We start from the raw sequence: 55747 nt of genomic DNA on the forward strand, positions 1-55747 counted from the left end.
GGCGCAAGCGGCGGCTGGATCGCGCTGGCCGGCACCGCATCGAACAGCATCTTCGGCGCATTGCCCGCGAGCAGCGTGGGCAGCGCGACCGGGTACGGATACTGTTCCCAGATCAAATCCTGCGTCAGCGGGCCTGCGCGGAAGTAGCCGGTATGCGTGCGTTCGATCGCGCGCTGCAGGCGCGGCGCGGTCTGGATCATCCCCATGTTCGCCTGCACGAAGCGCAGCAGGTCGGCCGCCGTGGTCCGCACGCCGTACGCCGGCTGCCACAGCATGCCTTGCGTCATCCGGGTCGGCTTGCCGTCCTTCGTGTAGCCCTGCGCATAGTCGGCCATGCGCGCGTCGGGCACGTCGATGTAGGTATGCGTCATCCCGAGCGCGGGAAAGAGCCGCTGCTCCATCAGCGTCGCGAAATCCTGGTGCATCGCCTTTGCGGTGAGCCAGCCGAGCATGCCGATCGCGACGTTCGAATACTTGCGCTGCGTACCAGGCGCATAGTCGGGCCGCCACGCGTCGAGATAGCGGATCAGGCCCGCGTCGTCGCGAATGCTGTCCGGTACCTGCAGCGGCGTCCCGCCGGGCGTGTGCGTGCCGAGCTGGAGCAGCGTCACGACGCCGAACGGCTTGCCCTGCACCTCGGGCAGATATTTGGCCACGGGGTCCGCGAGCGACAATTCGCCGCCCTCCTGCGCGTCGGCGGCGAGCGTCGCGGTCAGCGTCTTGCTCACCGAACCGATTTCGAACAGCGTGTCGCCGGTCACCGGCTTGCCGGTTTGCTTCGACATCACGCCGTAGTCGAACACGTAGGGCTTGCCGCCGGCGACGATGCCGACCGCCATGCCGGGGATCGCATACTGCTTCATCAGCGGCGCGATATGGCGGGTGACGGTGTCGTGGAGGTCGTCCTGCGTGACGGCGGCCGCACGACCGGCCGCGGCGGTCGCGCATGCGGCGACGAACAGGGTCGCGGCGAAGCGTGTCGCATTGAATCGCATGAGTGCGGTTCCTTTCGATTCCAGATGGTTGCATGGACAACAGATCTGGCCGCGCCGCGCGGAGCGGACGGCGGCCGGCCTGTCGAAGCAGGACTATCCGCTACCGCCCGGCCGCCAACAATCGACGATATGTTGCGCGAGCCGAAAGAAAAACTTATGAGGTACGTGACATGCCGGACGGGGCCGCGACTCCGTCGGCGCCGCATGCCTGTTTTTTCAGGAAAACCGGCCGGTTTTGACGGCATCGAATCCGGCGGCGCATGGCGCCGCATCGACAATCGGCGAAAAGCTCGTCGGCGGCCCGTGCGTGCGTCACCCCGGCAGCCGGTCGAGAAACGCCAGCATCGCCGCGTTGAACCGCGCGGGCCGCTGCAGCGGCGCGAAATGGCTCACGCCGGGCAGGATCGTCAGCGTCGCGCCGGGGATCGTTCGTGCGAGGTACGCCGCATGCTCGGGCCGGATGAATTCGTCGTGCTCGCCCTGCACGATCGCAACCGGCACGGCGATCGCCGCGAGATCCTGCGCGCTGTAATTCGGTTGCGTGCGCATCATTTCGCTGACGGCGGCCACGAACGCGTCGAACTGGTCCGGTGTCGCGGACAGTTGCGCATAGTCCTTGCGATGTCGCGCGAAACAACGGTCGATCAGCGGGCTCGGCACCATGTCCTTCGTGCCGCCCGGATCCATGTTGCACGCGAAGAAGAACACGCCGGCCGCGCGTTCCGGTGCGCGGGCAGCCAGCACGAGCGCGATGCATGCGCCGTCGCTCCAGCCGACGAAGCGCGCACGGTCGACCTGCAGCGCGTCGAGCACGGCCAGCACGTCCGATGCCATGCGTTCGTACGAATAGGGTCGGTCGTCGCGCGTGCTGCGGCCGTGGCCGCGACTGTCGATCACGATCGCGCGATAGCCGGCCGCGAGCAGCGCCGGTACCTGGTTGCCCCAGTTGCCGCCATGGCCGAGGCCGCCGTGCAACAGCACGACCGCCGGCCCCTGGCCGAACGACGCATGCCGGATACGCGCGCCGTCGTGGTCGATCCATCCTTCGGCATCGGCCGCCGGCAGCGGCGTGCCGCCGTGCGCGTCGAAGCGACGGAGTTCGTCGTCGTCGAATTCCGCATTCATCGTTCAGTCGTCCTCGAGAAGGAGACGCGCTTGCGATTGTAATGCGTGCGGCCGACGCCGCCGTCGCCGTCGCCGTCGCCGCTCAGGCCTGCGTCGACACCAGCCCGCCCGACGGCGAGCCGCCGGATTTTTCGAGCGCCGCGGCAAGTTGCGAGATCGCCGTCGCCAGCGCGGCTGAAATCGCGCTGGCTTCCGCACTCAGCGACTGCTGTTCGATGGCCGCAGCCGGGTCGTCCTTTGCGCGCTGGGCCGCGGTGGCCATCTGCCGCTCCAATGTCGCGAGCTGCTTTTGCAGCCGCTCGATCAGCGCCTTCAACTGGGCGACTGCCGGGTCTTGCGACGATGCGCCCGCCGTGCCGGGCGCGGCGCCGGCGGCGCCCGTCGAATCCTTCGTGCCGGTGGTGCCGGTCGAACCCGTGGCACCGGTCGCCCCCGTCGCGCTCGCGGCATCCGTCGCGGCGGGCAGGTTCGCGGTCACACCGCTGTCCCCGAGCGGGGATCGCGGAGTCGTGGAGAAATCGATCTGCATCGTGTCGGTCCGTGTGTCGTGTCGGTAAACGAAATGACAGGGCGGAAATTGCCTTTCAATTGTTTACGGCATTCATCACACGAAACTTGAATATCGGGGCCGCGTGGATTGCTCGACGATGACCGCAATTGATCGCGAAAGGGCCAGATTGGCGGCACGATGGCGCTGGTAAAATCGGCGCTTCGTCGGCGCGGAGCGCGCATGTCGGATGTCTATTCCAGACCCGACCGCGTGATATCGCCGGCTTCGACTCCCGGCCGGCATGCAACATGTGCCGGCGCCGCCACCGCGGCTTCCCGGGTCGCCTTTTCCGTCGCCTGCGTGCACGCCTCGCTCACCGCTCAAGCGGCAAACGCCGCGCGGCACGCATTCACTTCATCACGCATTCGAGGAACAAACGATGGCCCGCATCGGCGCCTTCTGCATCACGACGTGGCTCGCCGCCGCGATTCTCTACTTCGGCCAGCACTCCGTCGCGATGATCGTGCTCAGCGGTGTCGTGGTATTCGGCGGGTTCGATCTGCTGCGTCCGTGACCGCGCGGCCGTGCTGCCCGGTGCGGCCGTATCGGGCGCTTCATTCCCCGGCATTCTCGTGCACGCGTCGCCGGCTTGCGCGATCGACAACGCTTCGTCGAGCCGCGCGACGATGTTTTCCGCCATCTCGTGGCCGATCGACAAGCCGTGAGTGAACAGCGCCTGCGATGGCCCGTCAGCGCGGCAGCGTCCTCAACGAAGACGGCCCGCCCGTCAGCGCGATCCGCTTGCCCGTATCGCGCAGCTTGCCGCCCTCGACTGCATACAGCGCAAGCTGCCGTTCGACGTTGAACTGCACGATCACGTGCCGACTGTCGGCGGTAAACACGATACCCTGCGCGGCTTCGCCGCCCGGCGCCTCGCTCACCTTCACGGCCTGCCCGTCGCGGATTTCGAACAGCAGTACCTTGCCGAGCTTGTGGCGGCCCGGGTTGTCGGCCGTCAGGTTCGAGCCGTCCATCGCCTGCACGGCGATCCACTTGCCGTTAGGCGAAATCGCGACGCCTTCCGGCAGCGACGGCACCGTCAAATACTGGACCGTGCGGAACGGCACGCGCGATACGTCGATCAACGCGACCGAATCGGCGTCGCCCGCGAGCGTGCCGGCGTAACCCGGCAGCCCGGCGAGCCCGACGTTGCTGACGACGGCCCAGCGGTTGTCGCTCGACACGTCGATCGTGTACGGCGCAACGCCCGTGCTCAAGCGCGTGCCGCTGTCGGTTACCTTGCCGTCGTCGACGTTCAGCACTGCGATGCCCTGCTCGTCACGCAGCGACACGAGCGCATGCTTGCCGTCGTGCGTGAAGCTGATCCCGGCCAGCCGCTTCTTGCCGATTTTCAGGGTGCCATCGAGCGTCACGTGCGTGCCGTCGATGCGCAGGATCGATACGCTGCCGTCGACGTTGGCGACGAGCGCGAGCCGGCCCGAGCGGTCGATCGCGATCCCTTGCGGATGCGTGCCGAGCTCGACGCGCGTAATCGCGGGCGGCACGGTGTCGAGACTCACGACCTGCAGGAACGTGTCGAGCACGAGCTGCTTCGCGGCCGTGTCATAGCGCGTCGGCGCACCGACGAGCGCGAGCTTCGCGTCGGGCGTGATCGCGACGGCCTGCGGCGGCCCCTGGATCCCGTTCTCGACGTCGACCTGCAGCGCGACCTTCGGCGGGAAGGTGCTCGCGTCGAGCAGCGTCAGCGTATCCGCGGGCGGAGACGGCAGATAGGTGTCGCGACCCTCGACGCGCTGGTACTTGCCGTCGTTGCCGGACACGATCCAGTCGGCGGCGTGTACGGCAACGGCCGTCGTGGCGAGGGCCAGCGCGGCGAGCAGGCGCGCGCTGCGCAGGCGGAAGGGATTCGAATGCATGGCGGTCGGTTCTCCGGATCGGTTGCGGACGCAATGGATTGCCCGACCCTGCTGCCCGACGGGCCGGCGCCATCGCATGATGCCCGAAAGCGCGCGCGCCCGGCGTCTTGCGCCCCTGGTTCCGTCAGCTCGTCGATCGTGCGATTGCCGACCAACATGAGCGACACGCGCGCACCACGACGACGGCTTTACCAATTGATTCGGCCTTCGAATCAATTTCCATGCACGTCGCGCTTCCCCATCGCACGACCGGCGACGCATCGCCGCGATCGTTCCCCACGGTAGACGCAATTATTTGATTGCTCTATACTCGCCTCAACTTCATCACAAAACGCATGATCTCGTGCGCAACGTGATGTCATTTCGCACTTCGGTGCGCATGCATCCGTTTCGCCACGTCAAAGGGGCCACCGGCCCCAGCGGTCGGCATCGAGCCGCCCGCATCCATGCCGCCTTCGCAAGGCGGCGCCCTGCTCGAACGCGCCTCGCCGTTACGGCGCCGCCGGGCTGAACCTGACAATCAGACGAACGCGTCGTCGCGTTCACCCGACCGCCAGCCGCATCTCGGTGCAGCCGGCAGCACTGTTTCCGTCAGTTCAATCGCGGCCATGCCGGGATCACGAACTTCCATCGCGACGCCATTCGGCGTCATCGCGGCGTGCGCGTGCGCGCGCCGCACCGGATTGAGGAGGCGTATCTTCATGACTCGACGCACTGTCCAACTGGTGGGCAGCCTGGTGGCAATCGTCGCAGCGGGATGGGCATTGGCGCGCGGCATCGGCGCCGAAACGTTCCATCAGCGCTCGGACGATCTCGCCTACTACGCGGGCCAGCACATGCTGCTGGTCGTCTATTCGATGACACTGGCCATCGCCGTCGGCGTGCCGGCCGGCGTGCTGCTGAGCCGGCCGCGATTCCGGCATCAGGCCGAACGCTTCATGCAGGTCTTCAACATCGGCAACACGATCCCGTCGCTCGCCGTGCTGGCCATCGCGCTCGGCATCTTCGGCATCGGCGACGTGCCCGCGATCGTCGCGCTGTTCCTCGCGTCGCTCCTGCCCGTCACGCGCAATGCGTACGAAGGCATGAAGAACGTGCCGGCCGCGCTGCGCGAAGCCGCCAAGGGCATCGGCATGACCGGCTGGCAGTCGCTGGTCCGCGTGGAACTGCCCCACGCGCTGCCGATCATCGTCGGCGGCGTGCGCACCGCGCTCGCGATCAATGTCGGGACGGCACCGCTCGCGTATCTGATCGGCGCGGACAGTCTCGGCTCGCTGATCTTCCCCGGCATCTACCTCGACAACCAGCCGCTGCTGCTGCTCGGCGCGTCGCTCACCGCGATCCTCGCACTGGTGCTGGACGGCGTCGTCGCAGCCGGCAGCCGTCACTGGCTCGCACGCCACGGAGGCGCCGCATGACGCTTCGACGCATCCTTCGATCGATCGCGCGGCTAGGCATCGCCGGCGCGCTGTGCGTCGCAGCCGGCACTCCGGCATTCGCCGCGAAGCTCGTGCTGGGCGCGAAGAACTTCACCGAGCAATACGTGCTGGCGGAACTCACGTCGCAATACCTGCGCTCGCGCGGCTATGACGTCGAAGTCCGCGCCGGCCTCGGCAGTACGCTCGCACGCAGCGCGCTGGAGAACGGCCAGTTCGACCTGATGTGGGATTACACGGGCACTGCGGCGCTCGTCTACAACAAGATCCAGGACAAGCTGTCGCCCGACGAAATGTACCGGCGCGTCAAGGCGCTCGACGTGCCGCGCGGGCTCGTGTGGCTCGATGCTTCGCCGCTCAACGACACCTACGCGATCGGCCTGCCGAGCCGGCTCGCGCAGGCTACCGGCATCCGGACGGTGTCGCAGCTCGCCGAGCACCTGAAGACCGATCCGGCCGCGAAGCATTACGTATTCGGCATGGACGCGGAATTCGCGAACCGTCCCGACGGCCTGAAGCCGCTGCTCGCCGCCTACGGCATGCAGTTCAGCCGCGCCCAACTGAAACAGATGGATCCGGGGCTCGTCTATACGGCCCTGCACAACGACCAGTTGCAGATCGGCCTCGTCTACACGACCGACGGACGCGTGAGGGGCTTCGGCATCGTGCCGCTCGAGGACGACAGGCACTTCTTCCCGCCGTACAACGCGACGCCCGTGGTCCGCAAGGCCACGCTGGAGCGCAATCCGAAGCTCGCGACGCAACTCAACGCACTGTCGGCCGTGCTCGACAACGACGCGATGCAGGCGATGGCCAAGGCGGTCGACCTCGACGGCCGATCGCCGCGCGACGTCGCCGATGCGTTCCTGCGCGCCCACCCGCTACCTTGAAGGAGGACCGATGAGCGTATTCGACTATCTCGCTTCGAGCTGGCCCGAGCTGCTGCAGCTCACGCTGCAGCACGTATGGCTCGTCGCGATCGCCGTGGGTTGCGCGATCGTCGCCGGCGTACCGCTCGGTATCCTGATCAATCGTCACGACTGGCTGGCCGGGCCGCTGCTCGGCCTCGCCACGCTCGTGCTCACGCTGCCGTCCATCGCGCTGTTCGGCCTGATGATCCCGTTCTTCTCGCGCTTCGGCCAGGGCATCGGCGCCGCGCCCGCGATCACCGCCGTGTTCCTCTACTCGCTGCTGCCGATCATGCGCAACACCTACCTCGCATTGCACAACGTGGATGCGGGAATCAAGGAAGCCGGCACCGGCATCGGCATGACGTCGTGGCAACGCCTGCGTCTCGTCGACTTGCCGCTGGCGGTGCCCGTGATTCTCGCGGGCGTGCGCACCGCCGTCGTGATGAACATCGGCGTGATGACGATCGCCGCCGTGATCGGCGCGGGCGGCCTCGGCACGCTGATCCTGCGTGCGATCGGGCAGAGCAGCATGATGAAACTACTGGTGGGCGCGGTGCTCGTGAGCCTGCTCGCGATCGTCGCCGACCGGCTGCTGCAGATGCTGCAACGTGCATTGACACCGAAGGGAGTGCAGAAGACATGATCGAACTCGACGAACTGACCAAGACCTTCACACGCAAGGACGGCCAGGCCGTGCGCGCGGTCGACTCCGTGAGCCTGTCGGTGCCCGAAGGGGAAATCTGCGTGTTCCTCGGCCCGTCGGGCTGCGGCAAGACCACCACGCTCAAGATGATCAACCGGTTGATCCCCGCGACGTCGGGCCGCGTGCTCATCAACGGCGAGGATACGGCGCAACTGGACGAAGTCGACCTGCGGCGCCACATCGGCTACGTGATCCAGCAGATCGGGCTGTTCCCGAACATGACGATCGAGGAGAACATCACCGTCGTGCCGCGCCTGCTCGGCTGGGACAAGAAGCGCTGCGCCGAACGCGCGCGCGACCTGATGTCGATGGTCGCGCTCGATCCGAAGCTGTACCTGAAACGCTATCCGCGCGAGTTGTCGGGCGGGCAGCAGCAGCGCATCGGCGTGATTCGCGCGCTGGCCGCCGATCCGCCCGTGCTGCTGATGGACGAGCCGTTCGGCGCGGTCGATCCGATCAATCGCGAATCGATCCAGAACGAGTTCTTCCAGATGCAGCGGCAACTGAACAAGACCGTGATCATGGTGAGCCACGACATCGACGAAGCGATCAAGCTGGGCGATCGCATCGCCGTGTTCCGGCGCGGCCAGCTCGTTCAGTACGATCACCCCGACACGCTGCTCGCCCGCCCGCGCGACGAGTTCGTCGCGCAGTTCGTCGGTCAGGACAGCACGCTCAAACGCCTGCTGCTCGTGAAGGCTGGCGACGCCGCGACGCAGCCCGAAACGGCGCGCGTCGATACGCCGCTCGCGCACGCGCTGGCGGTGATGGACGAAACCGACTGCCGCTACCTGACCGTGCTCGACGATGCGGGCCGGGCGCTCGGCTACGTGACGCGCCGCGCGGCACGCACCGACGGCGGCGTGTGCGGCGAACGCGTGACGCCGTTCCCGGCCGGCGTCGCAGCGGACGACAACCTGCGCATCGTGCTGTCGAAGATGTACCAGTACAGTGTGTCGTGGATGCCGGTGCTCGACGCCGACGGGGCATGGCTCGGCGAGATCACGCAGGATTCGATCGCCGCATACCTGAGCTCTGGCCGGTCGCGCCGGCAAACCGACCAGCCGCCGGGCAGTCCGGCCGATGCGGCGGCCGCGGTCGCCACGCCCTGAGTCGCGCCCGGGCCGGCGCTTCGTCGCACCGGCCTCGGGAAACGAACCGAATCGATGCCGCCCGTTGCAGAAAACGACGATCGTTTTCGTTTGGACCGCATCTAAAAATCGGTAGCCCGAAACGAATCACGAATTGAATTGAATCGACACGAGCGATCGGCTGTCGTACGGCCCGACGCCGCGCGAACTGCGCGAACTGCTCAAGCCGTGCTGCCGTGCGTCGACGCGGCGTGGGTCGAGCGCAAAGTGCGGCTCAGCGACGGCCGGCTGACGCGGATCGAACAGGCGCACATTAGCAAGTTGAAGGCGCCGGCACGCCGATCGGGAAACCCCATGCCGGCGTGCCGAACCGGCAAACGTCAGCGCAGCGGCGCACGGATCTTTCCGTCGACCTTCAACGTGCGCCGCTCGCGCGCGGCCTCGTATTCGACCGTCTGCCCCGGCGCGAGCGCGCCGTAGGACCGGCCGTTCACGTAGACGACGCCGTCGCGCAACTCGATCCTGTCGCCGTCGACGGTCGCAGTGGCTCGGTCGCCCTGCAACACTGCGCCCGAACAGCCGGCGGTCGAGAAGCTGCGAACCGACGCGCCCGGCATCGCGGTGCTCCCGTCACCCCGAGCCGCCGAATGCGCGGCGCTGCACGGCGGCGCGTCCATGGTGTCGGCCGCGTGGAGCGGCGCCGGCCCGATACCGCCCCCGGCAAGCAACGCGATCGTCATCGGTAACAGCTTGTTCATGGTGATCTCCGTGGTCCGCGGTCGTCGATCGACGATCGGTCGACGCCCTGCTTGCGGGTGGCCCGCTCCGCCCAGTATGCGGCCGCTTCTCCACGCCCGGCCATCCGCTTGGATACCAGTCGCCCTCGTCCCGGTTCGTCGCCCGCACCTCGCCCGCGCGACCGTCGACCGCACGGAAGCCCCACCCCGAAAAAACGGCGCCCTCTCAAAATCCGCCTTGCCAAGGTTGCGGCCCGCAACTATTATTGATTGCGATGCGCAACTTTCAGGGGCCGTTCATGGACCTCATCGACGCGCCGGCCAAGCCGCGCGACGCGACCATCCTCGAGCTGCGCGACTTCTCGCGCAAACTGGTGCGCGAGCTCGGCTTCATGCGGGCGACGCTGGCCGACAGCGACTGGGCGCCGTCGGCCGTGCACGCGATCCTCGAGATCGGGATGGCACCCGGCATCAACGCGAAGGATCTCGGCGCCATCCTGCGGCTCGACAAATCGAACACGAGCCGGCAACTCGCGCGACTCGAAGCGGCCGGGATCGTGGAGCGGCGCGTGTCGAGCGAGGATGCGCGCGCGATCGAGCTGTACCTGACCGCCGAAGGCAAAAAGCTTCGGAAACGAATCGACACGTTCGCGACCGACCAGGTGTCGAATGCGCTACGCCGCATGATGCCGGCCGACCAGCAGGCGCTGCTGCGTTCGCTCGCGCTGTATGCCGATGCACTCGCCCAGGACAACGCGGCCAGGGCGCCCGTCGCGCCCGTCGACGCGCCGTCGATTCGCGAGGGCTACCAGCCGGGCTGCATCGGCGACATCGCCAGCCTGCATGCACGCTTCTACGCGGAACACTGGGGTTTCGGCACCTTCTTCGAACAACGCGTGGCGACCGAGCTGGCCGCGTTCGCGGGCGCGCTGCCGGCCGACGGCAAGGCGCTGTGGCTGTGCCAGGAAGACGGCCGCACGCTCGCGTCGCTCGCGATCGACGGGGACCCGGCGACGGGCGTCGCGCACCTGCGCTGGTTCATCGTCAACGACGCGTTGCGCGGCTCGGGCGTTGGACGCCAGTTGATGACGCTAGCGATGCGCTTCGTCGACGATCACCGGTTTCGCGAGACCTATCTGTGCACTTTCAAGGGGCTCGATGCCGCGCGCCATCTGTACGAGTCGTTCGGCTTTGCGCTGACGAGCGAGTGCCCGGGTACGCAGTGGGGGACCGAGGTGGTCGAGCAGCGCTTCAGCCGGCCCGGGCCGTCCGGCCGTTGAGATCGGCGGCCAGCCGTCGCGTCGCCTGTCGCCGTCGTTCCCGCACCGCGTGACAGGTTCGACCCGCGAATTGCAGGAAAAAAACCGGAAACATCCGCGCAGCGATTTACCCGACGGGGCCGCCCGGCAGACCGGTCACCGCACACGCGCGTCCCGACGAAAGCAATCGCGGCGATCCCGTGAACTACCGGCCTGCTTGCGCCTGCTCCGCCGCAAACGTATCGCCGACGAACCGGATCACGTCGTCGAGCGACGACGTGCACACCGCGTCCGCGGCAAGCGAGCGAAACGCACCGTCCGGCCCGAAGCAGACGAGCGGCTTGCGCCAGCGCTGCGCGAGCGCAATCTCCTCGGCCGTACCGTGCCCGCCGGGCAGCGCGACGATCAGGTCGCTACTCAGCACGTTCACGTAGTTGCGGTTGATCGTGTTTGGCGCCGCGCCCGGCTCGCGGCGCGGCAGCGGCGTGAGGACCGGAATGTCGACGAACGGATGCGGATAGCCGTCGAGCGGCACGAAGCCCGCGACCGGATCGGCCTGCGTCGGCAGGATGCCGATCGATCGGCCGGCCCGGCCGGGCACGCTGGCGAACGCGCGCGCGACCGCCAGCATCACGCCCTGCCCGCCGCCCGTCAGCAGGTTGAACCCGGCCTGCGCGAGCCACATGCCGAGCGGCTCCGAAAACGCGAGCCACGGCTCCTTGCCCGAACCCATCACGCCGATCGTCCTGTTGTTCCGTTGCATCGTGGTTTCCGGTGAAATCGTGGCGGCGCGTGCTCGCACCGCGCTCATTCGAGCTCGACGCCCTTGAGCTCGGGGATCAGGAACAGCGTCGCGACCATGTCGAGCACGTAGAGGCCGGCGAGGAGCGCGATGGCCGTCTGGAACGAGTAGTGCGCGGCGAGCGCGCCGACCGCGACCGGACCGAAGCCGCCGACCGCGCGGCCGATGTTCCACAGCACGTTCTGCGCGGTCGCGCGTGCGGCCGTCGGATAGCCTTCCGACATCAGCGTCCCGTAGCCGCCCACCATCCCGTTGACGAACATGCCCATCAGCGCGCCGGCCCACAGCATCGCCGTCGGGTCCGACAGCCGCGCATACGCGACGACCGTCACGACCGAGCCGAGCTGATACAGCAGGAACGTCGGCTTGCGGCCGATGCGGTCGGCCAGTTGGCCGAACACCCAGACGCCGACCATCATCCCGACGACGGTCGCCGCCGTCCACAGCCCCGATTTCGTCAGCGAGAAACCCATCTGCTTCGACAGGAAGGTCGGCAGCCAGATCACGATTCCGTAGTAGCCGAAATTCTGGACCGAACACAGGATCACGATGCCGAGGCTCGTGCGCGCGGTGCGGCCGTCGGCGACGAGCATGCGAAACGCGTTGGGCTTCGGCTGCGTCGCGCGCTGCACGAACGCTTCCGGCTCGTGCAGCTTGTTGCGCATCACCCAGGCGAGCAGCGCGGGCAGCACGCCGACCGCGAACATGCCGCGCCAGCCGATGTGGAGCAGCAGAAACGGCGTCAGCAGCGCGGCCAGCAACACGCCGGCCTGCCAGCCGAGCGCGACGTAGCACGACACGCGGGCGCGCTTGCCGGCCGGCCACGCTTCGGCCGCGAGCGCCATGCCGATCCCGAACTCGCCGCCGAGGCCGATGCCCGCGATGGTGCGATAGACGAGCAGATCCTCGAAGCCTTGCGCGAATGCGCACAGGCCGGTGAAGACCGCGAACAGCAGGATCGTCCAGGTCAGCACGCGCACGCGCCCGTAGCGGTCGCTCAGCGCGCCGAACACGATGCCGCCCGCGACCGCGCCGATCAGCGTCCACGTGACCAGCGCGCCGGCCTGCCCGGGCGTCAGGTGCAGCGCCGCCGCGATCGCCGGCAGCATGAAGCCGAGGATCAGCAGGTCGAAGCCGTCCATCGCATAGCCGATCGCCGACCCGGCCAGCGCTTTCCACGCGTACGCGCCGACCGGCTCCACGCGCGGGGCCGACGGGCCGCCGAGCGCCGAAGATTTCATGTTTGCTGCCATGGTGTCCTGCCACGAATGTCCGGCGACATTCTAAGGCCTGTGCCCGCGAACGACGGAGGCGACGCGTCCTGCCCGCGCTGGCCGGACGGCTGGCGGGAAAACGGCGGAAAACGCGTGGAAAAAGAGAAAAGGGAAAGGAAAAACGTGGATCCGGTGCGGCGGCGAGGCCGGCGATGTCGCGATCAGGCCGGACACCGGATGAAAGACGGCCGGCCGGCGGGGGATTGCCGTCCGGCCCGCGTATGCGAACCGGACGACGCCGGATGGCCTTGCGGCGTGGCGGGCTTCAGCCCTGATCGTCCCCCGGCCACCAGGTCTTGGCCCCGCGGTCGACGGCGAGCGCTTCGAGATCCTTGCCATCGAGCCATTTCGGCCGCGGGCCGCGCCCCGACCATGAGCGGCCGGTAGACGGATCGTAGTACTTGGCAGGCGCCTTGCGCTTGCGCTGAACGATGTAGCCGAGCGCGCTCAGCACTTCCTGCTGCGAAATTCCCAACAGCTCGACCTGTTCCTTGAAAGCCGCGAGCGCAGCTTGCTTCTCCTTCTGCTTTGCCTCTGACAGCTTGATGTTCAGGTCCCGAAGTTGTGCTTCGAGTTCCTGCAGGGCCTGGGTCATGTATTCATCCTCTTTGGGCATGTTTTTGCAAAAAGCTCCGATGGCCGAACCTACCACGAAGTTTCACCGATCGGGGCTGTCAAATAGGTGAATCGTCCACCTGAGCCGACATGATTTGCGCGATGCGCACGAAACGACGTCGTGCGTCACCGACAGACAGGACCAGGCCGGCAGCGGGCGGCACGCCACGACGCATGCACGGGCGAGCGGTGGCGGCAAATGATTCGCCGCTCCATGGCACGGGCGCGGCATGGCGCGAATGATAGCAGCGCGCGGCGTAGCGTTGCAGAAGTTGCCGACCGGAATCGACGCGGGCCCGACGGTTCAGCGGTCCGCGCCGCCGGCCTCCCATGCGATCCGGTCGAACAGCGCGCGCAGCTTCGCGCCGCGCGCCGCATTCAGCGCCGTCGCATGCGCGACGCGCCCGGCCAGATGCGCACGAAAATCCGTATGCGCGTCGCGATTCTGCGACGCCGGGCCGCGCCGGATGCAGTTGGTCAGGATGGCCTTCAGGCGATCGAACGTGTCGCGCGGCAGGTTCGGATGACGATTGACGACCACGCCGGCCAGTTGCTGCCGCGTGCCGCGCCGCATCACACGGGTCTTGCGCAATTGCAGCGCGAAGCCTTCCTCGAGTGCGATCGCGGCGACCCGGACTTGCAACCGCCCGATGTCGCGCGCGAGCGCGCCGCCGCCGGAAAACGCGAGGTCGTCCGCATAGCGCGTGTAGGTCGCATCGAGCGAACGCGCGAGCGCGGCAAGCCGCATGTCGAACCGGAATGCGCACAGGTTCGCGAGCGCCGGCGACGTCGGCGCACCCTGCGGCAGATGCCGTTCGCGATAGCGCTGGCGGCCGATCCAGTCGAACCGGTCGCGCAAGTCCGGCGCGAGCAGCCGCGCCGACGGCACGCGATTGGTGCACAGCCCGGTGAGCGTACGCGCGACTTCGGCCGGATACCCGAGCGTCGCGAACAGAGCATGGACGCGCGCGGCGCGCACCGACACGAAGAAATCCGCGAGATCGAAGCGCACGACGACATCGCGATCCGCATGCGGCGCCGCGAACGACACGATCCCGTGCCCCTTGCGAAAACCGTGTACCGCGCCGTGCGGCGCAATGCGATCGAGCAGCCCGTGCAGGATGCGGCGTTGCGCTTCGCGCAGCCGCCCCTTCGGGATTTCGACGAGGCGGCATCCGCCGCTGCGCTTGTCGACCGCGACGTACGTGTAGTGATGCAGCGGCGAGGCGCTGCCGCGCGCGTCGACGCGCCAGTGATCGGACAGCCAGTCGAGTTCCGGCGTGCTCACCCCGAGCCAGCCGGCGAGATCGCCGGGCGTGGACCATTGCGGCACGTCGCAGCCGGCGAGCGGTGCCGGCAACGGTCGCTGCACCAGCGGCCGCCGCACGATGCGGATCACCACCGGCCGACGGTCGCCATACCATGCGCGCACGAACGCGGGCGCCTCGGCCAGGACCGCCGCGAGCACGTCGGTGTCGGTATCGGCCCACTGCGTGCCGAAGCGGACGAGCGCGAGGTTCGCGCATTCGTGCGCCCACGACGGCGCTTCGCCGAGCACGGCGGCCAGCCGGGCGACGACGCCGTCGCGTTCGGGCGGACCGGCGAGCATCGCCTCGGCAATCGTGCGGGTGGTGTCGCGCAGGAATGAATGCATGGATGGAGATGGGCGGGACGATGAGTCAACGTGGCCGGTACTGCGAGGGGCCGCGTTGCGCGACGCGCAACGGATCCCCTTGCGACGCATCGGAGTATCGATCTGATCCACGGGGTAGCCCCGTAGTCCTGGAACATCGGCTGCCTGTTCCGGGCATGTGCTTGACCCACCGCCCCGCGTCGGCGACTTTAACGGCCGGCGCCGCCAGGTGTCAAATCGAGCCGGACGATGCGCGATGCGCGGCGGCGTCGCGCTTATGCGCGCCGGCAACCCGCGCAGTGTATCGCCTTTCGATGCAGATACGGCAGGGCTCCATCACGACCCATGCGGCTGCATCGGCCATCGCCCGCTGAAGCGGCATACGGTCCGCTCCGCCCAAGCCCGCCCTGTTTCCCTACATCGTGCCCGCCAGATGAAACCGCGACGCCGGATGCCACAGCCTGACCGACGTGGCGACCTGCTCGCCGACCCACGTACGGCGTCGCAGCAGCAAGCACGGTTCACCGATTTCCATCACGAGATGCCGACGCACCTGCGCATTGGGCTTCTCCGCGTAGATCCGGAACTCCGCACGCTGGATCGGCGCCAGGCGCACCATGTAATGATTCGGCGTCTCGATCGTGAAGTCCTGCTCCAGATACGCGGGAAACAAGGCCGGATTGACGTAGCGATCCTCGAACTGGATCGGTTCGCCCTCTTCGTAATGCACGATACGAGAATGAAACACGGGCCCGGCGCGCAGGCCGAGCGCATCGATCGCGTCCGGATCGACGCTGCGCTCGATCAGCAGGACGCGCGCACTGTGCCGATGGCCCCGCTCGGCGATCTCGTCCGCGATGTTGCGGATCTCCAGCACCGTCGATTCGTAATGCCGGCGCTCGACGAACGTGCCGGCCCCCTGGATGCGCGTCAGCACGCGCTCGGCCGTCAGTTCGCGCAGCGCGCGCGACACCGTCATCCGGGCCACGCCGAATTCCTTGACCAGTTCGGCCTCGGTCGGGATCGCGGCGCCGGGCTTCCAGTCGCCCTTCGCGATCCGCTCGACGACGTAGCGCTTGATCTGCTGATAGGCCGGCAACGCCCGCGCCGGTACGGTGTCGGCCGACGTCAACGCCTGCCGTGCGGAAAGTCTGCGTTCCGTTTCGCTCATGCGCCCTCGACCGAATGAATGGTGGGTGATCGGCCCGTCCTCGACCGTCGTCACTGCAACGGCGGCGGCACACCGGCGACGATGCCGGCCGCGATCGCGATGTCGTCCGCGAGCGGCCGGTCGTCGTGATACGCCGGCACGCGTGCGCGCACGTGCCGCCACAGCGCGTCGGTCGGTGCGGCCCGCCCCGTTTCGTCCAGCTGCAGGTCGTACGCCTGCGCGGCGGCCAGCAGCTCGATCGCGAGCACGCGCGTCGTATTCTCGATGATGTCGAGCGCCTTCAGCGCGGCCGGCGTCGCATGGCACAGGTGATCTTCCTGCAGCCCCGACGTGATGCCGCCGTCGAGGCTCGCCGGCGCGGCAAGCCGCTGATTCTGCGCAACCAGCGCGACCGCCGTGTACTGCGCGATCATGAAACCCGAACAACTGCCTCCCGGCGCGGCAAGAAATGCCGGCAGCCCGCTGACGAGCGGATTCACGAGCCGGTCGAGACGCCGTTCGGCGATCGCCGCGACCTGGGCCATCGCCGCCGCGAGGCTGTCCATCGCGAGCGCGATGCCCGCGCCGACCGCATGCGCCTGCGAATGCACGGCCGGCGCCTCGCGCGTGCCGGCAACGATCGGATTGTCGGTGACGGACGCGAGTTCGCGATCGACGACCTCCGCCGTGACGTCGAACACGTCGCGCGCCGCGCCGTGCACGTGCGGAATCGTGCGCAGGCTGAGCGGATCCTGCGTATGCCGGCCGCTCGCCGCGGCAAGCATGCCGCTGTCCGCCAGCAGTGCACGCAAACGCGCGCCGACCTGCCCGATACCGGGCGAAATTCGCAACGCGAGCGAAGCCGGATCGAATGCAGCGAGTTGCCCGCCCAGGTTCTCGAAGCTCATCGCCGCGATCCAGTCGGCCCAGTCGAGCAACCGCTCGGCGCGGGCCAGCGCCAACGCCGCCAGCCCCGTGACGCACGGCGTCCCGTTGACCAGGCTCAACCCTTCCTTCGCGCCGAGGACCAGCGGTTCGCGGCCGATGCGCCGCAGCGCCTCGTCCCCGCGCACGCGTTCGCCGCGATGGCGCGCATGGCCGTGCCCGACGCACACGAGTGCGACGTGCGCCATGTGGGTCAGATACCCGACCGAGCCGTGCGCCGGCACTTCGGGGAGGCAATCGTGCTCGAGCAGCGCGACGAGCTGTTCGACGACGTCGGCGCGGACGCCCGAATGCCCGTGCGCATAGTTGTTGATCGCGGCCGCGATGATCGCGCGCGTTTCGGCTGCGCCGAGCGGCATGCCGACGCCCACCGCGTGACTCATCAGGATGTTGTGCGACAGCATGCTCTGCTGTGCCGGCGACACGATCACGTCGCATAGCGCGCCGACGCCGGTATTGACGCCGTATGCGCGAATCCCGCGCGCGACGATCTCGTCGACGAGTTCGCGAGCGGCGGCGACGCGCGCGCGCGCATCGTCGGCCAACGCCAGCGGCTCGCCGGCCGCCACGGCCGCAACCTGTCGCCAGTCGAGCGGCTGCGCCGCACGGAATACGGTCATGGCAGCCTCAGTTCGCGGTGCGGTCGTGGTGGCTCGACACGAATTGCCGGAAGCGCTCGGAGGTCTGCCCGCCGAACACTTCGTCGGGCGTCCCGTCCGTATCGACCTCGCCCTGATGCAGGAACATCACGCGGTTCGACACGTGGCGCGCAAAACCCATTTCATGCGTGACGACCAGCATCGTGCGCCCCTCCTCCGCCAGCGAGCGCATCACGCGCAGCACCTCGCCGACCAGCTCGGGGTCGAGCGCCGACGTCGGTTCGTCGAACAGCATCACCTTCGGATGCATCGCCAGCGCGCGGGCAATGGCGACCCGTTGCTGCTGGCCGCCCGACAGGTGCGCGGGATAGTGGCCGCGCTTGTCCGCGAGACCGACGCGTGCGAGCAGCGCCTCGGCTTCCTCCACCGCCTCCGCGCGACTGCGCTTCTGCACGCGCAGCGGCCCCTCGACGAGGTTGTCGAGCACCGTCATGTGGGACCACAGGTTGAAGTTCTGAAACACCATCCCGAGCTGCGAGCGGATCCGGTCGACCTGGCGCCGGTCGCTCGGATGCAGCTTGCCGTCGCGCGCGCGCTTCATCGCCAGCGCTTCGCCCGCGAGCGCGATGGAGCCGTCGTCGGGCGTCTCGAGCAGGTTCAGGCAGCGCAGGAACGTGCTCTTGCCCGAGCCGCTCGCGCCGAGGATCGAGATGACGTCACCCTCGTGCGCGTCGAGCGAAATGCCCTTCAACACATGATGATCGCCGAACGACTTGTGGATGTTTCTGACCGACAGCGCAACGGGAGCAGGGGTGTTCATCGGATTCTCTCTGAAAGGACGGGGACGCTCAGGATGCGGCGCGCCGGGGATTGGGCGTCGCCGCGGCGGGCGCACCGGACGGCTTCGGCGCACGCAGGTGCGCGGAGAGTCGCCATTCGAGCGCGCCGAGCAGGCGCACGACGATGAAGTTCAGGCACAGATAGATGATGGCCGCGCAGACGAACACCTCGGTCGTCCGATAGGTTTGCTGAATGATCTGCTGCGCCACGCCCGTCACCTCCCACACCGTGACGAGGCTCGCAAGCGCGGTCGACTTGACGAGCAGCACGGCCTCGGTCGAGTACGCCGGCAGGCACTGGCGCAGCGCGATCGGGCCAATCACGCGCCGCAGCAGCGAGAAGCCCGACAGGCCGATGGAATACCCGGCCTCGATCTGCCCGACTGGTACGGCCATCAACCCGCCGCGCAGGATTTCGGCCGTGTAGCCGGCGGTGCACAGCGCAAGCGACAGCACCGCGCATACGTACGGCTCGCGCAGCACCGGCCACATGAAGCTCTCGCGGATCACGCCGAACTGGCCGAGCCCGTAATACACGAGGAACATTTGGATCAGCAGCGGCGAGCCGCGAAACACGAGGATGTAGGCGCGCGCGAAGCGGTTCGGCAGCCAGTGCGGCGACACGCGCATCGTGACGATCACGAGCGACAGCAGGCCGCCGAGCACGAGCGAGGCGAAGAACAGGCCGAGCGTGGTCGGCACGGCCGCGAGCAGCTGGCGCAGCGTATCGACGAGAAAATCGAAATCGATGGACATGCCCGTTCTCCGTCAGTTGCGCGCGAAATTGCGGCGGAACGACCGGCCGACGATCGCTTCCGCCCGGTTGAACACGTGGTTCGACAAGCCCGTCATCAGCAGATACAACGCACCGCCCGCGACGAAGAATACGAAGTACTGGTGCGTCGAACTGGCGGCGATCTGGCTCGTGCGGAGCAGCTCGGCAAGACCGGTGACCGAGATCAGTGCGGAGTCCTTCAGGCTCAGTTGCCACACGTTGCCGATACCGGGCAGCGCGAAGCGCAGCACCTGCGGAACCAGGATGCGCCGCAGCACCATGCCGCGGGGCATGCCGATCGAGCGTGCCGCTTCGAGCTCGCCTTTCGATACGGCGAGCACCGCCGCGCGATAGACCTCGGCCTGATAGGCGCCCGAGATCATCCCGACCGCGAGCGCGCCGATCACGAACGGCGGCACGCCGATGAACCCTTCCGCGCCGAACCATTGGCCGACGGTCGTCACGAGCGTCGAGCCGCCGAAGTAGAACAGATAGATGACGAGCAGTTCGGGCACGCCGCGAAATACCGTCGTATACAGATCGCCGAGCAGGCGGGCGGTGCGATAGCGCGACAGCTTCGCGGCCGCGATCGCGGCACCGATCACCGCGCCGACCGCGAGCGCGGCAAGCGTCAGCGCGACCGTCATCAGCGCGGCGAGCAGCAGCACGCCACCCCAGCCTTCAGTACCGAAGCCGAGCATTTCAAGAATCGCCATGCGTGCCTCCCGGCATGCGTTGAGTGAAACCGCTGGATGCGTGCCGCCGCGCGTCGTTCGACGAACTTACGCGGCGGCGGCCGAACGCGCGCTTACGGCGTGACGTCGGTCTTGAACCACTTGTCGGCGAGCTTCTTCACCGTGCCGTCCGCAAGCGCCGCGGCGATCGCCGTATCGAATTTGGTCTTCAGGTCGGCATCCTGCTTGCGGAACGCGAGCCCCTCGCCCGGCCCCCAGATCGGGCCGCCGAGCTTTGGCCCCGCGAGCACGATCGATGCGTTGTCCTTCTTCGCGTTGTTCGCCGCGTAGTACGTGACGTCGTCGAACGACGCATCGATGCGCCCGGCGACCAGATCGAGATCGCGTTCCGGCGACGTCTTGTACACGCGAATCGACGCGATGTCCTTGAAGCTGTCGTTGATGAATTTCGTATAGACGGTGCCCGACTGGATACCGATCGTCTTGCCCTTCAATTGCTTGCGCAGCGTGTCGACGGTGGGCTTGTCCGCGTTGGCGTCACCCGTCAGCTTGACGATCGGCGCGCCGGGCGCCGCCTTCGGCAGGATCTTCGTATCGGTGACGGCGAACGTCGCCGGCGTCGCCGCATACGGTCGCGAGAAGAGCAGAATCTTTTCGCGCTCCGGCGTGATGGAAATCGCATCCATCAGGATATCGAACTTGCCGGCCTGCAAGCCGGGAATCATCCCGTCCCAGTCCTGCGCGACCATGTTGCACTGCACCTTGATGCGCTCGCACACGTTGGCGAGCAGTTCCGGTTCGAAACCGCCCAGCTTGCCGCCCGGCAGCGTGAGGTTCCACGGCGCGTAGCCGCCTTCTAGCGCGACCGTCACCGTCTTCCATTCCTTTGCCTGCACCGGTGCGGCAAGCGTTGCCGCCGCAGCCGCGATGACGCCGATCGTCCTGATTGCCCATTTGATGCGCTTGCCGTTCACGAGGTTTCTCCTTGCGTTGAAGTTCGCCATCCCTTCGGTGCCAGCAAGCCGCCTCAGGAATTTGTCTATACAAGCATGCAAGAAGAAAAACAGCGAGACAAGCAGCGATCAATAAAAACACGGAAAACGCGGGAAATCCCCTAATTAAAGGGTTCTGACGTGCATCGTTGCAGGGAATTTCAGCACATGTTTGGTGCAATTCGGCAGGCCAAATTTCAAGGATGACTAGACAAATTCGGAATTCGATCGCCAGGTGGGTCATGTCGTTTGCGTTTCACGCACGCGTCGATGTCCGCCGGTTCGTCCGGGACGGATGGCTGCATCCCCCAGCCGCCTCATCGCGACGTTCTCGTCGAGGTGGCGCATCGACAGCTGCACGATCGTGCAGTCGTCGTGGGGCGTGATGATCGCGTCGTCGCCGTGGCGGGCGATCTCGGTACCGCCTTCGCAATCACTTCGAGCCTCGTGACGGCTGCGAGAATCGAAAATGCATCGAGCGCGCGACGACCGGCTCCGTGATCTCGATGGACTTCCGCCGCGCCGGCGCGGCTTGCGTCACGAACGCCGCGACATCGCCGCGCGCGACGGCGCCCGCCTGCAGCACGAAGCGCGCGGCGCTGTCGAGCATGGCCTGGCTCCCGAGCGGGCGGCGAGCGGCTGTACGGTCCTCGGCGAACGGGCACGTCGATCTCGGCGAGGACGCCGCGAGCCGCGCAGGGTGTCGATCCTACGGCGACTGCGGCGCATCGCGCAGCACGGTTCGCAGCGCAGTATCGAACGGCGTCGCGTAATCGATCCCGAGCGCGCGTACGCGCGCGGCGTCCAGATGGCAGTCGTACGGGCGCGGCGTCGCGTCGGTCGGCTGATCGATCGCCACGAGCGACGCGGCGATGCCGAGCGCGCCGGCGATGCGCTGCGCGATCTCGTACTTCGTCATCGGCTCCTCGCTCGACCAGTGTCGAATGCCCGTGACGGTTTCACCCGCGAGATGACGCAGCGTCAGGTCGCGGATGACCTGCGCGACGTCGGGCGTATAGGTCGGGTAACGAATCGCCCAGGCGTCCATGCCGACCGCATCGGCGCCCGGTCGCGCCGACGCGACGACGGCCGGCACGAGGCTCGTGACGGCCGATTCGCTCCAGTCGGCGATCGGGCCGAAGAGCAACGGCAGGCGCAGCACGCACGACAGTGGCGACGCGGCGAGGAGCGCGGCCTCCCCCTCCAGCTTGGTGCGGCCGTAGATGTTCAGCGGATTCGGGATGGCGTCTTCGCCGTAGGGGGCGGCCCGGCCGTCGAAAACGTAGTCGGTCGAGATGCCGAGCGTCCATGCGCCATATCGCGCGGCGAGCGCACCGATGCGGGCCGGTGCGGTGACGTTGATTGCGCGGGCCGCGGCCGGGTCGCGTTCGCAGACGTCGGGACGGCGTTCGGCGGCGCAGAGAATCACCACTGCGGGCCGGTGGATTTCAAAAACGCGTTCGAGCGACGGCTGGTCGAGAACATCGAGTTCGGCGATGTTTGCGGATGGCAATGCGAGCAGCTTCGCGCCGGCGGTTTGCGGGTTCCGGATGGTGGCGAGCAGCGTCAGCGACGGTTCGCGGAACAAAGACGCGGCGACCGCGCGGCCCAGCAGGCCGGAGGCGCCGATGAGGAGGATGGTTTTGCGTACCGGGGATTGGTTTGGCATGGTGGCGATGAATCACGGAAACGTATGGATTATCGGCCCTATTGGATGACATGAACGGCTCGCATCCGGTCGGGAACCGGATCGACCTCCGTTCTTCGCCCCGTTCGTCGTCCATTTCGCGCCGACCGACGGTTTCGCGCAGTGCGTGATCCGCGACGCGGATTCCGGCCGCGAACGGGTACGTCGCACACCGTGCTTCGGCACACGCACCGGCACCCGCAAAAAACAAAACCCGGCACGCGTGCGCGCACCGGGCTCCCGATACCGAACGGAAACGCCGTCCCGCGTTACTTCCGGTCAACGGAATACCGCCCCGGCCCGATCAACGCGAGCAACAACAGCCCGCCGATGATGCTCACGTTCTTGTAGAAGTTGATCATCGCCATGTACTGCTCCATCCCCTGCAGCGCCCAGTAGCGATGGCCGATCAGCGCGGTCGCGAGCGTATAGGCGGCGAACACCAGTGCGAGCGGACGCGTATAGAAGCCGATCGCGATCAGCACGCCACCCACCAGTTCGACCGCCACCGCGATCGCGGCCGCCAGCTCGGGCGCCGGGTTCCCCGTCGACGCCATATACGCGACCGTGCCCGAGAAACCGTTCAGCTTCTGCCAGCCGAACAGCACGAACAGGATCATCATCAATACGCGAGCCGCCAGCAGCAGCTCGTCCTTCTTCGACTCCAGCGAAACGTAACGCATAGCAATCACCCTTGAATTGACGGTTTGATGCATCCGGTGCCGCGGCGCGCCCAATCGGCACGCCATGCCGGCCACGGACCACTCTTCGCGCAATCGGACGGCAAGCCACGTGGCCTGCCGCCGAAGCATCCGTCCGGTCACGCCGCGAGTGGCGGCGAGCTCCGGATCGGTTCTGGCGAAGCACGGGTGCAGTCTACTGTCCTGCCGCAAATCATCAATCCGTCTAAATATGATTCGCCGTCTCAAATTAGTTGACAATCAAGGAACGCCGATCCGTTATCCGACGCCTGGGCGGCCATGCAAGCCACCGGCCTCCCTGTTTCGGCAACGCGAAAGGTGTTCGTTTCTTTACGTTACGGGAATCAGTTGATATGTTTGAATCGAATCAAAACGCATCATCGAATTGGAACATTGCGCTATTTACTCACCAGCACTCATCATCACGTAAGGCCCCGATACGATCTTTATTCTGGTTACCTACCGTCTTTATCCGCGCCACTCAGTATCATTTTTCGAGTCATGAGCATGGCGTCGAAATGGACTTTTCGATCGAAACGCGTCCGTCTTCACGCTGCCCATCCGCCTGTCATTTAGAGAAATCAACGAAAGGCATGTCATCGAATCTTTACGCTTCCACACTTTTCGCGCTACCGAAAATCCTTTAACAAATACAACAAATATCATGCGCGAATAGGAAACATCACACATTTCCATCACCCAACCACGCTTTCCCCAGGAATCACTACAAAAAATTACTAACCAATACCGATTTAAGAATACGATAGCGCACCGATTCGTTCGTCCGTTTTCCCGACACTTCCGCGATCCACGCCCCGCGCCATACGAGAAAGCGGCATGCACGCGAATCGCCACGCGACCACCCCGATCGCCGCGGGCCGGCTCGACCACCGTTCGCCACTGAATCGTCTTTCAACCGGAGTTCACCCATGCCAACGACCACGCCCGTCAACAGCGGCGCGAACGCGAACAGCCTGATGCAACAGGCGGCGCAATCGATCATCAACGGCTCGACCGGCAATCCGGCGATGGACGTCGGCTCGCTCGTCAAGACGCTCGTGAACGCGAAGACGGCCGGGCGCGCCGCGGCGCTTGCCGCTTCGCAAACGACCGGCAACACGCGGATCTCCGCATTCGGCGCGTTGTCGTCGGCACTCGGCGCGCTGGAGGCAGGCCTGACGCCGCTGAAGAATGGCGCACTGCAGTCGACGTTCAACGCCGTCGCGAGCGGCAAGGGCCTGACCGCGACGGCCAGCGCGGGCGCGGTCGCCGGCACCTACACCGTCGGCGTCACGCAGATCGCGACCGCGCAGGCGCTGTCGTCCGCCGGCTTCAACGGCAGCAAGGCACTCGGCACCGGCACGCTGACGCTGTCGCTCGGCAGCCAGTCGTTCAAGGTCGAAATCGGCAGCGCCAACAACACGCTGGCGGGCATCGCGGCGGCAATCAACGGCGCGGCCGGCAACCCGGGAATCAGTGCGACGGTCATCAACGGCACGGACGGTGCGCACCTCGTGCTCGCGTCGTCGAAGACGGGCGCGGCGAACGCGATCAGCGTCGCGGTCGGCAACGTGTCCAACGACGGCGGCCTGTCGAATCTCGGCGTCACGTCGACGGCCGCCCCGTCCGGCGGCGCATCGACGATCGATTCGGCGAACGGCGCGGCCGCCTGGCGGCAGAGCGCCGTCGCGCAGGACGCGAAGTTCACGCTCAACGGGATCGCATCGACCAGCGCGAGCAACGCGGTGTCGGGCGTGCTGACCGGCATCACGCTGAACCTGTCGGCGGCCGCGGTCGGCGCAACCGATACGCAGACGCTGACGATCAGCACCGACACGAAGTCGCAGGCCGCGACGATCGCGAATTTCGTGAGTCTGTACAACACGGTCGTCAAGACGATGGGCGCGCTGTCGAGCTACACGCCAAGCGCAAGCTCGCAGGGCGCGCTGATCGGCGATTCGACGCTGAACACGATCCGCAACGCGCTGGCGTCGATCGTCGCGCGCGGGGTGGACAGCGGCGGCGCCGCCGAGACGGGCAACGGACACGCGAACCTGTTGTCGATCGGCATCAAGCTCGAGCGAGACGGCACGCTGAACGTCGACGGCGCGAAGCTCGACAGCGCGCTGTCCGCCAACCCGTCCGGGGTCGCGCGCCTGTTCAATCCGGAGAACGGGATCGGCACGCGCCTGGCCGAGCAGGTCACGCAGTTCACGAAGAAGAACGGGATGATCGACGTGCGCACGACCGCACTGAGCGCCGATCTGAAACGTGTCGCGCAACAGCAGTCGGATCTGTCCGACTATGCCGCACAACTGACCAGGCAGTATCAGGCGCAATTCACCGCACTCAACACCCTGATGACCCGGATGAACACTCATTCGCAATACCTGACGCGATTGTTTGGCGGTGCGAACAGTAGCGGCACGCTGTCCAGGAAGTGAGCGGGTCGCGCGGTGCGCGTGGCCCGGAGACATCGTTCATGCCCGGCAGCGCGCCAGCGCCCGCCGGCTTCGCATCGTCGCGGCCGGCAACCGGCCCGCAGTCGTCCTTGAAACAGGCACGCGTCAGCCGAGACCTTCGACGCAGTCGGCGAACAAATCGATTGCACGCGATACCTGACGCCCGAAATAGCCGGGGCGTTCGTGCTCGTACGCGCGCAGCAGCGACGTACATTCGCGCTCCGCCCAGCGCCACACCGGGCCCCGCTTTGCGAATACCGGATGGTCGTGCAACTCGGCAGGCACCGTGTGCTCGTCTTCCCAGCCCCAGAAATAAGCCTGGTAGGCACGGGTGAACGGCATGCCCAGCTGGTTCGCAACGGTCTCGTCGTGGCGCAGCGTGAAGTCGACGATCTCCTTGCGTGTGCGCCCGCCCACGTCGTCGTGGCGCGCCTCGACCCAGCAGTGATACCGCGCGAGCTGCGACAGATGCCGCGCGGTGCGGCGCCGCGCGCGCGTCGTGCACAACGCATACAGGTTGCCGCCGCCGAAGTCCATCACCTCGCCGCCCGCGAACGGCCGATAAGGCTTCCCGGTCAGCAGCGTCAGCACCTGCGCGCCGACGATCGCATAGTCGGCGCAGCGCATGTAGCCGCTGCGCGTCGTCGCCTCCGACACGCTCCGATGGACGACCTCGTCGATCACGGCGTGCAGCATGGCATCAACCGGCGCCGCCAGAATCGGCGGCTGGCTTGTCGTCACGTGTTGCATGGGCGAATGCGGCTTCAGCGGTTCGTCGGTAAAGATCACTCCGCGGCATGGTATTACGAACCGCTATGACGGATGACCGCGGAATTGCGCAGATTTGTGCGCTTTTCTCGCCGTATGCGAGAACATGTCGACGGTCCGTCAGACATCGTCAATGCGACGCGCGGCAGGATGGTCGGACGAGCGTCGGCACCGCGCTCGCGAATCGCGGGCGGTTAGAGTTCGTGACGTAGCGAATGGCCGCCGAGTGATGGCCGGAGAGCGCGGCGGCACGTGTTGCCGCCATCGACGGACCAGGAGCCGCGACGATTTCGCCGCAATCGCATGCATCGCGCAACGTGGATCGTTTCAGCAGGCAATCGGCGAGCCGGCCGCACGCACGTCACGCGATACGATCACGCACCGCGCTGCCGGCGCGGCGCGGCGCGCGTCCTCCGTCACGACGCAGCGATCCGCCGGCGGAAATGTTCGGTGCCGGCCACGATCTTGTCGAGCACCGCGTCGAGCGCCCAGAATCGTTCGCGCACGTCGTAGTCGATCGCACGGCATTTGATCGATCCGAACGTGCCGATCCGCTGGTGATAGAGCTTCGCGAGCGCCGGGTAGCCCAGCGCCTCCGATACCGCCGAGACGACCAGGAACGTCGACAGTTCGTCGGCGAGCGCCGGATTCGACTCGCCTCGCGTACGCAGCCACCGATAGAGATCGGGATGGAAGTTCGTGAACACGCCGTTGAAACCGGCGGACCCGGCCTTCATCGCATCCCACGCAATCGCGGCGTTCGCGTTCAGGATCTTCAGCGGCGACCCCGCGGCGAGCGCGACGCGCCGCCTCACCGTGGCGAGATCGCAACTCACATCCTTGAGCATCACGAACCGGCCGGTGTCGATGCACGCGCGCAGCTCGTCATCCGACAGAAGCCGCCGGTAAGGCGCCGGGCATTCGTACAGGCCGAGCGGGAGATCCGACGGCAGTCGCGCGAGCAGCCTGTGAAGATGATCGAGCAACGCGGCGCTGCCCTTGCGTTGCGGATCGAGACGATTGGTCACGAGCACGACGCCCTGCGCGCCCGATTCGGCCGCCGCGCACAGTTCGACGACCTGCGCGTCGATATCGTCGCTGATGTGGCCCGACGCGACGACCGGTACGCGCCCGGCCACCCGCTCGACCACGAAGCGCGCGAGTTCCGCGCGTTCGGCCAGGCTCAGGAATTGCATCTCGCTCGATTGCGCGACCGCGAACAACGCATCCGAGCCGTGCGCCAGATACCATTCGATGAGCCGCTCGAGCCCCGCGTAGTCGATCGAGTCGGCGTCGTCGAACGGCGTCAGCATCACCGGCACGATCCCCTCGACGGTCACGTTCGATTGCTGCGAGTGTTGCATCGGTTTCTCCTTCCTTCAGTGAATGCGAATGCAGGCTGCACGATTACGCCGGCAACGGTCCGGGTGCGGCGTTCGTGGCCTGTTCGGGAATCGGCTTGCGCACGAGCAGCAGGTAGGCCATCGCGCCGGCGAACGCGATCGCCGCCGCGGTGAGCAGCGCGGGCACGAACGACCACTTCTGCGCAATGACGCCGGTCAGGATCGGGGCAAGCGCGCCGCCGATGAAGCCGCCGAAATTCTGGATGGCGCCGAGCGACGCGATGCGGCTCGGCGGCGCGGCCGCAGTCGCGAGCGCCCACGAGCACGCCGACGCCGCGTTGGCGAGAAAGATCACCACCGAAATGCATGCGAGCGCAACCGTATTGCTCTGCACGAGCGCGGCCGGAATCGTGAATGCGACCATCCCGAGCATCGCGGCCACCACCGCATTGCGCCGGCTCACGACCGGCGACCGGCTGTGGCGCGTGACGAAATCCGACAGCCAGCCGGCGGCCAGCGAACCGAAAAACCCGCACAGGAACGGCACCGATGCGGCAAACCCCGTGCGGATCAGGCTCATGTGCCGCTCCATCGTCAGGTAACCGGGCAACCAGGTCAGGTAGACCCAGTTCAGGTACACGGATCCGAAGAAGCCGATCAGCATCCCCCACGTCGTGCCGTGCGAGAACAGGCTGCGCCAGTCGGCGAAGGTCAGCTTCGGCGCCGCGACGACGCTTTGCGCATCGGCATCGAGGTAACCGCGCTCGGCGGCGGACAGTTGCGCGCGCACCGGATCGCGATACAGCGCGAACCACACGACGGCGACGACGAGGCCGAGTGCCCCGGTCACGATGAACGCCCAGCGCCAGTGGAACGACGCAACGAGCACCGACAGCAGCAGCGGCGCAAGCGCGGTACCGAGAGGCGACGCGGCATTGAAAATGCCCGTCGGCGTGCCGCGCGCGCGCAGCGGAAACCAGTTGCTCACCACGCGCGCGGCCGACGGGAATTGCGGCGCCTCGCCGATGCCGAGCACGATGCGCGCGACGATGAACCAGCCGAAAGTGGACACGATGCCGCCGGCCGCCTGCGCGAACGACCAGACGATCAGCCCGATGCCGAGCAGCCGGCGCGGGCCGATGCGGTCGACCAGCCCGCCGACCGGAAACTGGCACAGCGCATAGCTCCATGAGAATGCCGACAGCAGCAGCCCCATCTGCGCGAGCGACAGGCCGAGATCGCCGCGGATCGCCGAACTCGCGACGGCCAGCGTGCCGCGATCGAGATAGTTGACGATCCCGCTCGCCATCAACAGCGCGAGCGCGATGCGTTGACCGCGCCGAATCCGTGGCGGCGCGTGCGGAACAGGTTGGTTGTCGTTCATGTCGATTGTCTCCATGTCACTGGTCTCGGCCGGGTTCGGCCGTTCCGTCGTGTGCGGAATTCAGGTATCCATACGGTTTACTTCGTCGAGCGTCGGAATCGACGTCTGCGCGCCGTGACGCGTGACGCTGATCGCGGCCGCGCGCTGGCCGAAGCCGATCGCGTCGTCCATCGACGCGCCGCCGGCCCGCGCGGCCGCGAACCCGCCGACGAACGTGTCGCCGGCCGCGGTCGTATCGACGGCCACCACCGCCATCGCACGATGACGGCCGCTTCCTGCGCTACCGCGCCAGCAGACGCCGCGCGCGCCGAGCGTGACCAGAACGTTGCCGACGCCTTTCGCGCACAGCGCATCGGCGGCGCGCGCGGCCGATGCATCGTCGCCCACGGCGATGCCGGTCAGCGACTCGGCCTCGGTTTCGTTGACGACGAGATAGTCGACCCGCGCCAGCAGCGCATCGAAGAGCGGCTGCGCGGGTGCGGGATTGAGCAACACCGGCGTGTGGTGCGCGCTGGCGCAGGCAATCGCGCGCGCCACGCTGGCGACCGGTATTTCGAGCTGGCACACGAGCAGCGCGGCTCCGACGATCGCGTCACGCGCCGCGTCGATCCGGTCGGCGTCGACGCATGCATTCGCGCCGGGCACGACGACGATGCTGTTCGCGCCGCCGTCGTCGACCGTGATCGTCGCGACGCCGGTCGTCGTGCCGCCGATCCGGTGCAGGTGCGTCACGTCGATGCGCTCTGCCGCCAGCGCGCCGTGCAGGCGCGTACCGAACGCGTCGTCGCCGACGCAGCCAATCATCGCGACCGATGCGCCGAGGCGCGCGGCCGCGACCGCCTGGTTCGCGCCCTTGCCGCCGTGAACGGTCTCAAACGTCGTACCGAGCAGCGTCTCGCCCGGCACCGGCAGGCGCGGCGTGCGCGTGACGAGATCGATGTTGACGCTGCCGACGACGGCGATACGCGGTGACCGGAGACCGTTCATTGCTTGATGTAATCGCTTACATTTGCGGTCGACAAAATGACCGGAAAGGTCGTCGTCTCGGAAAATTTCGCCATACGGATCGGGCGGGTGTCTGACATAATAAGAAGCGGTAGCAAGATAGCGCTTACATTCTCGCAGGCTCGCTCGAGAATGCAAGCGGGGCCATCACGAATCGAGGGTAAACAATGACGCTTTTGACGGCACACGGTGGCGACGGGGCCGCCACGCACGGAGACGGCCGATGAGCACGCCTCGGGCACGCCGCGGCAGCGGCCGCTCGGTGCTCGGCGACGTCGCGAAACTGGCCGGCGTATCGACCGCGACCGTCTCGCGCGTGTACAACGATCCCGGCAAGGTGTCGGCCGACGTGCAGCAGCGCGTGCGCGACGCGGCGCTCGCACTGAACTGGATCCCGAATGCGGCCGGCCGCGCACTCGCATCCACGCGCACCCACATCACGGGCGCGATCATTCCGACCCTCGACGACCAGGTGTTCGCGTCGCAGGTCGCCGGCATGCAGACGGTCATGGCCGAGCACGGCATCACGCTGTTCCTCGGCTGCTCGAACTACGACCCCGCGCAAGCGCTCGCGCAGGTGCGCGCGATGCTGTCGCGCGGCGTGGAAGCCGTGTCGCTGGTCGGCGAAGCGTATCCGCCGGAATTGTTCGAACTCCTCGCGATGCATCGCGTGCCGTACGTCGTCACGTATGCGTACCGCGACGACAGCCCGCATTGCTGCATCGGCTTCGACAACCGCGCGGCGTTCGCCCGGCTCACCACGCACCTGCTCGACCTCGGCCACCGCGATTTCGCGATCGTCATGCAGCCGTCGACGGACAACGACCGCGTGCAGGCCCGGCTGCGCGGCATTCACGACACGCTGGCCGCGCACGGGCTCGCGGTGCGCCCCGTGCATCAGCACGAAGGCGCGGCCACGATCGCGTTCGGGCGAGTAAGCCTGCGCGCGATCGTCGGCAGCGATGCGGCGACGCGGCCGACCGCCGTGATCTGCGGCAACGACGCGCTCGCGCTCGGCGCGTTGCTCGAAGCGCAGGCGCTCGGCATCGACGTGCCAGCGCAGCTGTCGATCACCGGCTTCGACGACGTCGCGCTCGCGCGCGAGATCCGGCCGTCGCTGACGACGATGTGGGTCGACACCGACGCGATCGGCCGCCAGGCCGCGCGCGCGTTGCTCGACGCGCTCGAGAACGGCGCCACGGGGCCCGGCCATGCCGTCCTGCCCGAGCTGCGCATACGGGAATCGGCGGCGCCGCCCGCGCGGACGCAAGCGCACGCGACGCGCAAGAAATAGCGGGCCAGCGCCCCGCTTACTGCATCGACGATCCCGATGAACACGATCGCCCGAGCGCCGTCACGCCTGGTCGGCCCGTCGTCTTTCATCGACCGGAGCCGGATGCGCCGCGCGGCGACCTGCCCCACGCGTGTCGCAATCGCATCCGCCGCATCGGCCATGCACACGGCGCCTTCGCGCGCGGGACGAGACGAGCCGGCAATGACGTCAGCCGTCGAACGGCACCAGCTCGTAACTCGTGCTCCGCCCGCCGGACGCCGAGCGACGCAACATGCCCTGCTCGACGAGCTCCGTGATATCGCGCAGCGCCGTGTCTTGCGAGCATTTCGCAAGGGCGGCCCACTTGGTGGTCGTCAGCTTCCCTTCGAAGCCGTCGAGCAGGCGATTCATGACCTTGACCTGGCGTTCGTTCATCGCGACGCCCGCGCATCGCTGCCAGAAGCGCGCCTTGATCAGCACCGCATCGAGTGTCGTGTGCGCATGATCGATGGCCCGGCCCAGCGTGTTCAGAAACCACGCGAGCCACTCCGTGACGTCGAGCGAACCGCGCTGCGTACGTTCCAGCACGTCGTAATACGCGTTGCGCTCGCGCTGGATCTGCGCGGACACGCTGTAGAAACGCTGCGGGCTTCGGTCCGCGCGTGCCAGAACCAGATCGCCGAGCGCGCGCGCGATGCGACCGTTGCCGTCGTCGAACGGGTGCAGCGTGACGAACCACAGGTGGGCCAGGCCAGCCCGGATCAGCAAGGGCTCGGCCGGCGGCGCGTTGAACCACGCGAGAAAGCGCTCGATCTCGTGCGTCAGGCGTGTGGCCGGCGGCGCCTCGAAATGCACGTGCTGCCGGCCGATCGGCCCGGAGACCACCTGCATCGGCCCGCTCGCGTCCGAGCGCCACCCGCCGACCGTGATCCGCGACAGCCCCGAATAGCCGGTCGGGAACAGGGCGGCATGCCACCCGAACAACCGCGCTTCGGTGACCGGTGCGGCCGCATGGGTCGTCGCATCCAGCACCATGTCGACAACGCCTTCGACGTGGCGATCGACCGGCGCGAGCGCGCCGATGTCGACGCCGAGCCGGCGCGCAATCGACGACCGGACCGACGCGACATTCAGGTTCTCGCCTTCGATCGCGCTGGTCTTGACGACGTCATCGGTCAGCGCGGCCAGGCTCGCTTCGTCGCGCAACGCCAGGCCGAGGTCCGCCAATCGCCCGGCCAGCATGCCTTGCGCACGGCTGACGTCGGCGAGCGGCGTGGCGAGGGTCGGAAGATCGAAGCGCCATATCGGCCAGTCGGCCGATTCCCAGATAAAGGTGTAATCTCCGCTCATGATGCGGAGATTATCCCCCGATACGCCGCATGACTCAACAATCTCCGCAAATTCTGCGGAGATTAATCACCTCATTCACCGCAAAGCGGCCGGCTACCGTACCCGGCCCGCCCCGCTCGCGTCCATCGGCGCCGGCTGCCCGAGCCGCTCCGCGAGAAACCCGATGAACGTGCGCAGCGTGACGAACCCCTCCCGGTGCTGCGGAAACACGGCATTGAGCGTGATCGGCGGCGGCGCGTACGCGTCGAGCACCGGCACGAGCGCACCGCTGTCGAGCGCCGCGCCGACGATGAAGTGCGGCAGCAGCGCGATACCGAGCCCCGCGATCGCGGCGTCGCGCACCACTTCGCCGTTATTCGCGACGAGCGGCCCCTGCACGTCGAACGTGCGCGCCGCGCCGTCGACGCGGAATTCCCAGCCCACCCGCCGCTCGCGCCCGTACAGCACGCACGTATGGCCAGCCAGATCGGTCGGCGTCTGCGGCGCGCCATGCCGCTTCAGGTAGGCGGGGCTCGCGCACGCGATCATCCGCCACGCGCCGAGCGGTCGCGCGATCAGCGTCGAGTCCTCGAGCGAGCCGATCCGCAGCACGAGGTCGAAGCCCTCGCCGATCAGGTCGACGCGCCGGTCGGTCAGGTCGAGGTTCAGCCGCACGGCCGGGTGCGCGGACAGGAATTCGGCGATCAGCGGCGACACGTGCGTGATCCCGAACGACAGCGGCGCGCTGATCTTCAGCGAGCCATGCAGCTCGGTGCTGCGCACCGACATCGCCTGCTCGGCGTCGGCGATCTCCGCGAGGATGCGCTGCGCGCGCACATAAAACTCCTGCCCCGATTCGGTCACCGCGAGATTGCGGGTATTGCGATGCAGCAGCCGCACGCCGAGCGATGCCTCCAGCGCCATCGTGCGCCGACTGACGAACTGCTTGGACAGCATCAGCTGGTCGGCCGCCGCGGTGAAGCTGCCTGCGTCGACGGTCGCGACGAAGATCCTCAGGTCGTTGAGTTCCATATTGTCCACTCCAGAGCGACAGTCATTATCTCTACAGCGATTTATTTGTCAAATCGATTGACCTAAGATTCATCTCAACGAACGGCCGGGCCCACTTCCGAGGTCCGGCGACTTGAGGAAAAAATCATGATCGACATCCGTGCAGCAAACCAACGTGGCCGTGCGGAGCATGGCTGGCTCAGCTCCCGTCATACGTTTTCGTTCGCCAATTACTACGATCCGAAGCAAGTCGGCTTCTCCGATCTGCTCGTGATCAACGACGACCGCGTCGCCCCGGGCCGCGGCTTCGGCACGCACCCGCACCGCGACATGGAAATCCTGTCGTACGTGCTCGAAGGCGCGCTCGAACACAAGGACTCGATGGGCACCGGTTCGGTGATCGTGCCGGGCGACGTGCAACTGATGAGCGCGGGCACGGGCGTGCGCCACAGCGAGTTCAACCACTCGCCGGACACGCCGGTCCACTTCCTGCAGATCTGGGTCGGGCCGGCCGAAAAGGGTGCCGAGCCGCGTTATCAGCAGACGAATGTCGCGGCCGACGACAAGCGCGGCAAGCTCGCACTCGTCGTGTCGCCGAACGGCGACGCCGGTTCGCTGAAGATCCGGCAGGACACGCGGATTTACGCGGGTCTGTTCGACGGCGACGAAAGCACTACGCTGGAACTCGATCCGAACCGCTTTGCTTACGTGCATGTGGCGCGCGGCAGCGTGACGGTCAACGGCGTGACGCTCGGCGAAGGCGACGGCGCGCGCATCCGCAGCGAACAGGCGCTGACGATCGCGGACGGCAAGGATGCCGAAGTGCTGGTGTTCGACCTGCGTCCGGTCGAAGTGACGGCCGAATGGGCGTGACGCCCGTTCGGGAAACCGGGCTCCGCTGACCGCGGGGCCCCTTTAATCGGAGATTCGCAACATGGCCAAGGTTCTCGTTCTTTACTACTCGTCCTACGGGCACGTCGAAACGATGGCGCAGCACATCGTGGAGGGCGCGAAATCGGTGCCCGGCGTCGAGGTCACGCTCAAGCGCGTGCCGGAAACGATCCCCGTCGACCAGGCCCGCGCGATCGGCGTGAAGGTCGACCAGGCCGCGCCGGTCGCCACGGTGGACGAACTCGCCGACTACGATGCGATCATCTTCGGCACGCCGACCCGCTTCGGCAACATGGCCGGCCAGATGCGCACGTTCCTCGACCAGACCGGCGGCCTGTGGATGAAAGGCGCACTCGTCGGCAAGATCGGCAGCGTGTTCGCGTCGACCGGCACCCAGCACGGCGGCCAGGAAACGACGATCACGTCGTTCCACACGACGCTGCTGCATCACGGGATGGTGATCGTGGGCGTGCCGTACGCGTGCAGCGGGCTTGTCAACATGAACGAAATCACCGGCGGCACGCCGTACGGCGCGACCACGCTCGCGGGCGCGGACGGCAGCCGCCAGCCGAGCGCGAACGAGCTCGACATCGCGCGCTACCAGGGCAAGCACGTGGCGGAACTCGCGAGCAAGCTCGCGTCGTAACGCGGCAGTTCCGCGGCCCCGCAGTTCCGCACAGGACGAACGGCGCCGGGTCGACCCGGCGCCGTTCGTCCTGTGCAACGCGTTCGACCGTTACTGGCCCGAAGCCGGTGCGGCCGGCGCCGCCTTCGTCGCGGGCGCCTTCTGCACGGCGTTCTGCGGATAGTTGCTCTGGTCGTTGGTCAACCGGTAGCCGCTGCCGGTGCCGATCGCCTTCAGGTCCGACGCGTGCCGCGCGCGGGCCGCCTTGCGCGCCGCCTTCTTCTGCGCCTTGTCGAGCTGCTTTTGCGCCGGCGCGGACGCCGGGTCCTGCGCGTATGCCGTCGGCGCGACGGTCAACAACAGACCGAACGACGCCGCTACCGCTACTGCCACCGAAACCACGCGAGACTGCTTCATGGCCGATCTCCTTGTCGATTGTTGAGTGTGGGTCGGACACCGGCGTGCACGCGACGGCTTGCGACAACGGCGCCGATGCAACGTTAGCCGATCGCTGCGCAAATGTCCTTGGGCGTTCCTGAATTCTCCTGATAACGCCGACGATACATGCGCGCCGTGAGCGCCATCCTGTCGGCCTGTCGTCCGCACCATCGGGGAAACCGATACCCCGGCGGCCGCGCGCTCAGATCCAGCGCGACAGCACCGGCAGCAGGATCGGCACGACGAACGCCGTCAGCACGCCGTTCAACCCCATCCCGAGCCCGGCAAACGCACCGGCTTCCTCGCTGACCTGAAACGCACGCGCGGTGCCGATGCCGTGCGACGCGACGCCGAGCGCGAAGCCGCGCACGGCCGGCTCGTCGACCCGCAGCAGATTGAGGATCCCACGCGCGCACACCGCGCCGAAAATCCCGGTCGAGATCACGAGCACGGCCGTGAGCGACGGAATGCCGCCGATCTCGGCGGCGACGGCCATCGCGATCGGTGTCGTCGCCGATTTCGGCGCAAGCGATGCGATCGTCTGGTGCGACGCCCCGAACAGCGCGGCGATACCGACCGCCGACACGATCGCGGTCAGCGAACCCGCGAGCAGGCCGACGAGCAACGGCAGCGCGGTACGCCGCAGCTTCGACCACTGGCGGTACAGCGGCAGCGCGAGCGCGACGGTCGCGGGGCCGAGCAGGAAATGGACGAACTGCGCGCCTTCGAAATACGTCGGATACGGCGTATGCGTGAGCGTCAGCAGCACGACGATCACCGCGACCGCGATCAGCACCGGATTCGCGAGCGGGTTGAAGCGTGCCCGCGCATAGACGGCCTGGGCGAACAGATACGCGACCAGCGTGATGGTCAGGCCGAGCAGCGGGCTCGCGGCGAGATAGACCCAGATCGCGCCGAGCTTCGGGAAGGCCGTCATTGCGCGCCCTCCGCAGTGCCGCTCGCGCGGCGCTGGCGTCGCAGCAACGCACGCGTGACGAGCGCCGTCACCGCGATCGCGAGCGTGGTGCTGACGGCCAGCGCGACGACGACCGCGACCGCGTCGCCGCGCACGCGGTCGGCCGACACCATGATGCCGACGCCGGCCGGCACGAACAGCAGCGACAGGTGACGCAGCAGCTCGAGCGCGGTCGGCTCGATCGCATCGGCCACCTGCGGGCGCAGCATCACGAAGCCGAACAGCAGCAGCATGCCGATCACCGGGCCCGGCACCGGCAGGCCGAACAAATAGGACACCCCTTCCCCGAGACACTGGAAGATCAGCAAGATCGCGAACGCCTGCAACATGAACCGCTTCTCCCGAACGTGGCCGCGCTGCCGTGCAGCCGCACGGCCGATGAGCCGGCGGCTTGCGACGCCGGCGTGAACGATACGCGCGATCGTACCAACAATGGCGGCGGCCGGGCGCGATCGTGCGATTGCGCGCTCGCCATTCGACCGTTTCCCTCGGCGCACGGCCGGGCATGAACGAAACGCCCTCATGCAAGAACGGCGGGCATGTGCCCGCCGTCCTGCCGTTCAGGTTCGAACGATCTCGATCGCGTTACTTCAGCCGCGTCGCGATTTCATTGGCCATCGCCTTGATCGCGGCCTTCGTCGGTGCATCGTCGGCCAACGCGTTCAGCAAACCGAAATCGTGGATCGTGCCGTCGTAGCGCGTGGTCGTCGCGTCCACGCCGGCCGCGTCGAGCTTGCGACCGTACGCTTCGCCTTCGTCACGCAACACGTCGAACTGCGCGACCTGGATCAGCGCGGGCGGCAACCCCTTCAACTGCGCGAGGCTCGCGCGCAGCGGCGACGCGTAGATCTCGTTGCGTTGCGCTTCGTTCTTCGTATAGGCGTCCCAGAACCACTTCATCATCGGCCGCGTCAGGAAGTGGTCCTGCTGATACGCGCGGTACGAGCCCGTGTCGAAGTCGTGATCCGTGACCGGCCACATCAGCCCCTGGAAACGGATCGCGGGGCCGCCCTTGTCCTTTGCCATCAACGCGACGACGGCCGACATGTTCCCGCCGACGCTGTTGCCGACCACCGCGAGGCGGCTGCCGTCGACGCCGATCTCCGCGCCGTGCGCGGCCACCCATTTGGTCGCCGCATACGCCTGGTTGATCGCGACCGGGTAACGCGCTTCCGGCGACGGCGTGTAGTTCACAAACACCGCGACGGCGCCCGACTGCACGACGAGATCGCGCACGAGGCGCTCGTGCGTCGGGAAATCGCCGAGCACCCAACCGCCGCCGTGGATGAACACGAATACCGGCAGCGTGCCCGTCGCGCCTTGCGGACGCACGATCGTGACCGGCACCGACAGGCCGTCCTGCTCGATCGTGCGGTTCGACACGTCGATGCCGGACAGATCGACCTTCACGCCATTCTGTGCGTCGACCAGCACCTGGCGCGCCTTCGCGGGGCTCAGCGTTTCGAGGCCCGGGCCCTTCTGGCCGTTCAGCGCGGCGAGGAACGCGCTCGTCTTCGCATCGGGACGGACGGTGTCGGCGCCGGCGGCGAACGCGGCAGGTGCGGTGGACAACGCGGCTGCAACGGCGGCGGCGATCAGCAGCGGCTTGACGATCTTCATGGTGCGACTCCTTGGTTGATTCTACGAATGGCGATGAATGTTTTGCAGTGCGATCGATCAGACGAGCGTGAGCGTGACGTCGATATTGCCGCGCGTCGCGTTCGAGTACGGGCAGACGACATGCGCGCGGTCGATCAGCGTTTGCGCGATGTCACGATCGAGGCCGGGCAGCGAGATCTTCAGTTCCACTTCGATGCCGAACCCGTTCGGGATCGCGCCGATACCGACGCTGCCTTCGATCGCGGCGTCCGCGGGCATCGCGATCTTGTCGCGCGCCGCGACGAACTTCATCGCACCGATGAAACACGCGCTGTAGCCGGCGGCGAACAGCTGCTCGGGGTTCGCGCCCGCACCGCCCGCGCCGCCGAGCTCGCGCGGCGTGGTCAGCTTCAGGTCGAGACCGCTTTCGGGCACCGTCGCACGGCCGTCGCGGCCGCCGGTGGCTTTTGCATGAGCGCGGTACAGCACTTTTTCGATCGACATGACAGACTCCTTTTCAGCAAATGAATGAAACAGCCTTCGAACCGGGGACCGCGTGCCGGCGGCTTCTCCGCCGGCATCGCATCAATTTATCTACTCATAGATAGATAAACTTCCCCAAAAAATGCAGATGGTCGATCCATCTGCGCGAGCCATCTATCTACTACATGATAGATAGCGAGATTCATTAAAAGGGCGGCGAACCGCCCCACTGCTTGCGCCCCCCGTCAGGGCCGCGTTTTCCAGACGGCCTCGACGTCCTCGAGACGCGCCCGCGTGTGAAACAGCCGGCTGGCCAGCACGCTGCCCTGAAACGCCGCGTACAACGTGCGCGCCGCCGTGTCGGGCTCGCCGCTGAACTGCAGCGTGCCTTCCTTCGCGCCTTGCGCGAGCAATTCCGCCAGCCAGCGTTCATTGGCCGTGAAGAATGCCTGCACGGCCTGCCGCACGTTCTCCGGCAACGTTTCGATGTCGGCCGCGAGCATCCCGCAGAGGCAGATCAGATTGCCGTCACCGAGCGTGCGACCGAACATCTTCGTGTACAGGCTCAGCTTCACGTCGGCCGGCAAGGCCGCATCGATCGCCCGCACGGCCGCGAGGACTTCGTCGCTGTACGCCGCCACCGCTTCCAGCACGAGATCGTCCTTCGACGGGAAGTAGTAGTGGATGCTCGACGTCTTCACGCCCACCAGGTCGGACAGGTCTCGATAGCTGAAGCCGTTGTAACCGCGCTGCATCATCAGCGTGATCGCGTGGTCGAGAATCTGTTCGCGGACGGTCGGTTTCGTTTCCATGGATCGAACTTTATCTACTCATAGATAGATAGTCAAGCGGTTTTTTAGGGGCGCGATGTCCATTCCTGAGGACCCGATGCGCGAGTACGGCGCCGTTCGCGCGGCCGGCGGCGGCTTACAACCCGCCTGCAGCGCGGTCGAATCAATGCGACACTTCGAGCCGGGCCACGCGATCGCGGCGTAACGTCCGTCGGCCGAAAGGAACGTATCGGCACACGATGACCGCATCGCATCCGGTCCGGCACCATCGGCCCGCCCGTCGCGTCGGGCCGCATCAGGAGAACAAGTCGATGTATTCGTGGTTTGAACGGCGCCTGCCGACTTTCCCGCTCGAAGATCCCGTCACGCCGCCGAAGGGATTCTTCTCGTTCGTCTGGGCGTGCACGAAAGGCGCGCGCGGCTGGATCCTGCTGATCGCGCTGACGTCGGCCGCGCTGGCCGCGTACGAAGCCGCGCTGTTCGCGATGATGGGGCACGTGGTCGACTGGCTGTCGTCGTCGACACCGACCGAATTCGGCGGCCGTCACTTCGCCACGCTCGCCGGTTTCGCGGCGATCCTCGTCGGCAGCGCGCTGCTGATCGCGCTGCATACGATGGTCAAGCACCAGGTGCTCGCGATCAACTTCCCGATGCGGCTGCGCTGGCTGTTTCACCGGCTGATGCTCGACCAGAGCCTGTCGTTCTACGCGAACGAGTTCGCGGGCCGCGTGACGACCAAGATCATGCAGACCGCGCTCGCGGTGCGCGACGCGCTGTTCATGTCGGTCGACGTCGTGATCGGCGTCACGGCCTACCTGATCGGCATTCTCGTGCTCGCCGCCAGCTTCGACTGGCGGCTGATGATTCCCCTCGCGCTGTGGGCACTCGGCTACGGCGCGGCGTGCGCGTATTTCGTGCCGCGCCTGGGCGCGGTCGGCAGCCGGCAAGCCGACGCGCGCGCGCTGATGACGGGCCGCATCACCGACGCGTATTCGAACATCACGACCGTGAAGCTGTTCTCGCATACGCGGCGCGAAGCCGACCACGCGCGGCGCGCGATGGAAGCGTTCAAGGCGACCGGCGACGCGCAGATGCGGCTCGTCAGCGCGTTCGAGATCGTCAACCACCTGCTGTCGACGCTGCTGCTGGTCGGCTCGGCCGGGCTCGCACTCGCGTTGTGGATGCACGGCGAGGCGAGCGCGGGCGTGGTCGCCGCCGTGATCGCGATGGCGCTGCGCCTGTCGAGCTACTCGCACTGGATCATGTGGGAAATGACCGAGCTGTTCGAGAATGTCGGCACGATCCAGGACGGCATCAACACGTTGACGAAGGTGCGCAGCGTGGTCGACGCGCCCGATGCGAAGCCGCTCGCGGTGCAGCGCGGCGAAATCGTGTTCGACAACGTGCAGTTCGCACACGAGGACAACGATCGCGCGGTATTCGACGGGCTGAACCTGACGATCCGGCCCGGCGAGCGGATCGGATTGATCGGTCGCTCGGGTGCCGGCAAGTCGACGCTCGTGAACCTGCTGCTGCGCTTCTACGACGTCGGCGGCGGCACGATCCGGATCGACGGGCAGGACATCGCACACGTGACGCAAGACAGCCTGCGCGGCGCGATCGGGATGGTCACGCAGGATACGTCGCTGCTGCACCGGACGATGCGCGAAAACCTGCTGTACGGCCGCCCCGACGCAACCGAACGCGAAATGCAGGATGCGGCCGTGCGCGCGGAAGCGGCCGAGTTCATCGGCCGGCTGCGCGACCGCCATGGCCGCAGCGGCTACGACGTCGAAGTCGGCGAGCGCGGCGTGAAGCTGTCGGGCGGCCAGCGGCAGCGCGTCGCGATCGCGCGCGTGATGCTCAAGGACGCGCCGATCCTCGTGCTCGACGAAGCGACCAGCGCGCTCGACTCCGAGGTCGAAGTCGCGATCCAGCGCAGCCTCGACAGTCTGATGCGCGGCAAGACGGTGATCGCGATCGCGCACCGGCTGTCGACGATCGCCGCGATGGACCGGCTGATCGTGCTCGACGAAGGCCGCATCGTCGAGGAAGGCACGCACCAGCAGTTGCTGCAGGCGGGCGGCATTTACGCGGCGCTGTGGGCGCACCAGAGCGGCGGGTTCCTCGGCGAAACGGCGGAAGCGGAAGACGTGGTGCAATAGACCGGCCCAAGGAGCTCCCATGACCACGCGACCGGATATCGCGACCGCGCTCGATGCGCCCGATTCGGTGCTCGAGGAAGACGAGCAGCGCTTCGTGCATCAGATTCGCGAGCACGGATGGTTCCGTACGGAAGTATTCGCAGAAGGCGACGCGCCGGGTTTCTCGTTCACGACCGGGCTGTGGGTCAACCACGGTTTCCCCGAAATCATCGTTTTCTCGTTGCCGCCACGCATCGTCCATGACGTGCTGTGGGACGTCTACCGGAAGGTCGCGGCCGGTACGCCGCCACCGGTCGGCGAAGTCACGGCCGCCGTCTACGGCAACGCGAACGCGCTGCTGATGCCGGTCGAGAAGAAACACTACGAAGCCCATCTCGGCTGGAACCGCTGGTTCTACGGCAACGACGACTTCCCGTGCGTGCAGTTGCTGTGGCCCGACCGCAACGGAATTTTTCCGTGGCAGCCAGAGGCGGACGACGCATTGAACGCGGCGCAGCCGCGCCTGTTCGCACCGGGCGACGCGCGCCACTGACCTGGCGCGTCGGATCGCGCGGCACGTGTGCGATGCACACGCTATCCGCGCGCCGCTCGTCGATCCGTTGCGCGCGCATCCATCGCCGCGCCGCCTCATAACGATCCGACAATTTATTGGTTCCCTTGACGCCGTGCCGTCCGTATCGTGCACCGACTCGTCAGACCAATCGACCAACGGGGGAATCCAACCATGAAACAGATCCGGTCATTCGCACTGCTCGCGCTGCCGGCCGCGCTCGTCGCCGCGGGCGCCCACGCACAAAGCAGCGTCACGCTGTACGGCATCGCCGACGCGGGCATCGCGTACGTCCACAACGCGCAGAACGCGAACGGCAGCAACGCGGCGAGCCTCGTGAAGTTCAGCAGCGGCAACCTGTCGGGCAGCCGCTGGGGGCTGCGCGGCGTCGAGGATCTCGGCAGCGGCCTGTCCGCACTGTTCCAGCTCGAGAACGGCTTCAACATCGGCACCGGGGCGCTCGGCCAGGGCCAGCGCGAATTCGGCCGCAAGGCCGTCGTCGGTCTCGCGAGCAGCACGTACGGCACCGTGACGCTCGGCCGCCAGTACGACCCGGTCGTGGATCTCGTGCAAGGCCTCACGCAAGACAACTACTTCGGCGGCGTATTTGCGACGCCGGGCGATCTCGACAACTACGACAACAGCCTGCGCGTCAGCAACTCGGTGAAATACACGAGCCCGCTGATCTCCGGCTTCCAGTTCGCGGCCCTGTACGGCTTCGGCGGCGTCGCGGGCGCGACCGGCAGCGGCCGTACGTACAGCTTCGGCGCGAGCTACGCGAACGGCCCGCTGTCGCTCGGCGCCGGCTACTTCTACGCGAACGGCGGCACGACGGTTGCGGGTGGCGTGCGCACGTGGTCGAGCAGTTCGGACACGCTGTTCAATACCGTGATCAACCAGGGCTTCTCGAGTGCGAAGTCGATCCAGATCGTGCGCGTGGCCGGCCAGTACGTGGCCGGGCCGGCGACCTTCGGCCTCGCGTATTCGAATACGCAGTACGGCGCGGACACGCTATCGGCATTCAGCCAGAACGCGAAGTTCAACAACGGTTCGGCATTCTTCAACTGGCAGTTCACGCCGGCATTGCGCGCGGGCGTCGGCTACAACTACACGTCGCTGACGGGCCCGGCTTCCGCGCACTACAACCAGGTCAACCTCGGCGCGGATTACGCCCTGTCGAAGCGCACCGACCTGTATGCGCTGTTCGGCTATCAGAAGGCGAGCGGCAACACGCTCAACGCGAGCGGGGCGACCGTGAAGGCGGCCGCATCGGTCGGCTCGTACGGCGTGAACGCCGGCACCGATACACAGGAACTCGCGATCGTCGGCATTCGCCACAAGTTCTGATCGTCACGTCGCAGGACGATCGCCGCAGGTCATTCCAGGGATCACAAGACGGACGACGGTGGCAGTGCCCGCGGCGATCGATGCCGGGATCAGCGTGTAGCGTGACGTCCGGCAACGCAGTAGACAACTGCGGCCGTGATCCCGAATACCAGATGTGCGATCAGCGTGATCGCGCCGCGAACCGGGATGAACCACGGAAAGATCGCCGTGAAGCCGTACAGGTTCACGCCGTACAGCAGGAGCCCGAACGCGCCGCCCGCGAACACGGCGGCCACGCACGACAGCCCGTGGAGCAGCCGTACCAGCGCGCCCGCATAGACGAGCGAAAGCGCCGCGTGCACGAGCGTCGCCACGCCCATGACCAGCGGATCGAAACCGCCGGACGTATCGAGCACGCTTCGCCCCATCACGATCGCGGCCGTGAGGCGCGCATCGCGCAACAGATTCCGGACGGCGTCATCGCCGGCGATTGCCCAGAGCAGCAACTCGACGACGGTCGATCCGATCGCTGCGCCGAACGCCGCCCAGAGCATCGGGATCACACTCGCTTGTTTCAATGGTCGTCCTCGTGGCGGCCCCGTCGATGCATCGAACGAGCCGCCGTGCAGCGCGGCTTACGACGCCCCTTCGCAGTCCGACCAGTACGCAAACGGGTCGCGATGTTTCGGATAGTGCTCGTCGAGCCATTTCAGCAGCGTCGCCCGGGCATTGTCCATGTCGGCCTTCAACGACGACGTCGTCAGCTCATGCACTTCGACGGACTTTTCCCGATCGACCACGAAGCAGTTCCAGTCGGGGCCGTCGAGATCCGGATCGTCGGATGCCTTCGACGACTTCGTCCAGCCGAAACGCTTGCGCGCATCGATGTAGTAGCGCGGATACACCTTCAGATACGACATCTCGCCGCCCTGCAGGCTGCTCTCGGCGCGCAGCACGTCGCGTTCGTCGACGATCTGCGTGACTTCCGGAAGCCGGCGGGAGCGCCATCCGGCAGGCAGCGTCGCCACCGCGCGGACGCTGTCGTAGGTGCCCCACTCGAGGCCCCACGCTTCGGCCATGCGTTTCATGAACGCGTCGGCGCTCGGATAACCGCGCAGCTGGATGCGGGTCGACAGCGTGACTTCCACCCCGCCGCGACCGCCGGATGCACTCGACACCTCGTCGTCCGCTTCGAACGGATTGCCCGGACGCGGCGATGCGCGCTTCGCGTCCGCAGGCGCCAGGCCGGAAAAAAGTTGATCCAGCGCCGCACGCGCTTTCGACGATTTGTCTGGTCTATTCATCGGTTCCCTTTTGTGCAAATTTGAACCCGTACTGCAATGGTTGGTGATTGCCCTGCCGTCGGGCAAAGGCGCGATTCCGCTTCACTGCGGCGATCTCGCCGTTTTCCGCGGCTGCATTGTAACGATTCGGCGTCCGGGGCCGAACGAACGGAACGGGCGGCCGCCTCCGCGAACCGCCGGGTGCGCGCTACCGCAGCGCCTTCACCATCCGTTCCATCAACGCGAGGACCTCCGGCCGATTCTCGCCTTTCGCATGCACGAAGTGATAGCTGAGCGGCGAATCGACCTCGTGACGGCTCACGCGCACGAGCGCGCTGCGCTGCAGATACGCATCCGCCAGCGGCGTTCGCGCAAGCGCCACGCCCAGCCCCGCTTCGGCCGCCGCCAGCACGAGGTTGTAATCCTCGAACCGGCGATCCTGCGCACGCGGCTTGAACGGAACGCCGAGCGCATCGAACCACGTGCGCCAGCCGGTCACGTCGGAATCGTGCAGCAACGGCATGTCGAGCAGCGCGGCGTCGCCCGTTGCGCGGCGCATCCTGGCCAGTTGCGCGGCGAGCCGCGGATGCGCGACCGGATAGAGCCGCTCCGGCATGAACGGGCGGGTGTCGAGCCGACGCCAGTTGCCGCGCCCGTACCGGATCGACAGATCCGCTTCGCCGCCCGCGATATCCACGTTGCGCAGTTCGATGCCGAGCTCGATGCGCAACGCGGGCGCTTCGCTCTCGAGCGCCTGCTGCCGCTCCAGCAGCCACAGCTGCGCGAATGCGGGCACCACGCTCATTCGCACCAGCCGCGGCGTGCGCGGCGTGCGCCACTGATCGGCCGCGCCGTCGATGATCGCGAATGCCTGCTCGATGCGGCCGACGAAGCGCTGCCCGTCCGGCGTCAGGCGCACGCCGCGCGCATGCCGTTCGAACAGCGCCATCCCGAGCCAGTTTTCCACGGCGGCTACCCGTCGGCTGATCGCGCCGTGCGTGACGCCGGAGACGTTGGCCGCCGCGAGAAACGAACCCTCGCGCGCCACCGTGCAGACCGTCTCCAGGCTCGCGAGCGGCGGCCGCGGGCCCGGCATCGGCGCGGCGACCGACAGCCCGCCGGCCGCCTGACGCGCACGCGCCGAGCCGTCGGGCCGCCGCGGCCCCGAGCTGTGAGCCATATTCATATCCGGGTGTTGATCTGTGCGCTAGCTTAACATCTCGCCACGCCGCATCATTGCCGCATGAATACCCTTTCGTCACCGACGTCGCGCGGCGCGCGACAACCGCTCGTCGCGGCAGCCGCGGTCGCGTTCACGATCGTTTCGTGGGCGTCCGCGTTCCCGTTCATCCGGATCGGCCTGCACGGCCTCGCGCCGCTGCAGCTCGCGGCCGCGCGCTTCGCGACCGCCGCGTTGCTCGTGATCGCGTGGCTCGCATGGCGACGGCCGCCGCTGCCGGCGAAAGGCGATGCGTGGCGCTTTCTCGCGTGCGGCCTGCTCGGCATCGCCCTCTACAACGCGCTGCTCAATACCGGCGAACAGACCGTGTCGGCCGGCGCGGCAAGTTTCATCGTGAACACGCTGCCGATCTTCACCGCATTGCTGGCCGCCGTGTTTCTGCGCGAGCGCTTCAATCGCTGGGGCTGGCTCGGTTCGCTCGTCAGCCTCGCCGGCATCGCGGTGATCGCGCAAGGGCAGCCCGGCGGCCTCGTCCTCGGCTCGGGGAGCACGCTGATCCTCGGCGCGGCGCTGTGTTCGGCCAGCTATTTCGTGTTGCAGCGGCGGTTGATTCCCGTGTACGGCGCGCTGCCGTGCACCGCTTACACGCTGCTGGCCGGCGCGATCCTGCTCGTGCCCTGGCTGCCCGGCGCGCTCGTGTCGCTCGGCGGCGGGTCGCGCGACACGGCGCTGGCCGTCGTCGTACTCGGCGTCTTTCCCGCCGCGCTCGGTTACGCGACCTGGACCTTCGCGCTCGGCTACTTCGGCGCGGCGCGCGCGGCCAACTTTCTCTACCTGACGCCGGCGGTCGCGACGCTGCTGTCGGTGGTGCTGACCGGCGAGCGGCCGGGCATCGCGACGGCGTGCGGCGGCCTGCTGGCGATTGCAGGCGTGATCGTCGTCGCATTGCGCGGACGGTCGTAAGGTTGCGCGTGCGGCGAATTGCGCGCGGCCGACGCGACGGTCCGGATTTGCCGCGACGCCGGCCCCAAAACGCCCCGGTTTCTGCCGATCTCGATGGACGGTTCGGTCGGTGTAATCGGCACCCACTCGCCGGCGCGGCCGAACTTGACCGTTAGTTGCATAACGACGGCGATCGCACTCGATCGAGACGACCATGAAACCGGATACGCCATTCGCCATTGACCAAACTGTGCAGACAAATCGACCGAACAGTTCCCGATTGACCGTGCGCCAGTGTCCATGGCTTCGCCGTGGCGACCGGCCGAATAATGGATGCGGCCGTAAGGCCGACGACAGCGAACCGCAATCCGGGGGCCGCTGCGGCGCATGATTTCCGGTATCCGGAAGCCTCGACATCCGCGCGCCGGCGCATGCCGCAACGGTCCGCCATGCGGTGCGCCGCAGCACGCAGAAGCGGGTTCCGATATATTCATACGAATTGCATGGCGTGCGGCACCCGCCCGCTCGCCCGGGCGGCAGGTCACCCGGCCGGACACCATGCAAGCGACGCCCGTGACGGGTATGGAAAATCGTCCGATCGCCCCGGCCCGCGGCCGGCCGGTCGAGACGTCAATAGAAAGACATTCAATTCGGAGATGGCAGATGGAACGAAGCACTGTCGGCATGCGCTGCAAACCCCTGATCACCGTTGCACTGGCTGCCGCCGCATTCGCGGCCGCGTCGAGCGCGATGGCCGACCAGGTCGTGAAGATCGGCAGCGTCGAACCGACGACGGGCGGCATCTCGCACCTCGGCAAGGACAACGAGAACGGCGCGCGCCTCGCGGTCGAGGAAATCAATGCGAAGGGCCTGACGATCGGCGGCAAGAAGATCACGCTGCAACTCGACGCGCAGGATGACGCGGCCGACCCGCGCCAGGCGACACAGGTTGCGCAGAAGCTCGTCGACGACAAGGTCGTCGCCGTCATCGGCCACCTGAATTCGGGCACGTCGATCCCGGCATCGAAAATCTACAGCGATGCGGGCATCGTGCAGATCTCGCCGTCGGCCACGAACCCGACCTACACGCAGCAGGGTTTCAAGACGACCTACCGCGTCGTCGCGACCGATGCGCAGCAGGGCCCGGCGCTCGCGAGCTATGCGCAGTCGAAGGGCGTGAAGAGCGTCGCGGTGATCGACGATTCGACCGCATACGGCCAGGGCCTTGCGAACGAGTTCGAGAAGAAGGCGAAAGCGCTCGGCCTGAAGGTGCTGTCGCACGACGCGACCAACGACAAGGCGGTCGACTTCCGCGCGATCCTGACGAAGGTCAAGGGCGAAAACCCCGATGCGATCATGTACGGCGGCATGGACGCCACCGGCGGCCCGCTCGCCAAGCAGGCGAAGCAGCTCGGCCTGCGCGCGAAGATCCTGTCCGGCGACGGCGTGTGCACCGATTCGCTGGCCGAACTGGCCGGCCCGGCGGCCGACAACGTGCTGTGCTCGCAGGCCGGCGCTGCGCTCGAGAAGATGCCGGGCGGCGCGAGCTTCCTCGCGAAGTACCAGAAGCGCTTCAACCAGGGCATCAAGTTCGACGCACCGTTCGCGTATGACGCGGTTTATATCGCGGTCGACGCGATGAAGCGTGCGAACTCGACCGACCCGGCGAAGATCCTCGCGGCGATGCCGGCGACGAAGTACGACGGCGTGATCGGCACGACGACGTTCGACTCGAAGGGCGACCTGACGCACGGGGTCATCTCGATCTACGGCTACAAGAGCGGCAAGAAGACCTTCCTCGACCAGGTGAAGATGTAACCCGACGCGGCGCCGGCACGACGGGAACGCCACCCGTCGGCGCCGGCGCCGCGCGGGACGAATTCTGATTCACGGAGACGAAGCATCATGTGTGCAATGGCGTATGCGGAATTCCAGCAGGAGTTGAAGAAGGCGCAGTTGACGGCGCGCGAGTTCGCCCGCCTGATCCGGATGAACGAAAGCTCCATCACGAACTATTCGAGCAAGGGCACCGTCCCTTCCCACCTCGCGGTCATCGCGAAACTGATCGGTACGCTGGCCGCGCACGAGATCGACTTCCGGCGCGTGATCCGGCAAATGCGGATCGAGCCGAAACGGCCGCGCGGCGTCGGCGTGCTTCCCGCAGCGGACAAATCGCGGTCGCGGAAAGCGGCGAAAGCCGACGCCTGACCAGCGCCGGCGAAGGTCGACAGCGGCACGGGGATTGCCGCTCGACGCTCGATCGTCGCCGCCTCAAGGGCCGCTCGGCCCGCACCGCCCCGTCGTCACCCCACCGCCCGCACATGGTCGAGCAGCGCCTGCAACGGATGGCGCACCTGTTTCGACGACAGGCGTTTCACCTGGCTGCGGCACGAATACCCGGTCGCCAGCGCTTCACCCTCCTCGTCCGGCGCATTGACGTGCGCGGCCCACGACTGCGCATAGATCGTCTTCGACGTCGCGAGATTGCGCGCCTCGTGCCCGTACGTGCCCGACATCCCGCAACACCCGGCCGCCTGAACCTGCAGGCGCAGCCCGCGACGCGCGAACACCTGCGCCCATTGCTTGCCGCTGTCCGGCGCATTGGTTTTCTCGGTGCAATGCGGCAACAACCGGTATGAAACCGTCGCCCCACCCGCACCGGCTTGCGGCAGCGCATCCAGCAGCCACTCCTGCGGCAGCGCGACCTTCGGCACGTCGGCGAGCCCCGTCACCTTCAGGTATTCCTGCCGATACGTGAGCGTCATCGCCGGATCGAGGCCGACCAGCGCGACGCCCGAGCGCGCCAGCGCGGCCAGTTGCGTCGCGTTTCGGATCGCCGCCTTCGCGAAGGCTTGCAGAAAGCCCTGCGCGTGCAGCGCCTTGCCGTTCGGCGCGAGCGGCGCGAGCCACACCTGATAGCCCAGGCGCGCCGCCAGCTCGATCAGCGTCGCCAGTTGCTCGGTATCGAAATAGCGCGTGAACGTATCCTGCACGACGACGACGCTGCGCGCGCGCTGCGCATCGCTCAGCGCGGCGAGCGCATGCGGGTCGGCCGGCTTCACGCGCCACGCGCGGATCACGGCCGCGAGATCGAAGCGGCTCAGCAGCGGGCTGTCGACCATGCCGACCTGACGCTCGAGCAGCGCCCGCACCCAGCCGGATCCCATCAGCCCGTTGTACAGCGCGGGCACGCGCGCCATCCACGGCATCGTGAATTCGAGCGAGCCGATCAGGTAGTCGCGCAGCGGCCGCAGGTAGCGCTGGTGATACAGCTCGAGAAAGCGCGAGCGGAACTCGGGCACGTTGACCTTGACCGGACACTGTCCCGCGCACGACTTGCATGCGAGGCATCCGGCCATCGCGTCGTACACCTCGTGCGAGAAATCCGTGTCGCCACGGCGGGCGTTGCGGCTGTTGCGCCAGCGCTCGACCAGGCCGCGCAGGACCGGTTGCCGCGTGCGCGCCGCCGCGACGACGTCGACGCCGGCCTGCCCTTGCAGGCGCAACCATTCGCGCATCAGCGACGCACGCCCTTTCGGCGACTGCACGCGTTCGCGCGTCGCCTTCCACGACGGGCACATCGCGTCGTCCGGATCGAAGTTGTAGCACGCGCCGTTGCCGTTGCAATGCATCGCGGTGCCGTAGCTCTGCCACACGCGCTCGTCGATCTGCCGGTCGTGATCGCCGCGCGTCGGCACCTCGTCGATCTTCAGCAATCGCAGCGTGCGATCCGGCGGCGTCGCGATCTTGCCCGGGTTGAACTGGTTGTGCGGATCGAATGCGGCCTTCAACTGCTGCAGCGACGGATACAGCTCGCCGAAAAACGCCGGCGCATATTCGGAGCGCACGCCCTTGCCGTGCTCGCCCCACAGCAGGCCGCCGTGACGCTGCGTAAGTTCGGCCACCGCGTCCGACACGGGCCGCACCAGCGCCGCCTGCTTCGGATCCTTCATGTCGAGCGCCGGGCGCACGTGCAGCACGCCCGCATCGACGTGGCCGAACATCCCGTACTGCAGCCCGTGGCCGTCGAGCAGCGCGCGGAATTCGGCGATGTACGCGGCGAGGTTCTCGGGCGGCACCGCGGTGTCCTCGACGAACGGTTGCGGGCGCGCCTCGCCCTGCACGTTGCCGAGCAGGCCGACCGCGCGCTTGCGCATCGCATACACGCGCTTCACCGCATCGTCGCCGGCCGCCAGCGTATGGCCGAGACGCTCCACGCTCGTATCGGTGCGCAGATGCTCGACGAACGCGCGCACGCGCGCATCGACGTCGTGTTCGTCGTCGCCGCTGAATTCGATCAGGTTGATGCCGAGCGTCGGGCGCGCGTCGTCCTGCGGAAAATACTCGGCCACGCTGCTCCACACGAAGTCCTTCATCGCGAGCATCAGCACCTTCGAGTCGACCGTCTCGATCGACAGCGGCCGGTGTTCGAGCAGCGCGCGCGCGTCGCGCAGCGCGTCCATGAAGCCCGCATAACGCACGTTGACCAGCACCGAGAACTTCGGGATCGGCAGCACGTTGAGCTTCGCCTCGACGACGAAACCGAGCGACCCTTCCGCGCCGCACAGTACGCTGTTCAGGTTGAAACGGCCGTCCGGTTCGCGCAGGTGCGCGAGGTCGTAGCCGGTCAGGCAGCGGTTGAGCTTCGGAAACTTCGCGTCGATCAGCGCCGCCTTGTCGTCGCGGATGCGCCGCGCGGTGCGATACACGTTGCCGACGCGGTCCTGCCGCGCACAGCGGCGTTCCAGCTCCGCATCGTCGAGCGCGCCGCTGTGCAGCCGTTCGCCGCCCATCAGCACGAAATCGAGTTCGAGCACGTGATCGCGCGTCTTGCCGTACGTGCAGCTACCCTGCCCGCTGGCGTCGGTGTTGATCATCCCGCCGACGGTCGCACGATTCGACGTGGACAGCTCCGGCGCGAAGAACAACCCGTGCGGCTTCAGCGCCGCATTGAGCTGATCCTTGACGACGCCCGCCTCCACGCGCACCCAGCGCTGCGCGACGTCGATTTCGAGGATCCGGTTCATGTTCCGAGACAGGTCGACGACGATGCCGTCGGTCAGCGACTGCCCGTTGGTGCCGGTGCCGCCGCCGCGCGCGGCCACCGCGACGTCGCGGTGCGCGGGCTCGGCCAGCAGCCGGGCCAGCAGCTGGACGTCGTCCGTATGCGCGGGGCAGATCACCGCCTGCGGCAGGCGCTGGTAGATCGAGTTGTCGGTGGCCTGCACGGTGCGGTTCGCGTGATCCGTACGGATTTCGCCGGCGAAGCCGGCCGCCTGCAGCGCGGCGAGAAAATCGCGGTAAACGTTCGTGGACGGGCTGGCGGGGCGAGGCAACGGGACGATCGACATGGGGCACAAACGCAATGTGGGTGGAGCGGGCCGGTTCGTGCGCACCGAAACATGATTTTTTGGCAAGTTTCCGTGCAACCGGGAATTCCAGTATCTTTCGATACTCCGTCATAAACAAACGAATTCTCCCTCGGCGAAGCTTGCATAAAATTCATGAATTACCGCCGCCTCACCCCCTCGATGTCGCTGCTGCTCGTGTTCGAGGCCGCCGCGCGGCATGAAAGCTATACGCGCGCGGCCGAGGAGCTGTCGCTGAGCCAGAGCGCGATCAGCCGGCAGGTCCAGACGCTCGAGGATCAGCTCGGCGTGCCGCTGTTCCGGCGCGAGGGCCGCTCGGTCAAGCTGACCGACGTCGGCCGCCGCTACTTCGGCGAGCTGACCGGCGCGCTCGGGCGCATCCGCGGCGCGACGTTGCAGGCGATGTCGCATCGGGCGGGCGCCGGCTCGCTCCGGCTGGCCACCTTGCCGACCTTCGGGTCGAAATGGCTGCTGCCGCACCTGCACGGCTTCTATGCCGCACACCCGGGCGTGACCGTGCACCTTCATTCGCGAATCGGCGCGATCGATTTCCTCAACGACGACCTCGACGCGGCGATCACCGTCGGCGCCGGCGACTGGCCGGGCCTGCATGCGCACCGGCTGTACAACGAGTTCCTGATCGCGATCGCGCCGCCCGCCACGGGCAGCGGCCGCAAGGCCGACGCGCGCACGCCGGCCTGGGCCGCGAAGCAGACGCTGCTGGGCGTGACGAGCAATCAGCAGGCCTGGGCCGAGTGGTTCTCGCACTATCGGCTCGATCATCGCAAGATGCGCATCGGCCCGAGTTTCGAGCTGACGTCGCATCTGATCCAGGCCGTGCATGCCGGAATGGGGATCGGGCTGGTGCCGAAGGTGCTCGTGGAGGACGAATTGGGCCGTGGCGAGCTCGACTCGATCGGCGACGCGATTACCAGCCAGCGCAGCTATTACCTCGTCTACCCGCCGGGCAACGAAGCGCTGCCGTCGCTCGTCGCCTTCCGCGAATGGCTGCTGACGTCGTGCTGACGCGCCGCCGGCGACGGGCCGGTCAGGCGCGCCATTCGCCGAGAATCTGCTCGGCGAGGTAGTCGCACGGCGGGCGCGCGGACTGCGCGCTGCGGGCGAGCACGACCTCGAGTTCGCCGAGCGACGGCAGCCCGTGGCTCTCCGTCAGCTGCAACAAGTGATCGGGCACGCAGCAGCGCGCGAGCGGCGCGACGGCGAGGCCGGCCTCGACCATGCTGAGCAGGCCGAGAAAGCTCGGGCTTTCGTATGACATCCGGTACGGAATCTTCCGCCGGTTCAGCGCCCTGACCGCGTGATCGCGGGCCATGCTGCCGCCGTGCGTGAAAAACGCCACCGGCAGCGGCCGCTCTTCCCACACGTCGCGTTTCGCCGAGCCGGCCCAGACGAGCGGCTCCATCCGGATCAGCTCGCCCGTCACGCCCTTGATTCGCGTGAGGCATGCGAGGTCGACCGTGTTGTCCTTCAGCATCGGCACGAGCGCGCTGCTCGGCTGGCCGATCACGCGCACTTCCACGCGCGGATGCATCGCGGCGAACTTGCCGAGCACCTGCGGCAGCAGCGACGAGATGTAGTCGTCGGGCACGCCGATCGTCACGCGGCCGCGCATCTCCGGACGCACGACCGACGCCCACGCCTCGTCGCGCATCGCGAGCATCCGGCGGCCGTAATCGGCGAGCATCCTGCCGTCGTCGGTCGCCGTCACGTTGCGCGTGTCGCGGATGAACAGCGGCTTGCCGAGCGCGTCTTCCAACGTCTTGATCTGCATGCTCACCGCCGACGGCGACCGGTGCACGGCCTGCGCGCCCCGCGCGAACGATCCGGATTCCGCGACGGCCACCACCATCGCGAGCACATCGAGGTCGAGCTTCTTCATGTCGATTCATAAAAACTGATCAATCGATTCAGTTTATCCCGTTTTACTGTTCACCTCCATCGCCGGACAATCGACGCCATCAGCACTCATTCGATGCAGGAAGCGGAAAACATGCACACGTCCGGATCGCTCTACGGGTTTCTCGTCATCGGCGGCATGCTCGCGGTCACGCCGGGGCCGAACATGGTCTACGTGATGTCGCGCTCGATCGCGCAGGGGCGGGCGGCCGGGCTCATTTCGCTCGCCGGCGTGATGATCGGCTACCTGTTCTACATGTTCGCCGCCGCATTCGGCATCACGACGCTGTTCATGAGCGTGCCCTATGCGGGCAGCGTGCTGGGCGCGGTCGGGGCAACCTATCTGCTGTACCTCGCATGGCAGGCGGTGCGGCCCGGCGGCCGCTCGCCGTTCGAGGTGAAGGCGCTGCCCACCGAGCAGCCGCTGCGGCTGCTCGCGATGGGCGCGACGACCAGCGTGCTGAACCCGAAGCTCGCGATGCTGTTCGTGTCGCTGCTGCCGCAGTTCATCGATTACGGGCAAGGCAGCGTGTTCGGCCAGTCGCTGTTTCTCGGCTCGCTGCTGATCGCCGCGTTCGCGTCCGCCAACGGGCTGGTGGCGCTCTGCTCGAGCGGCCTCGCGACGTTCCTGCACGGCCGCCCGACGCTGCTGCTCGCGCAGCGCTGGGCGATGGGCATCATCCTCGGCAGTCTCGGCGTGCAGATGGTGATCGAGGCATCGAGGCTGGCGGGCGTCGTGTGAACGTCACGCCGCCGCGCGGTCCTGCGCGATCGCAGGCCGCGCGCGTGCGTCGGACAGGCGTCACGCGGCAACGGCCTGCCGCCGCGCCTCCAGTTCGCGCACGAGCGGCAGCACGCGCCGGCCGAAGTATTCCACTTCCTCGATGAAGTGCAGGAAGCCGGCCAGCACGAGATCGACGCCGATCGCCTTCAGCGCGACGATCCGCTCGGCGATCTGCTGCGGCGTGCCGATCAGGTTCGTGCGAAAGCCGTCGTTGTACTGCACGAGATCCTCGAACGTCGATTTCGCCCAGTTGCCCTCGCCTTCGGGCGACGCCTTGCCGGCCTCCTTCACCGCATCGCCGAACGCGTGCACGGCTTCGACGTGCGCATGCCGGATGATGTCGTCGAGCACGGCCCGCGCTTCTTCCTCGGTGTCGCGCGCGATCACGAACGCATTGACGCCGATGCGCACGCGATGGTTGTTCGCGGCCGCCTTCGCGCGAATGTCGTCGATCTGCGCCTT

At 67.1% G+C, this 55747-nt stretch carries 55 protein-coding genes (2 of these 55 running past the window's edge); 18 read left to right on the forward strand and 37 right to left on the reverse strand.

From position 1 onward, the window contains the following. The 3 genes from ampC to WT97_RS26895 all read right to left on the reverse strand — a co-directional run. Nucleotides 1-995: the 5' portion of a class C beta-lactamase gene (gene ampC / locus WT97_RS26885; protein ID WP_060354715.1), read on the reverse strand. It extends 175 nt beyond the left edge of the window; 995 of the gene's 1170 nt are visible here — the first part of the coding sequence; its start codon is at nucleotides 993-995; the stop codon falls past the left edge of the window. Between the two features lie 312 nt (nucleotides 996-1307). Further along, complete coding sequence (locus WT97_RS26890) at nucleotides 1308-2120, reverse strand: alpha/beta fold hydrolase (protein ID WP_060354716.1); 813 nt, start codon at nucleotides 2118-2120, stop codon at nucleotides 1308-1310. An 82-nt stretch (nucleotides 2121-2202) separates the two neighbouring features. Then, entirely contained in the window at nucleotides 2203-2649 is a 447-nt protein-coding gene (locus tag WT97_RS26895) for a hypothetical protein (RefSeq protein ID WP_060354717.1), read from the reverse strand. 400 nt (nucleotides 2650-3049) lie between these two features. Between WT97_RS26895 and WT97_RS35015 the strand changes: the two genes are divergently transcribed. Further along, entirely contained in the window at nucleotides 3050-3184 is a 135-nt protein-coding gene (locus WT97_RS35015) for a hypothetical protein (protein ID WP_006767081.1), read from the forward strand. 175 nt (nucleotides 3185-3359) lie between these two features. Here WT97_RS35015 and WT97_RS26900 read toward each other — a convergent pair whose 3' ends face one another. Both WT97_RS26900 and WT97_RS26905 read right to left on the reverse strand, forming a co-directional pair. Next, nucleotides 3360-4547: a beta-propeller fold lactonase family protein gene (locus WT97_RS26900; RefSeq protein ID WP_060354718.1), complete on the reverse strand. Its 1188-nt coding sequence runs from the start codon at nucleotides 4545-4547 to the stop codon at nucleotides 3360-3362. 520 nt (nucleotides 4548-5067) lie between these two features. Continuing rightward, nucleotides 5068-5262: a hypothetical protein gene (locus WT97_RS26905; RefSeq protein ID WP_257127588.1), complete on the reverse strand. Its 195-nt coding sequence runs from the start codon at nucleotides 5260-5262 to the stop codon at nucleotides 5068-5070. Between WT97_RS26905 and WT97_RS26910 the strand changes: the two genes are divergently transcribed. Genes WT97_RS26910 through WT97_RS26925 form a run of 4 tightly spaced genes read left to right on the forward strand, consistent with a single transcriptional unit; the run spans nucleotide 5249 to nucleotide 8709 of the window. After that, complete coding sequence (locus WT97_RS26910) at nucleotides 5249-5965, forward strand: ABC transporter permease (protein WP_060037050.1); 717 nt, start codon at nucleotides 5249-5251, stop codon at nucleotides 5963-5965. The genes WT97_RS26905 and WT97_RS26910 overlap by 14 nt on opposite strands. Beyond that, a complete protein-coding gene (locus WT97_RS26915; protein WP_060354719.1) occupies nucleotides 5962-6873 on the forward strand; it encodes a glycine betaine ABC transporter substrate-binding protein in 912 nt (303 codons plus the stop codon). The genes WT97_RS26910 and WT97_RS26915 overlap by 4 nt, the downstream gene beginning before the upstream one ends. 10 nt (nucleotides 6874-6883) lie before the next feature. Further along, on the forward strand, nucleotides 6884-7537 hold the full coding sequence (locus tag WT97_RS26920; RefSeq protein ID WP_034208907.1) for an ABC transporter permease: 654 nt from the start codon (nucleotides 6884-6886) through the stop codon (nucleotides 7535-7537). Then, nucleotides 7534-8709, forward strand: a complete 1176-nt coding sequence (locus tag WT97_RS26925; protein ID WP_060354720.1) for an ABC transporter ATP-binding protein — start codon at nucleotides 7534-7536, stop codon at nucleotides 8707-8709. The genes WT97_RS26920 and WT97_RS26925 overlap by 4 nt, the downstream gene beginning before the upstream one ends. 359 nt (nucleotides 8710-9068) lie before the next feature. Here WT97_RS26925 and WT97_RS26930 read toward each other — a convergent pair whose 3' ends face one another. Continuing rightward, nucleotides 9069-9446: a hypothetical protein gene (locus WT97_RS26930; RefSeq protein ID WP_059498735.1), complete on the reverse strand. Its 378-nt coding sequence runs from the start codon at nucleotides 9444-9446 to the stop codon at nucleotides 9069-9071. Between the two features lie 278 nt (nucleotides 9447-9724). Here WT97_RS26930 and WT97_RS26935 point away from each other — a divergent pair, with 278 nt between their 5' ends. Beyond that, nucleotides 9725-10705, forward strand: a complete 981-nt coding sequence (locus WT97_RS26935) for a helix-turn-helix domain-containing GNAT family N-acetyltransferase (protein ID WP_060354766.1) — start codon at nucleotides 9725-9727, stop codon at nucleotides 10703-10705. Nucleotides 10706-10889: 184 nt separating this feature from the next. Here WT97_RS26935 and WT97_RS26940 read toward each other — a convergent pair whose 3' ends face one another. The 13 genes from WT97_RS26940 to WT97_RS26995 all read right to left on the reverse strand — a co-directional run bounded on the left by WT97_RS26940 (nucleotide 10890) and on the right by WT97_RS26995 (nucleotide 23373). Then, entirely contained in the window at nucleotides 10890-11495 is a 606-nt protein-coding gene (locus WT97_RS26940) for a hypothetical protein (RefSeq protein ID WP_060354721.1), read from the reverse strand. Then, a complete protein-coding gene (locus tag WT97_RS26945; protein WP_060354722.1) occupies nucleotides 11492-12739 on the reverse strand; it encodes an MFS transporter in 1248 nt (415 codons plus the stop codon). Before WT97_RS26945 ends, WT97_RS26940 begins: the two co-directional genes overlap by 4 nt. A 286-nt stretch (nucleotides 12740-13025) precedes the next feature. Beyond that, nucleotides 13026-13355 carry an H-NS family nucleoid-associated regulatory protein gene (locus WT97_RS26950; RefSeq protein WP_034208901.1) on the reverse strand — a complete coding sequence of 110 codons (330 nt, stop codon included), beginning with the start codon at nucleotides 13353-13355 and terminating at the stop codon, nucleotides 13026-13028. A 324-nt stretch (nucleotides 13356-13679) separates the two neighbouring features. Beyond that, complete coding sequence (locus tag WT97_RS26955) at nucleotides 13680-15029, reverse strand: reverse transcriptase family protein (protein ID WP_060354723.1); 1350 nt, start codon at nucleotides 15027-15029, stop codon at nucleotides 13680-13682. A 394-nt stretch (nucleotides 15030-15423) separates the two neighbouring features. Continuing rightward, entirely contained in the window at nucleotides 15424-16179 is a 756-nt protein-coding gene (hutC, locus tag WT97_RS26960; protein ID WP_059498740.1) for a histidine utilization repressor, read from the reverse strand. Nucleotides 16180-16229: 50 nt separating this feature from the next. After that, on the reverse strand, nucleotides 16230-17723 hold the full coding sequence (hutH, locus tag WT97_RS26965) for a histidine ammonia-lyase (protein ID WP_060354724.1): 1494 nt from the start codon (nucleotides 17721-17723) through the stop codon (nucleotides 16230-16232). 7 nt (nucleotides 17724-17730) lie between these two features. After that, nucleotides 17731-18522: an ABC transporter ATP-binding protein gene (locus WT97_RS26970; protein ID WP_060354725.1), complete on the reverse strand. Its 792-nt coding sequence runs from the start codon at nucleotides 18520-18522 to the stop codon at nucleotides 17731-17733. Between the two features lie 28 nt (nucleotides 18523-18550). Beyond that, complete coding sequence (locus tag WT97_RS26975) at nucleotides 18551-19297, reverse strand: ABC transporter permease (RefSeq protein ID WP_034208896.1); 747 nt, start codon at nucleotides 19295-19297, stop codon at nucleotides 18551-18553. Nucleotides 19298-19309: 12 nt separating this feature from the next. Further along, nucleotides 19310-20032, reverse strand: coding sequence for an ABC transporter permease (locus WT97_RS26980; protein ID WP_060354726.1), 723 nt, complete (start codon nucleotides 20030-20032; stop codon nucleotides 19310-19312). A 92-nt stretch (nucleotides 20033-20124) separates the two neighbouring features. Next, on the reverse strand, nucleotides 20125-20985 hold the full coding sequence (locus WT97_RS26985; protein WP_050016577.1) for a transporter substrate-binding domain-containing protein: 861 nt from the start codon (nucleotides 20983-20985) through the stop codon (nucleotides 20125-20127). Nucleotides 20986-21436: 451 nt separating this feature from the next. After that, nucleotides 21437-21613 (reverse strand): hypothetical protein, encoded by a 177-nt coding sequence (locus tag WT97_RS34350; RefSeq protein WP_156440328.1) that lies wholly within the window; start codon nucleotides 21611-21613, stop codon nucleotides 21437-21439. A gap of 99 nt (nucleotides 21614-21712) precedes the next feature. Continuing rightward, nucleotides 21713-22672, reverse strand: a complete 960-nt coding sequence (locus WT97_RS26990; RefSeq protein WP_060354727.1) for an SDR family oxidoreductase — start codon at nucleotides 22670-22672, stop codon at nucleotides 21713-21715. A 287-nt stretch (nucleotides 22673-22959) separates the two neighbouring features. Then, nucleotides 22960-23373, reverse strand: a complete 414-nt coding sequence (locus tag WT97_RS26995; RefSeq protein ID WP_059498746.1) for a DoxX family protein — start codon at nucleotides 23371-23373, stop codon at nucleotides 22960-22962. Between the two features lie 947 nt (nucleotides 23374-24320). Here WT97_RS26995 and fliD point away from each other — a divergent pair. Then, complete coding sequence (fliD, locus tag WT97_RS27000) at nucleotides 24321-25835, forward strand: flagellar filament capping protein FliD (RefSeq protein ID WP_060354728.1); 1515 nt, start codon at nucleotides 24321-24323, stop codon at nucleotides 25833-25835. Between the two features lie 123 nt (nucleotides 25836-25958). On the opposite strand, the gene WT97_RS27005 is transcribed toward fliD, so the two are convergent. From WT97_RS27005 to rbsK, 4 genes are all read right to left on the reverse strand, one after another. After that, the gene (locus tag WT97_RS27005) at nucleotides 25959-26603 is read right to left on the reverse strand and encodes a hypothetical protein (protein ID WP_060354767.1); all 645 of its coding nucleotides are present in this window, start codon (nucleotides 26601-26603) and stop codon (nucleotides 25959-25961) included. A gap of 434 nt (nucleotides 26604-27037) precedes the next feature. Beyond that, entirely contained in the window at nucleotides 27038-27985 is a 948-nt protein-coding gene (locus WT97_RS27010) for a dihydrodipicolinate synthase family protein (RefSeq protein WP_060354729.1), read from the reverse strand. Nucleotides 27986-28028: 43 nt separating this feature from the next. Continuing rightward, entirely contained in the window at nucleotides 28029-29348 is a 1320-nt protein-coding gene (locus WT97_RS27015; RefSeq protein ID WP_060354730.1) for an MFS transporter, read from the reverse strand. Nucleotides 29349-29408: 60 nt separating this feature from the next. Next, nucleotides 29409-30335: a ribokinase gene (gene rbsK, locus WT97_RS27020; protein WP_059498750.1), complete on the reverse strand. Its 927-nt coding sequence runs from the start codon at nucleotides 30333-30335 to the stop codon at nucleotides 29409-29411. Nucleotides 30336-30576: 241 nt separating this feature from the next. Between rbsK and WT97_RS27025 the strand changes: the two genes are divergently transcribed. Further along, the gene (locus WT97_RS27025) at nucleotides 30577-31647 is read left to right on the forward strand and encodes a LacI family DNA-binding transcriptional regulator (RefSeq protein ID WP_060354731.1); all 1071 of its coding nucleotides are present in this window, start codon (nucleotides 30577-30579) and stop codon (nucleotides 31645-31647) included. 207 nt (nucleotides 31648-31854) lie between these two features. On the opposite strand, the gene WT97_RS27030 is transcribed toward WT97_RS27025, so the two are convergent. Then, nucleotides 31855-32976: a Fic family protein gene (locus WT97_RS27030; RefSeq protein ID WP_218919467.1), complete on the reverse strand. Its 1122-nt coding sequence runs from the start codon at nucleotides 32974-32976 to the stop codon at nucleotides 31855-31857. A gap of 93 nt (nucleotides 32977-33069) precedes the next feature. Then, complete coding sequence (locus tag WT97_RS27035; RefSeq protein WP_060354768.1) at nucleotides 33070-33987, reverse strand: LysR family transcriptional regulator; 918 nt, start codon at nucleotides 33985-33987, stop codon at nucleotides 33070-33072. A 126-nt stretch (nucleotides 33988-34113) separates the two neighbouring features. Here WT97_RS27035 and WT97_RS27040 point away from each other — a divergent pair, with 126 nt between their 5' ends. Both WT97_RS27040 and wrbA read left to right on the forward strand, forming a co-directional pair. Next, nucleotides 34114-34839: a pirin family protein gene (locus WT97_RS27040; RefSeq protein WP_060354733.1), complete on the forward strand. Its 726-nt coding sequence runs from the start codon at nucleotides 34114-34116 to the stop codon at nucleotides 34837-34839. 61 nt (nucleotides 34840-34900) lie between these two features. Next, nucleotides 34901-35503, forward strand: coding sequence for an NAD(P)H:quinone oxidoreductase (gene wrbA / locus WT97_RS27045; protein WP_012337108.1), 603 nt, complete (start codon nucleotides 34901-34903; stop codon nucleotides 35501-35503). A 90-nt stretch (nucleotides 35504-35593) separates the two neighbouring features. On the opposite strand, the gene WT97_RS27050 is transcribed toward wrbA, so the two are convergent. The 6 genes from WT97_RS27050 to WT97_RS27075 form a co-directional block, all read right to left on the reverse strand. Continuing rightward, nucleotides 35594-35899 (reverse strand): hypothetical protein, encoded by a 306-nt coding sequence (locus tag WT97_RS27050; RefSeq protein ID WP_059498754.1) that lies wholly within the window; start codon nucleotides 35897-35899, stop codon nucleotides 35594-35596. A 223-nt stretch (nucleotides 35900-36122) separates the two neighbouring features. Then, nucleotides 36123-36857: an LrgB family protein gene (locus WT97_RS27055; protein ID WP_034208881.1), complete on the reverse strand. Its 735-nt coding sequence runs from the start codon at nucleotides 36855-36857 to the stop codon at nucleotides 36123-36125. Then, nucleotides 36854-37225 (reverse strand): CidA/LrgA family protein, encoded by a 372-nt coding sequence (locus WT97_RS27060; RefSeq protein WP_060354734.1) that lies wholly within the window; start codon nucleotides 37223-37225, stop codon nucleotides 36854-36856. The genes WT97_RS27055 and WT97_RS27060 overlap by 4 nt, the downstream gene beginning before the upstream one ends. Nucleotides 37226-37481: 256 nt before the next feature. Then, entirely contained in the window at nucleotides 37482-38516 is a 1035-nt protein-coding gene (locus tag WT97_RS27065) for an alpha/beta hydrolase (protein ID WP_060354735.1), read from the reverse strand. 57 nt (nucleotides 38517-38573) lie between these two features. Further along, the gene (locus WT97_RS27070) at nucleotides 38574-38999 is read right to left on the reverse strand and encodes an organic hydroperoxide resistance protein (RefSeq protein WP_034208878.1); all 426 of its coding nucleotides are present in this window, start codon (nucleotides 38997-38999) and stop codon (nucleotides 38574-38576) included. A 224-nt stretch (nucleotides 39000-39223) separates the two neighbouring features. Then, the gene (locus tag WT97_RS27075; protein WP_059498758.1) at nucleotides 39224-39790 is read right to left on the reverse strand and encodes a TetR/AcrR family transcriptional regulator; all 567 of its coding nucleotides are present in this window, start codon (nucleotides 39788-39790) and stop codon (nucleotides 39224-39226) included. Nucleotides 39791-40080: 290 nt separating this feature from the next. Between WT97_RS27075 and WT97_RS27080 the strand changes: the two genes are divergently transcribed. From WT97_RS27080 to WT97_RS27090, 3 genes are all read left to right on the forward strand, one after another. Then, on the forward strand, nucleotides 40081-41934 hold the full coding sequence (locus WT97_RS27080) for an ABC transporter ATP-binding protein (RefSeq protein ID WP_059498817.1): 1854 nt from the start codon (nucleotides 40081-40083) through the stop codon (nucleotides 41932-41934). Between the two features lie 19 nt (nucleotides 41935-41953). Continuing rightward, a complete protein-coding gene (locus WT97_RS27085; RefSeq protein ID WP_060354736.1) occupies nucleotides 41954-42466 on the forward strand; it encodes a DUF4262 domain-containing protein in 513 nt (170 codons plus the stop codon). A gap of 192 nt (nucleotides 42467-42658) precedes the next feature. Then, entirely contained in the window at nucleotides 42659-43831 is a 1173-nt protein-coding gene (locus tag WT97_RS27090; RefSeq protein WP_059498759.1) for a porin, read from the forward strand. An 89-nt stretch (nucleotides 43832-43920) separates the two neighbouring features. Here the strand turns inward: WT97_RS27090 and WT97_RS27095 are convergent, their stop codons facing one another. The 3 genes from WT97_RS27095 to WT97_RS27105 all read right to left on the reverse strand — a co-directional run bounded on the left by WT97_RS27095 (nucleotide 43921) and on the right by WT97_RS27105 (nucleotide 46279). Continuing rightward, complete coding sequence (locus WT97_RS27095; RefSeq protein ID WP_060354737.1) at nucleotides 43921-44388, reverse strand: hypothetical protein; 468 nt, start codon at nucleotides 44386-44388, stop codon at nucleotides 43921-43923. A 57-nt stretch (nucleotides 44389-44445) separates the two neighbouring features. Next, entirely contained in the window at nucleotides 44446-45114 is a 669-nt protein-coding gene (locus tag WT97_RS27100; RefSeq protein ID WP_059790219.1) for a hypothetical protein, read from the reverse strand. Between the two features lie 187 nt (nucleotides 45115-45301). Then, nucleotides 45302-46279 (reverse strand): LysR substrate-binding domain-containing protein, encoded by a 978-nt coding sequence (locus WT97_RS27105; protein ID WP_060354738.1) that lies wholly within the window; start codon nucleotides 46277-46279, stop codon nucleotides 45302-45304. A 57-nt stretch (nucleotides 46280-46336) separates the two neighbouring features. Between WT97_RS27105 and WT97_RS27110 the strand changes: the two genes are divergently transcribed. The 3 genes from WT97_RS27110 (at nucleotide 46337) to WT97_RS27120 (ending at nucleotide 49423) form a co-directional block, all read left to right on the forward strand. After that, nucleotides 46337-47236, forward strand: a complete 900-nt coding sequence (locus tag WT97_RS27110; protein ID WP_059790223.1) for a DMT family transporter — start codon at nucleotides 46337-46339, stop codon at nucleotides 47234-47236. A 642-nt stretch (nucleotides 47237-47878) separates the two neighbouring features. After that, on the forward strand, nucleotides 47879-49033 hold the full coding sequence (locus WT97_RS27115) for a branched-chain amino acid ABC transporter substrate-binding protein (protein ID WP_059498764.1): 1155 nt from the start codon (nucleotides 47879-47881) through the stop codon (nucleotides 49031-49033). A gap of 87 nt (nucleotides 49034-49120) precedes the next feature. Further along, entirely contained in the window at nucleotides 49121-49423 is a 303-nt protein-coding gene (locus WT97_RS27120) for a hypothetical protein (RefSeq protein WP_059498765.1), read from the forward strand. A 95-nt stretch (nucleotides 49424-49518) separates the two neighbouring features. Here WT97_RS27120 and WT97_RS27125 read toward each other — a convergent pair whose 3' ends face one another. Next, the gene (locus WT97_RS27125; protein ID WP_060354739.1) at nucleotides 49519-52566 is read right to left on the reverse strand and encodes an FAD-binding and (Fe-S)-binding domain-containing protein; all 3048 of its coding nucleotides are present in this window, start codon (nucleotides 52564-52566) and stop codon (nucleotides 49519-49521) included. 153 nt (nucleotides 52567-52719) lie between these two features. On the opposite strand from WT97_RS27125, the gene WT97_RS27130 reads away from it, so the two are divergent. Then, the gene (locus WT97_RS27130) at nucleotides 52720-53610 is read left to right on the forward strand and encodes a LysR substrate-binding domain-containing protein (protein ID WP_060354740.1); all 891 of its coding nucleotides are present in this window, start codon (nucleotides 52720-52722) and stop codon (nucleotides 53608-53610) included. A 22-nt stretch (nucleotides 53611-53632) separates the two neighbouring features. Here WT97_RS27130 and WT97_RS27135 read toward each other — a convergent pair whose 3' ends face one another. Then, nucleotides 53633-54484, reverse strand: a complete 852-nt coding sequence (locus tag WT97_RS27135) for a LysR substrate-binding domain-containing protein (RefSeq protein ID WP_060354741.1) — start codon at nucleotides 54482-54484, stop codon at nucleotides 53633-53635. Between the two features lie 111 nt (nucleotides 54485-54595). Here WT97_RS27135 and WT97_RS27140 point away from each other — a divergent pair, with 111 nt between their 5' ends. Next, nucleotides 54596-55243 (forward strand): LysE family translocator, encoded by a 648-nt coding sequence (locus tag WT97_RS27140; RefSeq protein ID WP_060037129.1) that lies wholly within the window; start codon nucleotides 54596-54598, stop codon nucleotides 55241-55243. A gap of 60 nt (nucleotides 55244-55303) precedes the next feature. Here WT97_RS27140 and sfnG read toward each other — a convergent pair whose 3' ends face one another. Beyond that, nucleotides 55304-55747: the final stretch of a dimethylsulfone monooxygenase SfnG gene (sfnG, locus tag WT97_RS27145; RefSeq protein ID WP_060354742.1), read on the reverse strand. The gene runs 660 nt beyond the window's last position; only the last 444 of its 1104 coding nucleotides appear in the window; its start codon lies off the right edge, out of view — the gene reads right to left on this strand; the stop codon is at nucleotides 55304-55306.

The sequence above is a fragment of the Burkholderia sp. MSMB1459WGS genome (assembly GCF_001534535.1).
Taxonomy (GTDB): Bacteria; Pseudomonadota; Gammaproteobacteria; order Burkholderiales; family Burkholderiaceae; genus Burkholderia.

Coding starts and splice junctions, on each gene's coding strand:
- WT97_RS27105 (WP_060354738.1), bottom strand. CDS start 46,279: ATGAATATGGCTCACAGCTCGGGGCCGCGGCGGCCCGACGGCTCGGCG.
- WT97_RS27060 (WP_060354734.1), bottom strand. CDS start 37,225: ATGTTGCAGGCGTTCGCGATCTTGCTGATCTTCCAGTGTCTCGGGGAA.
- WT97_RS26995 (WP_059498746.1), bottom strand. CDS start 23,373: ATGCGTTACGTTTCGCTGGAGTCGAAGAAGGACGAGCTGCTGCTGGCG.
- WT97_RS27110 (WP_059790223.1), top strand. CDS start 46,337: ATGAATACCCTTTCGTCACCGACGTCGCGCGGCGCGCGACAACCGCTC.
- fliD (WP_060354728.1), top strand. CDS start 24,321: ATGCCAACGACCACGCCCGTCAACAGCGGCGCGAACGCGAACAGCCTG.
- WT97_RS26895 (WP_060354717.1), bottom strand. CDS start 2,649: ATGCAGATCGATTTCTCCACGACTCCGCGATCCCCGCTCGGGGACAGC.
- rbsK (WP_059498750.1), bottom strand. CDS start 30,335: ATGAACGGTCTCCGGTCACCGCGTATCGCCGTCGTCGGCAGCGTCAAC.
- WT97_RS27120 (WP_059498765.1), top strand. CDS start 49,121: ATGTGTGCAATGGCGTATGCGGAATTCCAGCAGGAGTTGAAGAAGGCG.
- WT97_RS27080 (WP_059498817.1), top strand. CDS start 40,081: ATGTATTCGTGGTTTGAACGGCGCCTGCCGACTTTCCCGCTCGAAGAT.
- WT97_RS26975 (WP_034208896.1), bottom strand. CDS start 19,297: ATGTCCATCGATTTCGATTTTCTCGTCGATACGCTGCGCCAGCTGCTC.
- WT97_RS27090 (WP_059498759.1), top strand. CDS start 42,659: ATGAAACAGATCCGGTCATTCGCACTGCTCGCGCTGCCGGCCGCGCTC.
- WT97_RS27085 (WP_060354736.1), top strand. CDS start 41,954: ATGACCACGCGACCGGATATCGCGACCGCGCTCGATGCGCCCGATTCG.
- WT97_RS26955 (WP_060354723.1), bottom strand. CDS start 15,029: ATGCATTCATTCCTGCGCGACACCACCCGCACGATTGCCGAGGCGATG.
- hutC (WP_059498740.1), bottom strand. CDS start 16,179: ATGAGCGAAACGGAACGCAGACTTTCCGCACGGCAGGCGTTGACGTCG.
- hutH (WP_060354724.1), bottom strand. CDS start 17,723: ATGACCGTATTCCGTGCGGCGCAGCCGCTCGACTGGCGACAGGTTGCG.
- WT97_RS26920 (WP_034208907.1), top strand. CDS start 6,884: ATGAGCGTATTCGACTATCTCGCTTCGAGCTGGCCCGAGCTGCTGCAG.
- WT97_RS27135 (WP_060354741.1), bottom strand. CDS start 54,484: ATGAAGAAGCTCGACCTCGATGTGCTCGCGATGGTGGTGGCCGTCGCG.
- WT97_RS26890 (WP_060354716.1), bottom strand. CDS start 2,120: ATGAATGCGGAATTCGACGACGACGAACTCCGTCGCTTCGACGCGCAC.
- WT97_RS27075 (WP_059498758.1), bottom strand. CDS start 39,790: ATGGAAACGAAACCGACCGTCCGCGAACAGATTCTCGACCACGCGATC.
- WT97_RS27115 (WP_059498764.1), top strand. CDS start 47,879: ATGGAACGAAGCACTGTCGGCATGCGCTGCAAACCCCTGATCACCGTT.
- wrbA (WP_012337108.1), top strand. CDS start 34,901: ATGGCCAAGGTTCTCGTTCTTTACTACTCGTCCTACGGGCACGTCGAA.
- WT97_RS26930 (WP_059498735.1), bottom strand. CDS start 9,446: ATGAACAAGCTGTTACCGATGACGATCGCGTTGCTTGCCGGGGGCGGT.
- WT97_RS26945 (WP_060354722.1), bottom strand. CDS start 12,739: ATGGCAGCAAACATGAAATCTTCGGCGCTCGGCGGCCCGTCGGCCCCG.
- WT97_RS27050 (WP_059498754.1), bottom strand. CDS start 35,899: ATGAAGCAGTCTCGCGTGGTTTCGGTGGCAGTAGCGGTAGCGGCGTCG.
- WT97_RS27140 (WP_060037129.1), top strand. CDS start 54,596: ATGCACACGTCCGGATCGCTCTACGGGTTTCTCGTCATCGGCGGCATG.
- WT97_RS26925 (WP_060354720.1), top strand. CDS start 7,534: ATGATCGAACTCGACGAACTGACCAAGACCTTCACACGCAAGGACGGC.
- WT97_RS26935 (WP_060354766.1), top strand. CDS start 9,725: ATGGACCTCATCGACGCGCCGGCCAAGCCGCGCGACGCGACCATCCTC.
- WT97_RS26900 (WP_060354718.1), bottom strand. CDS start 4,547: ATGCATTCGAATCCCTTCCGCCTGCGCAGCGCGCGCCTGCTCGCCGCG.
- WT97_RS27100 (WP_059790219.1), bottom strand. CDS start 45,114: ATGAATAGACCAGACAAATCGTCGAAAGCGCGTGCGGCGCTGGATCAA.
- WT97_RS27130 (WP_060354740.1), top strand. CDS start 52,720: ATGAATTACCGCCGCCTCACCCCCTCGATGTCGCTGCTGCTCGTGTTC.
- WT97_RS27125 (WP_060354739.1), bottom strand. CDS start 52,566: ATGTCGATCGTCCCGTTGCCTCGCCCCGCCAGCCCGTCCACGAACGTT.
- WT97_RS26940 (WP_060354721.1), bottom strand. CDS start 11,495: ATGAGCGCGGTGCGAGCACGCGCCGCCACGATTTCACCGGAAACCACG.
- WT97_RS26970 (WP_060354725.1), bottom strand. CDS start 18,522: ATGAACACCCCTGCTCCCGTTGCGCTGTCGGTCAGAAACATCCACAAG.
- WT97_RS26990 (WP_060354727.1), bottom strand. CDS start 22,672: ATGCCAAACCAATCCCCGGTACGCAAAACCATCCTCCTCATCGGCGCC.
- WT97_RS27015 (WP_060354730.1), bottom strand. CDS start 29,348: ATGAACGACAACCAACCTGTTCCGCACGCGCCGCCACGGATTCGGCGC.
- WT97_RS26915 (WP_060354719.1), top strand. CDS start 5,962: ATGACGCTTCGACGCATCCTTCGATCGATCGCGCGGCTAGGCATCGCC.
- WT97_RS27040 (WP_060354733.1), top strand. CDS start 34,114: ATGATCGACATCCGTGCAGCAAACCAACGTGGCCGTGCGGAGCATGGC.
- WT97_RS26910 (WP_060037050.1), top strand. CDS start 5,249: ATGACTCGACGCACTGTCCAACTGGTGGGCAGCCTGGTGGCAATCGTC.
- WT97_RS27065 (WP_060354735.1), bottom strand. CDS start 38,516: ATGAAGATCGTCAAGCCGCTGCTGATCGCCGCCGCCGTTGCAGCCGCG.
- WT97_RS27025 (WP_060354731.1), top strand. CDS start 30,577: ATGAGCACGCCTCGGGCACGCCGCGGCAGCGGCCGCTCGGTGCTCGGC.
- WT97_RS27005 (WP_060354767.1), bottom strand. CDS start 26,603: ATGCAACACGTGACGACAAGCCAGCCGCCGATTCTGGCGGCGCCGGTT.
- WT97_RS27030 (WP_218919467.1), bottom strand. CDS start 32,976: ATGAGCGGAGATTACACCTTTATCTGGGAATCGGCCGACTGGCCGATA.
- WT97_RS26950 (WP_034208901.1), bottom strand. CDS start 13,355: ATGACCCAGGCCCTGCAGGAACTCGAAGCACAACTTCGGGACCTGAAC.
- WT97_RS26980 (WP_060354726.1), bottom strand. CDS start 20,032: ATGGCGATTCTTGAAATGCTCGGCTTCGGTACTGAAGGCTGGGGTGGC.
- WT97_RS35015 (WP_006767081.1), top strand. CDS start 3,050: ATGGCCCGCATCGGCGCCTTCTGCATCACGACGTGGCTCGCCGCCGCG.
- WT97_RS27055 (WP_034208881.1), bottom strand. CDS start 36,857: ATGACGGCCTTCCCGAAGCTCGGCGCGATCTGGGTCTATCTCGCCGCG.
- WT97_RS34350 (WP_156440328.1), bottom strand. CDS start 21,613: ATGCTCGACAGCGCCGCGCGCTTCGTGCTGCAGGCGGGCGCCGTCGCG.
- WT97_RS27010 (WP_060354729.1), bottom strand. CDS start 27,985: ATGCAACACTCGCAGCAATCGAACGTGACCGTCGAGGGGATCGTGCCG.
- WT97_RS27035 (WP_060354768.1), bottom strand. CDS start 33,987: ATGGAACTCAACGACCTGAGGATCTTCGTCGCGACCGTCGACGCAGGC.
- WT97_RS27070 (WP_034208878.1), bottom strand. CDS start 38,999: ATGTCGATCGAAAAAGTGCTGTACCGCGCTCATGCAAAAGCCACCGGC.